The 57,487-nt window shown below is 61.6% G+C and carries 54 protein-coding genes (2 of these 54 cut by a window edge); 30 read left to right on the forward strand and 24 right to left on the reverse strand.

Annotation, left to right across the window (positions count from 1 at the left end):
- A protein-coding gene (locus tag G7025_RS09330) for a YebG family protein (RefSeq protein ID WP_012722374.1) crosses the window boundary here: on the forward strand, positions 1-130 show its end. It extends 131 nt beyond the left edge of the window; 130 of the gene's 261 nt are visible here — the last part of the coding sequence; its start codon lies off the left edge, out of view; its stop codon occupies positions 128-130.
- 54 nt (positions 131-184) lie between these two features.
- Here the strand turns inward: G7025_RS09330 and G7025_RS09335 are convergent, their stop codons facing one another.
- Positions 185-1,204, reverse strand: coding sequence for a Leu/Phe/Val dehydrogenase (locus tag G7025_RS09335; protein ID WP_181078395.1), 1,020 nt, complete (start codon positions 1,202-1,204; stop codon positions 185-187).
- A 184-nt stretch (positions 1,205-1,388) separates the two neighbouring features.
- Between G7025_RS09335 and G7025_RS09340 the strand changes: the two genes are divergently transcribed.
- Positions 1,389-2,192: a SirB1 family protein gene (locus G7025_RS09340; RefSeq protein WP_181078397.1), complete on the forward strand. Its 804-nt coding sequence runs from the start codon at positions 1,389-1,391 to the stop codon at positions 2,190-2,192.
- Positions 2,193-2,244: 52 nt separating this feature from the next.
- Here G7025_RS09340 and G7025_RS09345 read toward each other — a convergent pair whose 3' ends face one another.
- From G7025_RS09345 to hmgA, 4 genes are read right to left on the reverse strand one after another with little or no spacing between them, the layout of a single operon-like run.
- Positions 2,245-3,615: an MFS transporter gene (locus tag G7025_RS09345; RefSeq protein WP_181078399.1), complete on the reverse strand. Its 1,371-nt coding sequence runs from the start codon at positions 3,613-3,615 to the stop codon at positions 2,245-2,247.
- 42 nt (positions 3,616-3,657) lie between these two features.
- A complete protein-coding gene (maiA, locus tag G7025_RS09350) occupies positions 3,658-4,302 on the reverse strand; it encodes a maleylacetoacetate isomerase (RefSeq protein ID WP_181078401.1) in 645 nt (214 codons plus the stop codon).
- A gap of 11 nt (positions 4,303-4,313) precedes the next feature.
- Entirely contained in the window at positions 4,314-5,600 is a 1,287-nt protein-coding gene (gene fahA, locus G7025_RS09355; RefSeq protein ID WP_181078403.1) for a fumarylacetoacetase, read from the reverse strand.
- A 3-nt stretch (positions 5,601-5,603) separates the two neighbouring features.
- Positions 5,604-6,887, reverse strand: a complete 1,284-nt coding sequence (gene hmgA, locus G7025_RS09360; protein ID WP_181078405.1) for a homogentisate 1,2-dioxygenase — start codon at positions 6,885-6,887, stop codon at positions 5,604-5,606.
- Positions 6,888-7,007: 120 nt separating this feature from the next.
- Here hmgA and G7025_RS09365 point away from each other — a divergent pair, with 120 nt between their 5' ends.
- A complete protein-coding gene (locus tag G7025_RS09365; protein ID WP_181078407.1) occupies positions 7,008-7,787 on the forward strand; it encodes an IclR family transcriptional regulator in 780 nt (259 codons plus the stop codon).
- Between the two features lies 1 nt (position 7,788).
- Here the strand turns inward: G7025_RS09365 and dacB are convergent, their stop codons facing one another.
- The 7 genes from dacB to G7025_RS09400 form a co-directional block, all read right to left on the reverse strand.
- Entirely contained in the window at positions 7,789-9,234 is a 1,446-nt protein-coding gene (gene dacB / locus G7025_RS09370; protein ID WP_181078409.1) for a D-alanyl-D-alanine carboxypeptidase/D-alanyl-D-alanine endopeptidase, read from the reverse strand.
- Between the two features lie 82 nt (positions 9,235-9,316).
- On the reverse strand, positions 9,317-11,737 hold the full coding sequence (locus G7025_RS09375; protein WP_181078411.1) for a TonB-dependent siderophore receptor: 2,421 nt from the start codon (positions 11,735-11,737) through the stop codon (positions 9,317-9,319).
- A gap of 110 nt (positions 11,738-11,847) precedes the next feature.
- Complete coding sequence (locus G7025_RS09380; protein WP_181078413.1) at positions 11,848-12,783, reverse strand: glutathione S-transferase family protein; 936 nt, start codon at positions 12,781-12,783, stop codon at positions 11,848-11,850.
- Between the two features lie 76 nt (positions 12,784-12,859).
- Positions 12,860-13,135 carry a GIY-YIG nuclease family protein gene (locus G7025_RS09385; protein WP_181078415.1) on the reverse strand — a complete coding sequence of 92 codons (276 nt, stop codon included), beginning with the start codon at positions 13,133-13,135 and terminating at the stop codon, positions 12,860-12,862.
- Between the two features lie 36 nt (positions 13,136-13,171).
- The gene (locus G7025_RS09390; RefSeq protein WP_181078417.1) at positions 13,172-13,642 is read right to left on the reverse strand and encodes a nuclear transport factor 2 family protein; all 471 of its coding nucleotides are present in this window, start codon (positions 13,640-13,642) and stop codon (positions 13,172-13,174) included.
- A 93-nt stretch (positions 13,643-13,735) separates the two neighbouring features.
- Entirely contained in the window at positions 13,736-14,371 is a 636-nt protein-coding gene (locus G7025_RS09395) for a response regulator transcription factor (RefSeq protein WP_181078419.1), read from the reverse strand.
- A 181-nt stretch (positions 14,372-14,552) separates the two neighbouring features.
- Positions 14,553-15,359: a response regulator gene (locus G7025_RS09400; RefSeq protein WP_253510597.1), complete on the reverse strand. Its 807-nt coding sequence runs from the start codon at positions 15,357-15,359 to the stop codon at positions 14,553-14,555.
- A 457-nt stretch (positions 15,360-15,816) separates the two neighbouring features.
- On the opposite strand from G7025_RS09400, the gene G7025_RS09405 reads away from it, so the two are divergent.
- The 8 genes from G7025_RS09405 to G7025_RS09440 all read left to right on the forward strand — a co-directional run bounded on the left by G7025_RS09405 (position 15,817) and on the right by G7025_RS09440 (position 23,539).
- Complete coding sequence (locus G7025_RS09405; protein WP_181078423.1) at positions 15,817-16,440, forward strand: DUF1120 domain-containing protein; 624 nt, start codon at positions 15,817-15,819, stop codon at positions 16,438-16,440.
- A 47-nt stretch (positions 16,441-16,487) separates the two neighbouring features.
- Positions 16,488-17,105, forward strand: coding sequence for a DUF1120 domain-containing protein (locus tag G7025_RS09410; RefSeq protein WP_181078425.1), 618 nt, complete (start codon positions 16,488-16,490; stop codon positions 17,103-17,105).
- Positions 17,106-17,142: 37 nt separating this feature from the next.
- A complete protein-coding gene (locus G7025_RS09415; protein ID WP_181078427.1) occupies positions 17,143-17,760 on the forward strand; it encodes a DUF1120 domain-containing protein in 618 nt (205 codons plus the stop codon).
- Positions 17,761-17,892: 132 nt separating this feature from the next.
- Complete coding sequence (locus tag G7025_RS09420) at positions 17,893-18,474, forward strand: DUF1120 domain-containing protein (RefSeq protein ID WP_253512000.1); 582 nt, start codon at positions 17,893-17,895, stop codon at positions 18,472-18,474.
- 31 nt (positions 18,475-18,505) lie between these two features.
- Complete coding sequence (locus G7025_RS09425) at positions 18,506-19,198, forward strand: fimbria/pilus chaperone family protein (RefSeq protein WP_181078431.1); 693 nt, start codon at positions 18,506-18,508, stop codon at positions 19,196-19,198.
- Between the two features lie 103 nt (positions 19,199-19,301).
- Positions 19,302-21,722, forward strand: coding sequence for a fimbria/pilus outer membrane usher protein (locus G7025_RS09430; RefSeq protein WP_219855241.1), 2,421 nt, complete (start codon positions 19,302-19,304; stop codon positions 21,720-21,722).
- A gap of 11 nt (positions 21,723-21,733) precedes the next feature.
- Positions 21,734-22,873 (forward strand): DUF1120 domain-containing protein, encoded by a 1,140-nt coding sequence (locus G7025_RS09435; RefSeq protein ID WP_181078435.1) that lies wholly within the window; start codon positions 21,734-21,736, stop codon positions 22,871-22,873.
- A gap of 18 nt (positions 22,874-22,891) precedes the next feature.
- Complete coding sequence (locus G7025_RS09440; RefSeq protein WP_181078437.1) at positions 22,892-23,539, forward strand: DUF1120 domain-containing protein; 648 nt, start codon at positions 22,892-22,894, stop codon at positions 23,537-23,539.
- On the opposite strand, the gene G7025_RS09445 is transcribed toward G7025_RS09440, so the two are convergent.
- Both G7025_RS09445 and G7025_RS09450 read right to left on the reverse strand, forming a co-directional pair.
- A complete protein-coding gene (locus G7025_RS09445; RefSeq protein ID WP_181078439.1) occupies positions 23,536-24,801 on the reverse strand; it encodes a CynX/NimT family MFS transporter in 1,266 nt (421 codons plus the stop codon). The genes G7025_RS09440 and G7025_RS09445 overlap by 4 nt on opposite strands.
- Positions 24,791-25,450, reverse strand: a complete 660-nt coding sequence (locus G7025_RS09450; protein WP_181078441.1) for a FadR/GntR family transcriptional regulator — start codon at positions 25,448-25,450, stop codon at positions 24,791-24,793. The genes G7025_RS09445 and G7025_RS09450 overlap by 11 nt, the downstream gene beginning before the upstream one ends.
- Before the next feature lie 159 nt (positions 25,451-25,609).
- Between G7025_RS09450 and G7025_RS09455 the strand changes: the two genes are divergently transcribed.
- Together G7025_RS09455 and G7025_RS09460 are read left to right on the forward strand one after the other, a co-directional pair.
- Positions 25,610-25,921: a type II toxin-antitoxin system MqsR family toxin gene (locus G7025_RS09455; protein ID WP_181078443.1), complete on the forward strand. Its 312-nt coding sequence runs from the start codon at positions 25,610-25,612 to the stop codon at positions 25,919-25,921.
- On the forward strand, positions 25,918-26,400 hold the full coding sequence (locus G7025_RS09460; protein WP_181078444.1) for a type II toxin-antitoxin system MqsA family antitoxin: 483 nt from the start codon (positions 25,918-25,920) through the stop codon (positions 26,398-26,400). The genes G7025_RS09455 and G7025_RS09460 overlap by 4 nt, the downstream gene beginning before the upstream one ends.
- Before the next feature lie 49 nt (positions 26,401-26,449).
- On the opposite strand, the gene G7025_RS09465 is transcribed toward G7025_RS09460, so the two are convergent.
- From G7025_RS09465 to G7025_RS09480, 4 genes are all read right to left on the reverse strand, one after another.
- Positions 26,450-27,214 (reverse strand): amino acid ABC transporter ATP-binding protein, encoded by a 765-nt coding sequence (locus tag G7025_RS09465; protein ID WP_034096008.1) that lies wholly within the window; start codon positions 27,212-27,214, stop codon positions 26,450-26,452.
- Positions 27,215-27,225: 11 nt separating this feature from the next.
- Complete coding sequence (locus tag G7025_RS09470) at positions 27,226-28,323, reverse strand: amino acid ABC transporter permease (protein ID WP_181078446.1); 1,098 nt, start codon at positions 28,321-28,323, stop codon at positions 27,226-27,228.
- Positions 28,324-28,333: 10 nt separating this feature from the next.
- On the reverse strand, positions 28,334-29,515 hold the full coding sequence (locus G7025_RS09475; RefSeq protein ID WP_181078448.1) for an amino acid ABC transporter permease: 1,182 nt from the start codon (positions 29,513-29,515) through the stop codon (positions 28,334-28,336).
- A gap of 72 nt (positions 29,516-29,587) precedes the next feature.
- Positions 29,588-30,619 (reverse strand): amino acid ABC transporter substrate-binding protein, encoded by a 1,032-nt coding sequence (locus G7025_RS09480; protein ID WP_181078450.1) that lies wholly within the window; start codon positions 30,617-30,619, stop codon positions 29,588-29,590.
- A gap of 345 nt (positions 30,620-30,964) precedes the next feature.
- Between G7025_RS09480 and G7025_RS09485 the strand changes: the two genes are divergently transcribed.
- Positions 30,965-31,621 carry an alpha/beta hydrolase gene (locus G7025_RS09485; RefSeq protein ID WP_181078451.1) on the forward strand — a complete coding sequence of 219 codons (657 nt, stop codon included), beginning with the start codon at positions 30,965-30,967 and terminating at the stop codon, positions 31,619-31,621.
- Between the two features lie 102 nt (positions 31,622-31,723).
- Entirely contained in the window at positions 31,724-33,187 is a 1,464-nt protein-coding gene (gene rhlB / locus G7025_RS09490) for an ATP-dependent RNA helicase RhlB (RefSeq protein ID WP_370694744.1), read from the forward strand.
- Between the two features lie 42 nt (positions 33,188-33,229).
- Here the strand turns inward: rhlB and moaE are convergent, their stop codons facing one another.
- Genes moaE through moaC form a run of 3 tightly spaced genes read right to left on the reverse strand, consistent with a single transcriptional unit; the run spans position 33,230 to position 34,394 of the window.
- Positions 33,230-33,679, reverse strand: a complete 450-nt coding sequence (gene moaE / locus G7025_RS09495) for a molybdopterin synthase catalytic subunit MoaE (RefSeq protein WP_181078453.1) — start codon at positions 33,677-33,679, stop codon at positions 33,230-33,232.
- A 2-nt stretch (positions 33,680-33,681) separates the two neighbouring features.
- Positions 33,682-33,924 carry a molybdopterin converting factor subunit 1 gene (gene moaD / locus G7025_RS09500; RefSeq protein WP_181078455.1) on the reverse strand — a complete coding sequence of 81 codons (243 nt, stop codon included), beginning with the start codon at positions 33,922-33,924 and terminating at the stop codon, positions 33,682-33,684.
- On the reverse strand, positions 33,921-34,394 hold the full coding sequence (gene moaC / locus G7025_RS09505; protein WP_181078456.1) for a cyclic pyranopterin monophosphate synthase MoaC: 474 nt from the start codon (positions 34,392-34,394) through the stop codon (positions 33,921-33,923). Before moaC ends, moaD begins: the two co-directional genes overlap by 4 nt.
- Before the next feature lie 187 nt (positions 34,395-34,581).
- Here moaC and G7025_RS09510 point away from each other — a divergent pair, with 187 nt between their 5' ends.
- From G7025_RS09510 to ribD, 6 genes are all read left to right on the forward strand, one after another.
- On the forward strand, positions 34,582-35,028 hold the full coding sequence (locus tag G7025_RS09510; RefSeq protein WP_181078458.1) for a DMT family transporter: 447 nt from the start codon (positions 34,582-34,584) through the stop codon (positions 35,026-35,028).
- Between the two features lie 90 nt (positions 35,029-35,118).
- Entirely contained in the window at positions 35,119-35,865 is a 747-nt protein-coding gene (locus G7025_RS09515) for a class I SAM-dependent methyltransferase (RefSeq protein WP_181078460.1), read from the forward strand.
- A 63-nt stretch (positions 35,866-35,928) separates the two neighbouring features.
- Positions 35,929-36,936: a formylglycine-generating enzyme family protein gene (locus G7025_RS09520; protein ID WP_181078462.1), complete on the forward strand. Its 1,008-nt coding sequence runs from the start codon at positions 35,929-35,931 to the stop codon at positions 36,934-36,936.
- A gap of 71 nt (positions 36,937-37,007) precedes the next feature.
- Positions 37,008-37,607 carry a GTP cyclohydrolase II gene (locus G7025_RS09525; RefSeq protein WP_181078464.1) on the forward strand — a complete coding sequence of 200 codons (600 nt, stop codon included), beginning with the start codon at positions 37,008-37,010 and terminating at the stop codon, positions 37,605-37,607.
- A gap of 69 nt (positions 37,608-37,676) precedes the next feature.
- Positions 37,677-39,380, forward strand: a complete 1,704-nt coding sequence (locus G7025_RS09530) for a WD40 repeat domain-containing protein (RefSeq protein ID WP_181078466.1) — start codon at positions 37,677-37,679, stop codon at positions 39,378-39,380.
- On the forward strand, positions 39,377-40,483 hold the full coding sequence (ribD, locus tag G7025_RS09535) for a bifunctional diaminohydroxyphosphoribosylaminopyrimidine deaminase/5-amino-6-(5-phosphoribosylamino)uracil reductase RibD (protein ID WP_181078468.1): 1,107 nt from the start codon (positions 39,377-39,379) through the stop codon (positions 40,481-40,483). Before G7025_RS09530 ends, ribD begins: the two co-directional genes overlap by 4 nt.
- Here ribD and G7025_RS09540 read toward each other — a convergent pair.
- Positions 40,462-41,388 (reverse strand): LysR family transcriptional regulator, encoded by a 927-nt coding sequence (locus G7025_RS09540; RefSeq protein ID WP_181078469.1) that lies wholly within the window; start codon positions 41,386-41,388, stop codon positions 40,462-40,464. The two genes, ribD and G7025_RS09540, sit on opposite strands and share 22 nt — an antisense overlap.
- Positions 41,389-41,435: 47 nt before the next feature.
- Here G7025_RS09540 and G7025_RS09545 point away from each other — a divergent pair, with 47 nt between their 5' ends.
- The 3 genes from G7025_RS09545 to G7025_RS09555 are packed head-to-tail and all read left to right on the forward strand — an operon-like array spanning position 41,436 to position 46,083.
- On the forward strand, positions 41,436-41,849 hold the full coding sequence (locus G7025_RS09545) for a VOC family protein (RefSeq protein WP_181078471.1): 414 nt from the start codon (positions 41,436-41,438) through the stop codon (positions 41,847-41,849).
- A gap of 23 nt (positions 41,850-41,872) precedes the next feature.
- Entirely contained in the window at positions 41,873-43,024 is a 1,152-nt protein-coding gene (locus G7025_RS09550) for an efflux RND transporter periplasmic adaptor subunit (protein ID WP_181078473.1), read from the forward strand.
- Positions 43,021-46,083, forward strand: coding sequence for a MexW/MexI family multidrug efflux RND transporter permease subunit (locus G7025_RS09555; protein WP_181078475.1), 3,063 nt, complete (start codon positions 43,021-43,023; stop codon positions 46,081-46,083). The genes G7025_RS09550 and G7025_RS09555 overlap by 4 nt, the downstream gene beginning before the upstream one ends.
- A 46-nt stretch (positions 46,084-46,129) precedes the next feature.
- On the opposite strand, the gene G7025_RS09560 is transcribed toward G7025_RS09555, so the two are convergent.
- Together G7025_RS09560 and G7025_RS09565 are read right to left on the reverse strand one after the other, a co-directional pair.
- Entirely contained in the window at positions 46,130-47,524 is a 1,395-nt protein-coding gene (locus G7025_RS09560; RefSeq protein ID WP_181078477.1) for a PhoH family protein, read from the reverse strand.
- A gap of 342 nt (positions 47,525-47,866) precedes the next feature.
- A complete protein-coding gene (locus tag G7025_RS09565) occupies positions 47,867-48,988 on the reverse strand; it encodes a polysaccharide deacetylase family protein (RefSeq protein WP_181078479.1) in 1,122 nt (373 codons plus the stop codon).
- 120 nt (positions 48,989-49,108) lie between these two features.
- Here G7025_RS09565 and yaaA point away from each other — a divergent pair, with 120 nt between their 5' ends.
- The 6 genes from yaaA to G7025_RS09595 all read left to right on the forward strand — a co-directional run.
- On the forward strand, positions 49,109-49,888 hold the full coding sequence (gene yaaA, locus G7025_RS09570) for a peroxide stress protein YaaA (RefSeq protein ID WP_181078481.1): 780 nt from the start codon (positions 49,109-49,111) through the stop codon (positions 49,886-49,888).
- 836 nt (positions 49,889-50,724) lie between these two features.
- Positions 50,725-52,041 (forward strand): nucleotide sugar dehydrogenase, encoded by a 1,317-nt coding sequence (locus G7025_RS09575; protein ID WP_181078483.1) that lies wholly within the window; start codon positions 50,725-50,727, stop codon positions 52,039-52,041.
- A gap of 104 nt (positions 52,042-52,145) precedes the next feature.
- Complete coding sequence (gene alg8, locus G7025_RS09580; protein ID WP_034137041.1) at positions 52,146-53,615, forward strand: mannuronan synthase; 1,470 nt, start codon at positions 52,146-52,148, stop codon at positions 53,613-53,615.
- Positions 53,616-53,652: 37 nt separating this feature from the next.
- A complete protein-coding gene (locus G7025_RS09585) occupies positions 53,653-54,819 on the forward strand; it encodes an alginate biosynthesis protein Alg44 (RefSeq protein WP_181078485.1) in 1,167 nt (388 codons plus the stop codon).
- Between the two features lie 8 nt (positions 54,820-54,827).
- Positions 54,828-56,342: an alginate biosynthesis TPR repeat lipoprotein AlgK gene (gene algK / locus G7025_RS09590; RefSeq protein WP_258197660.1), complete on the forward strand. Its 1,515-nt coding sequence runs from the start codon at positions 54,828-54,830 to the stop codon at positions 56,340-56,342.
- Positions 56,339-57,487, forward strand: partial view of an alginate export family protein gene (locus tag G7025_RS09595; RefSeq protein WP_181078486.1) — the 5' portion only. It continues 339 nt past the right edge of the window; the window shows 1,149 of its 1,488 coding nt (coding positions 1-1,149); its start codon is at positions 56,339-56,341; the stop codon falls past the right edge of the window. The genes algK and G7025_RS09595 overlap by 4 nt, the downstream gene beginning before the upstream one ends.

The raw sequence follows: 57,487 nt of genomic DNA on the forward strand, positions 1-57,487 counted from the left end.
GCCGTCTCTGAGCGAGCAGCAGGTGGAGGAAGCCGGGATCTACATGGCGAAGAATCGCGATGTATTTGCCAAGGCCTTCAAGAGCCAGCCGGACGCGCTGTCCGAGTTGCTGAACGCGCCGGCGGAATAAAGCCCGAATTGAACAGGCCCTGAATCGTTGATTCAGGGCCTTTTTAATAAGCGGTCATGGGTAGAGCAGACGCTCGGCCAGTTCATCGGCCACCCGCGCGGGTGAGCGTTTTTCGGCTTGGGCGTGGGCGTAGATTTCGGTCAGGCGTGTGGCAATGTTCGACAGGTGTGCCGTGATGGTGGGTAGCTCGGCGCCGCTGTGCTTGAGCGCGACGTAGATCAGGCCGCCGGAATTGATCACATAGTCGGGCGCGTAAAGAATGCCGCGCCCCTCCAACTGATCGGCCACTTGCAGATTGGTCAGTTGCGCGCTGGCGGAACCGGCCACGGCGGCGCAGCGCAGTTGGGCAACGCTCTGGCGATTGAACACGGCCCCCAGGCCACAGGGCGCCAGGATGTCGCAGGGCGTACTGAGCAACGCGTCGTTGGCAATGGGGTGCGCGCCGAATTGTTCCATGGCCAGTTGCACCTTGCCGTGATCGATGTCGCTCACCAGCAACTCGGCGCCGGCCGCGTGCAGTTGTTCGGCGAGGGCATAGCCGACGTTGCCCAGGCCCTGGATCGCCACGCGCAGGCTTTCGAGGTTATCGCTGCCCAGGCGCGCCATGGCCGTGGCGCGGATGCCGGTAAACACGCCCATGGCGGCGTGGGGCGCAGGGTCGCCGGCGGCGCTGGTGCTGGTGACGAAGCGGGTCTGTTGAGCGATGCAATCCATGTCGGCCACCGAGGTGCCGCTGTCGATGGCGGTGATATAGCGACCGTCGAGTTGTTCCACGCAGCGCCCGAACGCTTCGAACAGCGCCGCACGGTTTTCCACATGAGCGGGCCGCAGGATCACTGCCGTGCCACCACCCACCGGCAGGCCGGCCAGTGCTGCCTTGTAGCTCATGCCCTGGGCCAGGCGCGCGGCATCGGCCACGGCACTTTCGTCGTCGGGGTAGGCAAGGTAACGACAGCCGCCCAGGGCAGGCCCCAGGCGGCTGTTGTGAATGGCTATGACCGCCTTCAAGCCTGTCACCGGGTCGATGCTCAGGTGCAGCGATTCAAGGCGGGTGCTGTGCATGAGAGCAAACATGGTCGAGCTCCCGAATCACTTCTTGTGTCGCCAAGTATAGGCTCGCGGTAGAAAACTGCCGAAGCGCGCGGGAATAAGTCGTCCGATTTTGTAGGTTCTGCGACATAAGCCCGCAGGATCTTTCTTAAGTTACTGGACGAAAATTCCCAGCAAGGCTAAAACGGGGCATCCGCCGGAGAACGAAATGAAGCCCCGCCAAGCCTTTTTCGCCTGTCTGGAACGCTCGCCCCCTGCACTGTTCGAGGCCGCGCTATGGATTGCCGCTGAACATGACGCAACCGTGCAACCGTTACAGATTCTGCAGGAACTGGGGTTGCTGCAGCAGCAAGTGAGCGCAGGCATGCCCGTGCTGCCGGCGGATGAGCTGGGCCAACCGCTGCTGCGGCGCATGAACGACCTGGGGTTTGCCCAGGATGACCTCACCCCCCTGCGCCCCGCGGCCGCACTGTTGGATAAAGTCCTGCTGCGCAAACGCGGGCAGCCTCTGGCCGTAGGCTTGATCGCCATGGAGCTGGCGCGTCGCCTGCATCTTCCCTTGGTCGGCGTGAACTTCCCTGGGCACTTCCTGCTGCGGGTGCCCGGCGCCGACCACCTGCTGGACCCTTGCGGCGGTCGACGCCTGTACCCCAACGACTGTCGCGAACTGCTGCAACGCCAATATGGTCCCCATCTCAAACTGCAGGCCCACCACCTGCTCACCGCAGAGCCACGGTTGATCCTGCAACGCTTGTCGCGCAACCTGCGCCAGTTGCACCTGGCCAATGACGATCCGCTGGCCGCGCTGATCGACGCCGAGCGCGTGCTGGAACTGGGCAACGCCAGCGCTGCGGACTACCTGGCGCGGGCCAGCCTGTATCAACGCCTGGACTGCCCCAACGCCGAGCGCTTCGACCTGGAACATGCGCTGCTGCTCAGTGAAGACCCGATCCAACGCCTGCGCCTGACCGAGCGGTTGGGGCATTTGCCGCCCAACACGGTGGTGCATTGACGGACGCTTTGGCTCTGGTTAAGACGCCAGTTTTGCGTGGTGAGCGCGCCCGTCAGTGATTGACCGGCGTCTTGAGAATATCGCCATGCAACGGGTTCCTCGGCGTCCCGGCAGCCGGCGAGCGCACCTGGATAATCAATAACGCTGCCATCACCGCTGGAATCGCGCAGAAGAAGAAAATCTGCTGCACGGGCATGTGCAGCGCGAGCAACAGACTCCCCAATAATGGCCCAAGGATCGAACCGAAGCGCCCCACCCCCAGCGCCCAGCCCGTGCCGGTGGCGCGCACATGGGCCGGGTAGAAGTTGCTGGCGAAGGCATTGAGGGTCAGTTGCCCGCCGATGATGCAGAAGCCGGCGGCAAACACGCATGCGACCAGGTAACGCGGATTGTCGTGGTTCAGGCCCAACAGTACGGTGCACAGCGCCGCAGCCAGCAGCACGCCACAAAGCAGGCGCACTTTGTTCTTAAGGCGGTCGGCAAACCAGGCCATGCCGATCGCACCGATGGTGCCGGCAAACAGGAACATCGACGTCACCAGGTTGGCTTGCTTAAGCGCCAGGCCACTTTCCAGCAGCAGCGACGGCAGCCAGCTGATCATGAAATACAGCAGGATCAGGCTGACAAAAAAGGTCGCCCAGATCAGCAAGGTCGGCCGCGCGTAACCGTGCCGAAACAACTCCACCACCGTCAGTTGACTGCCGCGTGTTTGCGGGTCGTCAGCCGCACCTGCCAGCGGCGGTTGCCAGTCGGGCAACAGGCGTGCCGTAACCCGTTGCAAACGCCGATAGGGCGGCGCATCCCGCAGCAGACGCGGGAGGGATTCGGGCAGCAGCCAAACGAGGAATGGAAACAGCAGCAGCGGCGTGACGCCTCCGGCCAGGAACACCGCTTCCCAGCCGTAGTGCTCGATAAACCCCGCGGCCACGAACCCGCCCGCCGCGCCGCCGAACGAAAAGCCGCAAGCGGCCAAGGTCACCATCAAGGTGCGCAGGCGCGGCGGTGAATAGTCTGACATCAACGCCATGGCACTGGGCATCGCGCCGCCCATGCCGATCCCGCAAATGAACCGCGCGGCCATCAGCGTGGTCAGCGAGTCGGCGAACACCATCAACACCGTGAGGCTGGCGTAGATCAGCACGCAGGCCAGCAGAACCCGCCGTACACCGAAGCGATCCGCCAGCGGCGTTACCAACAGTGAACCGAGGGTCAGCCCCAGCAGGTTGGCACTGAACACCGGGCCGAACGCGGGCTTTTCCAGCCCCCAGTCCGCGGCCAGCGCCGGCACCACGTAGCCCAGCACCTGGGCATCGTAGCCGTCGGTCACCAGCAGTAACGCCAGCAACAGGAGGATCAGCCACTGGTAGCGCGACACCGGACGGGCGTCGAGTGCCGCGCGAAAGCTGGCAATCTGAGAGTGCATCGCAAGGTACCTGTTTATTTTTATGGGTGTCACACAACGGATTTACGAAGCGTCAGGGGTATCCGGTTGGTTGGCGGGATGGGCCTGGATAAACGCCGGATGCTCCTTCGCCAACGCCGCAACCCTGCCGATACGCGGATAATCGGCCAGCGACACCTTGAACCGCTCGGCCGCGTACAACTGCGGGATCAGAAACACATCGGCCATGCCCGGCTGCTCACCAAAACAGAACCCTTCAGCACCGATCAACTGCTCCACCGCGCCCAGCCCCTGGCTGATCCAGTGCTCGATCCACGTCAGTACCTGCCCTTCGTCATGCCCCCTTTGACGCAGGAGGTTCTGGGTACTGGAGTTGTGCAGCGGGTGGATATCACAGCCGATGATCGACGCCACGGCGCGCTCCTGGGCACGGGTCGCCAGGTCTTTGCTCAGCAGCGGCACGTGTGGATAACGTTCCTCGAGGTATTCGATGATCGCCGGCGACTGGATCAACAGATCGCCGTCGTCAGTGCGCAGGGCCGGCACGCGACCCTGTGGGTTAATCGCCAGGTACTCCGGCTGACGGTTGGCGCCCCCTGCCGGCACCAGCAGGTTGACCGGCACCGCTGTGAACGCCAGGCCTTTGAGGGCCAGGGCGATACGCACCCGGTACGACGAAGTGGAGCGGTAGTACGTATAGAGTTCCATCCCCTGCCCCCTCAGCGCGCCGCAACCACGGTGCCACGGCATTCGCCGAAACCGATGGAGGCGTAGCCATCTCGCGTGCAGCGCGCGCGCAGGATGATTTCATCGCCATCCTCCAGGAATTTACGCACTTCGCCGGACGCCAATTCGATCACTTTCTTACCGCCTTCGGTGATCTCCAGCAGGCTGCCGAGCTGGCCGGCTTCGGGCCCGGACAAGGTGCCGGAACCGAACAGATCGCCGGGCTGCAGCTGGCAACCGTTGACGCTGTGGTGGGCCACCAACTGCGCGACGGTCCAGTACATATGCAGGCTGTTGCTCAGGGCCAGGCGATGGGCCGGCAGGTTTTGCTCGCGCATGGCGGCTGTGCTGAGCAGCACTTCCAGTTCGATATCCAGAGCACCGCCGGCCTGGTCGCGTTGATCCAGCAAGTACGGCAGCGGTTGCGGATCGCCTGCGGGACGTGGCGGTTGAGCCTTGCGGAACGGCGCCAGCGCTTCGGCCGTGACCACCCACGGCGAGACGGTGGTGATAAAACTTTTCGACAGGAACGGCCCCAGCGGCTGGTATTCCCACGCCTGGATATCCCGCGCCGACCAGTCGTTGAGCAAACAGAAACCGGCGATATGCTCGGCCGCGTCACCGATGGCGATCGCTTCGCCCATGGTGTTGCCCTGGCCGATCCAGATGCCCAGTTCCAACTCGTAGTCCAACCGCGCACAGGGGCCAAAGGTGGGCTCGGTCTGGCCGGCAGGCAGGGTCTGGCCTTTGGGGCGACGCACCTCGACGCCCGAGGGGCGAACGGTGGAGGCGCGACCGTGATAGCCGATCGGTACGTACTTGTAATTGGGCAGCAACGGGTTGTCGGGACGGAACAGTTTGCCGACGTTCTGCGCGTGCTCGATGCCAACGTAGAAGTCGGTGTAGTCACCGATTTTCGCCGGCAAGTGCAGCTGGCAATCAGCAGCGCGGTGCAGCACCTGCGCCTCACGGGCTTGCAGTGGGCTGCCCTCGGCCAGCAGTTCCAGCAGGCGCTCGCGCAATGCTACGCGGGGACCACGCCCCAGGGCGAACAACCCGTTCAACTGGCCGCCGGCAGTCGCTTGCACCGCACGGCGGGCCTCGCCGTCGAACGCGTCCAATGCCGCGTGCAGATCGAGGATGCAATCCCCAATCGCCACGCCGCTGCGCGGGGCCGCGTCGTTGAGGCTGAAGATGCCCAGCGGCAGGTTCTGCAGCGGGAAGTCCGCGTGACCGTTGGCGGACGCTACCCAACTGCGGGCAAGGGTGGGCTGAGTCATGGGTTATCTCCGATTCGGGTTGAAGGTGACGGGCAGCGAGGCCCAGCACGCGTCGTAGGCAGGTTGCAGTTGCGGGCAGTCCAGGGCGAACCGGGTGGGACGCAGCACTTGGCTGGTCTCGAACATGAAGGCCATGGTGTTATCGATCTTGTGCGGCGCCAGTTCCACGTTGATGGCCTTGGTGCAGGTCTCGCCATCCGGGCCGTGGGCGCTCATGCAGCTGTGCAATGACGCACCGCCGGGCAGAAAGCCCTCGGCCTTGGCGTCGTAGGCGCCCTGGATCAAGCCCATGTATTCGTTCATCAGGTTGCGATGAAACCACGGCGGACGGAAGGTGTTCTCGGCCACCATCCAGCGCGGCGGGAAGATCACGAAGTCGAGGTTGGCCAGGCCGTGCACGCTGGTGGGCGAGGTCAACACGGTGAAGATCGACGGGTCCGGGTGATCGAAACTGACGGTGCCGATGGTGTTGAAGCGGCGCAGGTCGTATTTGTAGGGCACGTTGTTGCCGTGCCAGGCCACCACGTTCAGCGGTGAATGATCGAGTTCGCAGGCCCACAGTTCGCCGAGGAACTTCTGCACCAGGGTGGTCGGTTGCCGCAGGTCTTCGTAATGGGCGACGGGGCTGAGGAAGTCCCGCGGGTTGGCCAGGCCGTTGCTGCCGATGGGCCCCAGGTCCGGCAGGCGCAGCGGCGCGCCGTGGTTTTCGGCGATATAGCCGCGCGCCTGGGCATCCAGCAGTTCGACCCGGAATTTAAGGCCGCGCGGCAGCACGACGATTTCCAGCGGCTCGACCTCAAGCACGCCCAGTTCAGTGACGAGGCGCAGGCGGCCGTGCTCGGGGACGATCAACCATTCGCCGTCGGCGTTGAAGAACACCCGCTCCATGGAGCGGTTGGCGCGGTAGTGATGAATGCTGATGCCTGAAGGTTTTTCCGACGCCGAGTTGGCGACCATGGCGACGAGCCCGTCGATAAAATCGGTCGGCTCGCTGGGCATATCCAGCGGGTTCCAGCGCAGCCGATTGGGTGTCACCGCGCCCAGCGGACCGCCGGCCAACTGCCGCTCCAGTTTGGCGAACGCCGGGTGATTGGCCGACGGCTGGATGCGGTACAACCAGGTTCGCCGGGCTTCGCTGCGGGCCATGGTGAACGCGGTGCCGGAGAACAGCTCGGTGTACAGGCCGTAGGGTGCTTTTTGCGGGGAGTTCTGGCCGACCGGCAAGGCGCCGGGCAGGGCTTCGCTGGCAAATTCATTGCCGAAGCCCGACAGGTATTCGAGGGTCATGGATCGTCCTCTGTGCGGAAGTTGTTTTTATCGTAATCCAGTTACGCATAACGTAATTTGATCGCTATCGAGCGTCAAGCTATAAAGACGCCCATTCATCTTTCGGAACCCCGCCTCTCCATGGAAAAGCCCCGCGACACCGGTAAACAGAAAGTCCGCTCGGCCGAAGTGGGCACCGATATTCTCAAGGCCCTGGCTGAGCTGTCGCCGGCCACTTCGCTGTCGCGCCTGGCCGAACATGTGCAGATGCCGGCGAGCAAGGTGCATCGCTACCTGCAAGCGTTGATCGCCTCGGGGTTCGCCGAACAAAACACCGCCACCAACCATTACGGCCTGGGCCGCGAAGCCTTGCGCGTGGGGCTGGCCGCACTGGGCAGCATGGACGTACTGAAAGTCGGTGCCCTGCCCCTGGCGGAACTGCGCGACCAACTGAATGAAACCTGCTTTCTGGCGGTATGGGGCAACCAGGGCGCGACCGTGGTGCAGATCGAGCCGGCGGTGCGCGCGGTGACGGTGGTGACGCAACTGGGCTCGGTGCTGCCGCTGCTCAGTTCATCCACCGGCCTGGTGTTCAGCGCGTTTCTGCCCTCGCGGGAAACCGTGGAGCTGCGCCAGCAGGAGATTGAGGCAGGCATCGCCCACGCCCTGGCGGACGACCAGGCCTACGCCATCACGTGCCAACAGATCCGCCAGCGTGGCCTGCATTTTGTGCATGGCTTGCTGATGCCGGGGGTGGACGCTTTGTCGGCGCCGGTGTTCAACGCCGTCGGCCAGGTGGCGGCGGTAATGACCGTGGTCGGCCCCACCTCGCTGTTCCACGCCGACGAAGACGGCCCGGCGGCCCGGCAATTGCTGGCGGCGACCCGGGCGGTGAGCTGGCGCATGGGCTATCAGCCCTGATTCAGTCCTGCCACTGAGCCAGGGCCCGGGCCACGCGGTTCTCCACGGCGCGCACCGGCGCGGCGTCGCTGAGGTAGTTGTTGCTGACCATCGAAAACACCAGGCGCCGGCCGTTGGCGTCGGTGATATAGCCACTTAACGACGACACACCGGCCATGGAACCGGTCTTGGCATGCAGGTTGTTCTGCGCCGCCGTCCCGCGCAGGCGATAGCGCAGGCTGCCACCGACCATGCGGTCCGGGTCGCCGGCAATCGGCAGGGCGGTGTACCAGGCGTCGAACCAGGGTTGCCGGGCGCTGGCCAGCAGCAGGTCGGTGAAGGTCTGAGATGACACCAGATTGCGCCGCGACAGGCCCGAACCGTCCACCTGGCTAAGGGCGGACGGGTCCAGGCCCTGACGTGTCATAAAGCCCGCCACCGCCGCCACGCCCGCCGCCGCAGTGCCGGCATCCGCGGTCTTGCGGCCCATGGCCTTGAGCAGGGCTTCGGACATGTTGTTGTTCGAGAGTTTAAGCAACGGCGTGATCAAGTCCTGCAACGGCGCCGACTGATGTTCGGCCAGCGTCGTCGCCGTCGCGGGCGTAGCGCCACCGATCACGCGCCGGCCCTGCACCTTGATGCCCTGCTGAGCCAGCGCCTGTTCAAACAGGTTCGCCACCAACTGGGTCGGTTCCCACACACTCACCCATTGCCGGCTCTGCTTGCCGGGCGCCAGCGCACCGCGAAGTTGCAGCAGGTTGGTGCCGTGCTGACGGGTGATGCCGTAATCGTTGCCGGGGCCGCTGACGGCGCGATTGCTCAGTTGCACGTAATCGGTGGCCGGGCTCACGGAGACGTTCACCGGCTGGCCGACTGCCACAGGTGCCTTGGCCGTGACGATCAGAGTGCCCGCATCGAAATCCGAGTCGGGCGACACTGTCAGCGCGGAAATCTGCGCGCCGTAGTAAGTGCTTTCGTCATCCTGGGCCCAGTCGACGCCCAGGCGCTCGGCGTCGAACCAGGTATCGTCGAACACCAGATCGCCCTGCACCTCGCGCACGCCCTGACTGGCCAGTTGCGCCGCGAGTGCCTGGTAATCGGCGAACTGCACGGTGGGGTCGCCCAGGCCGCGCAGATACATATTGCCCGCCAGCCGCTCGCCCTGGCGGCCGCCCGTGCTCAGCACCTGCGTGGAAAACCGGTAGTGCGGCCCCAGTACATCCATCGCCGCCGCCGTGGTCAGCAACTTGAGGTTGGAGGCCGGCACCAGACGCGTGCGCGCGTTGTGCTGGTAGAGGGTGGTGCCGCTGCGGGCGTCGCGCACCATCAACGAGACCGTTGCGCCGTTGAAGGCCGGATCGGCCAGCAGGTGGTCGAGGATGGCCGGGGTGGAGGTTGGCGAGACACTCGCACAACCGCCTATGAAAACGCTCAGGCACAGCAGGGGTAGCCATCGTCCAACATGCATCAGTGTGAAATTCCGCAAAATCTTCAGTGGCGGCAACGCTAACAGCTCCGCATGCCGGTGGCGAGCGGGCCTACCACCAGCCTTAGAACTCCAGTGTGCTGGACACCGACACCTGCCGCGCATCGCCCATGGACACGAAGAACCGGCTGGCCGCCGAGGTGTAGTACGTGCGGTCGAACAGGTTTTTCACGTTGAGCTGGAATTTGACCTTCTGCCCGTCGAGTTTCGTGTCGTAGGTGGCAAAGGCATCGGCCACGGTGTAGCCCGGCAAGGTGAAGTCATTGGCGGCATCGCCCGCGCGCTCGCCCACGTAGCGCGCACCCGCGCCCATGCGCAGTCGATCGCCGCCGAACAGGCTGCCAAAATCATAGGCCAGCGCCAGCGAGCCGGTGTGTTTGGCGACGTTCTGCAGGCGGTTGCCTTCCAGGGTCGGGTCGTTGTCCTTGATGTCTTCGGCGTCGGTGTAGGCGTAGCTGCCGATCACGCTCCATTGGTCGCTCAACTGGCCGGTGGCGTCCAGTTCAAGGCCACGGGAACGCACCTGGCCGGCGATGCTGTAGATCGTGTTCGCGCCGGAACCCACCGAGACCAGCACATTGCGCTTGTCGATGGTGAACAACGCCGCGCTGGCGGTGATGCGCCCGGGAATGTCGAGCTTGGCTCCCAGCTCCCAGGACTTGGCCTGCTCAGGCGTCAGATCGCCGGTCAAGGTGCTGCCATCGGCCAGGGCGGCGATGGTGGAGTTGGGTTTGAACGACTCGGTGTAACTGCCATAGAACGACAATTCATCGGTATAGCGGTACACCAGCCCGGCACGCGGCACCCAGGCCTGGCCCTTGCCGTCGGTATTGGCTTTGAACGGCACGCCCTTGCCGGCGTACTGGTCATACATCTGGTAGCGCGCGCCGGCTACGAAAATCCACTGGTCGGTCAGGTGAATCGCATCCTGGAAAAACAGCGAATCGCTGCGCAGCAGGTCGGTCTGGGCACTGTCGGCGGCACTGACGCTGGTGCCTGCCACTTCGTTGCCGTACACCGGATTGTTGTAGTTGAACGGGCCGCGCGAGGCCTGGCGAATCAGGTCGGCGCGGTAGATCTTGCGGTATTCGTCATCCAGGCCGAACACCAAGTCATGTTGCATGCCCATTACGTTGACCTTGCCTTCCAGGCTGGCAGTGCTGAAACGGTCGGTGGTGAGTGCGCCCTGGGTGCCGTCCATTCTGCGCGTCAGGGTGCCATTGGCGTTCACGGCACTGACGCGTACCTGGCTGGCGTCGTAGGTTTCGCGGTTCCAGCTGTAGCCGAAGTGGGCTTTCCAGTCGTCGTTCAGATCGTGGTCGGCTTCGAAGCGGTACAGGTCGGAGCGGCCTTCCATGTTGTTGAACGGCTCATCCAGGCGGCGGGTCGCCGGGATATCCAACGGATGGTTGGTCTTGGGATCGATGGCCGTGCCCCGGTCGAACGGCGAGAGAAATTCACGGTGCTCATAAGCGAACAGCAGTTGAGTGGAGTCGCCGTACCAGGCCAGGGACGGCGCCACCAGCGATTCGCGATGGGTGCCGAAGTTGCGCCAGTAGTCTTCGTCTTCATGGTCGACAATCAGCCGATACGCCAGGCCCGAATCCCCCAGGGGCCCGGTGGTGTCGAGGTTGCCGCCACTGCCGTTCTTGCCGTCGCCGAAGGTGGAGCCGCGCACCGTCAGCGCGGTGAACGGCGTCAATTCCGGCTTTTTGCTCACGATATTCACCACGCCGCCCGGATCCTGGATGCCGTACAGCAGCGACGACGGGCCTTTAAGTACTTCAACCCGCTCGGCCGTGGCGTTCAGCGCACGGCCCTGCACCACCGGCATGCCGTCGCGCATGATCGAACCGTTACGGTTGTCGCCGAAGCCGCGCAGCATCACCGCGTCCTGGGTGCTGGCCAGGGTGTTGGCCTGGGTGATGCCGCTGACATTGGCCAGGGCGTCGTCCAGGTTGCGCGGGGTCTGGTCACGCAGCACCTGGGCCGGCACCACGTTGACGGTTTGCGGGGTTTCCAGCAGCAGGCCGTGGGAACGCATCACCGAGCTGGTGGGTGGCGGCTGGTAGCTGCTGCTGTCTTCGACCTGGCCGATGCCGCTGATGGTGGTGGCGCCCAGGTTGAGCGCGCCGTCGGTGGGCACCGGTTCGAGGGCCAGAGTGCGGGCGTCGATCTGGCGGAAGGTCATGCCGGTGTTGCTCAACAGCCGTTGCAGGGCCTGGGTCGCGCTCATCTGCCCGCGCACCGCCGGCGCACTGAGCCCGTAGGGCGCTTCATCGGTGTAGATCACGCTGATCCCGGTGACCCGGCTGAAATCGCTGAGGGCCTGGGGCAGCGGTTTGGCCGCCAGAGCAAAGTTAAAGGCCGTGCTTTGCTGCTCCTGCGCCCGCGCCACGCTCAACGGCAGCAAGGCCACGCCTGACACCGCCAGTACCGAAGCCCCCAGCCACTGTTTTACCCAACCGCCCGCCATCGACTTCATGCTGTGAGAACCCGTGTAGAAAACGCTGTTAATGCGAATTGATCGCAGTTTCAAGCACTACACGGATGGGCCGGCGGTTTACCTCATCGGTTCTGGATAAATAATTTCAGTCAGTGCGCCTGGATACGGAAACCAAAGCGTGGGAAATGCACATGCACGGTGCCGGCGCGCTCGTCGGTGCGGCGCAGGATCAGCTCCTCGCGCCCGGCGAACAACAGCTCGCCGGCCACCGGGTCGACGCCGTAGTCAGTGGCGCTGATGCTCACCGCCTGGCCGGCGTGAAAGCCGTTCAGGTCCTCAAACGCCTCGTCCGGCAGCGGTGCCGGTGCAGCGTTGCGCGCAATCTCCAAGGCCTGGTCGGCGGTCATCTGGCTGGGCGTGCCGTGGCCGAACCCGAGCACACGCCCCAGCCACGCGCACACCGCCGGGTAGGCATCCACCAGCGGCGCCGTCACCGGCGTGGCCTTTAAAAACCACAGCGCATGAGCCAGGGCGAAATCGGCAATCGACGGTTGGCCAAATAGAAAGTCCCCCGCCTCGCGCTGCAACTGCTGCTCCAGGCGCGTCATGATCGCCGGCCATTGATGCTTGGCCACCTCGGCACTGAGCTTGCTCGCCGAACCGCCGCTGAACAGCGCGGCGCGGTCGGCCATAAAAGCTTTGATCGCTTCCGGCGGCAACTTGCCAAAGCGCACCGCCACCGATTCCGGCTGGAACACCAGGCTCACGGCGTGGGCAAAGACCACGCTGTCGGCCCAGGTGGCGAAGGTCTGGGTGATCATTTCCTGGCCGAGAGGGAACAGCGCCGGCGCGGACTTTTCCTGCTCCAGGCGCCGGGCGATCAACGCGGTGTCGCAATAGATATCGGCGCCGATCTGCAGCACCGGGGTCTTGCGGTAGCCGCCGGTGAGCGCGGTGAGGTCCGGCTTGGGCATCACCGGCGAAATCAGTACGGACTGCCAGGACAGCCCCTTGAAGCCCAGCAACAACCGGGCTTTTTCCGCAAAGGGGGACGTGGGGTAGTGATGAAGAATGAGCTCAGACATGCCGCGGTCCATTTAACCAGTTGAACCGCCAGCTTAGCGCGCAATGTGCAGCGATGCCGTGATGAGCATTCATCAGTCAGATCAATGAACCACTCGCCGCCAGGCATTCCTTGGCGCTCTTCTTCAGTCGCTTGATCAAGCGCTCCTGGCGCAGCGCTTCGCCCTTGCTCGCACACTGCTCGGTGTACACCAGCGCCACGGCCGGGCTGGACAGGAAAAACCGCGCGCCCTTGCCGCTCTGGTGCATCGCGAAGCGGCGCTGCGGGTCATTGCTGATGCCGCAATACAGCGCGCCATTGGCGGCGCGCACCAGGTAGACGAACCAGGGTTTGGTTTGAACGGGATCAGTCACGGGCAGCGTCAATCAACCGGGGAAGCGCCAAGCTTATCAACGACCGGCCTGGAATGCCTTCAAGCCTTTGCGCGCCTGGGCGCGCACGGCGTTCTTGACCAGCGGCGTCCAGCCCAGCAACAAGCCCTTGGTACCCAACGCCTGGCGCGACCAGCGCCACAGGTCGAAGCTGTCGTGGTGCGCGCAGATCCTGCCGTCGCGAAACACGAACCGCGCCTGGATATCGTTGACCACTGTGTTGCCGGTGGCGCTGAACAGATACGTCGCGACCCAATGCGCGCTACCGCGGGCGACGTCGCTGCGCACGCTGTCGAACGTCAACGAGAAATCCTGGGCGCGCGAAGTGAGCATGCGCCACATGTCGCCGGCGTCACGCCCGCGCAGTTCGCCGAAAACCGGGTCGCTGAAGACCACGTCGTCGGTGTAACAGGCGCTCATGGCGTCGGCGTCCAGGCGCTGGAACGCGCGGTAGAACTCAGTGATCAGGGCGTTATGGGCGTCACTCATGGGCAGGCTTCCGTTGGCGGCGAAAAAGATAGCCGCACGATAAGCCGCCTGCGCCGCCAAGGCTACTGGCATTCACCCGCCCGATAGCGTGTCTTACGGCACCATGCCGCAACTGCGGGCATAAGCGAACAGGTCCACGTCCGTGGAAATGCACAACCGGTTCATGGCCGTGCACTTCTGCTTGCTGATGGTGGACACACTGCGGTTGACCCGCGCCGCGATCTGGCTGACGGTCATGCCGCTGGCCAGCATGCGCACCACTTCGCGCTCCTTGCCGGACAGCTGTGGTTGCTGTGATTGGTCGCCCGGCCCCGCCTCCACCAGTTGGTTGCGCAAACACTCACTGACAAAGGTCTGGCCGGCCCCCACCGCCCTGATCGCCAGCGGCAGCTCCTTGGCCGAGGCACTTTTGGCGACAATGGCCTGGGCGCCATGGGCAAACGAAGCGCGCAGGGTGGCGACATTGGCGAACATGGTCACCAGAATCACCGGCAACGTCGGGTACTGGCGGTGCAGCAGGCCAAGCAGGCCGTAGCCATCGGCCTGCTGGTCGCCCGGCATGGCGAAATCGGTAACAAGCATATCGCAAGGCATGGTGCTTAACAGTTTGAGCAATTCATCGGGGCCATTGGCCTCACCCACCACTTCGCACCTGCCTGCCGCCTCGATCACCACCCGCTGTCCGATGCGAACAATGGGGTGATCGTCAGCAATAATTACTCGAAGCATAAGTACCCACGGATGATGGCGACCTGAATCCGCGCAAAATAACCCTGCGGGCGATCCTCAACAACCGGCAACTTCGAGTCTGTCCAAGCATCGCCCAATGTTTGGTAGCTCATAACATTTAACCTACAAAACACCAGGAAAGCTCTTACATACTCGAAACACATTAAAGTCATTCAAATCATCACAACACACTCAAGTAAGTGAGATACGCCGTTAAATCCCGCATAAAAACATCCAAATGTACGCAACTGAGCAACATCCCTTGGGTGCGTATCTCGTGGATCAGCGCGATTCCCCTGGCCTCCAGTTCAGTCCCGCCAAGAAAAGCCAGGCTGCCCACCAGGCGATGCAGGCACTGCTCGGTCAGCGCGGCATCCAGGATCATTCGGGCATGCGCCAGGGCCGAGCTGTCCGCACGCGCTTCAACGAGCAGGCCGGCGAGCATCTGGTCGACCACCTGCCCGCTGCCGAACATCTGGATCAGATCGGCGCGGGTCGGCCATGTCGACGCCCGGGTTGCCGGCGCGCCGGGTCGCTGCACATGAATCGGACCAGGCAGCCAGCGCGACAGCAACTCGTGCAACTGGGCGAGGGTCAGTGGCTTGAGCAGCCAGGCGTCCATGCCGGCGTCGCGGCACCGTTGCGGATCGTCGTGCAACAGGTTGCCGGTCAAGGCGATGATCGGGACTCGCCCATGCCCCAAGGCCTGCTCATGTCGGCGAATGGCGCGGGCCATGGCGTAGCCGTCCATCACCGGCATCTGGCAATCACTGATCACCAGGTCGAAGCGCTTGCGCGCAACGGCAACCAAGGCGCTGCGCCCATCCGCGACCAATGTGTGGGTAAGCCCGAGCTTGTGTAGAAACCAGCCCATCATGGCTCTGTAGGTTGAATGGTCCTCTGCCACCAGCACGCGCAAGTGCCGCCAATGCGCAGGTGGGGAAGCAAGGCGTTGCAGTTCCCGCGAAGCGACATCGCTCGAAAGCACGCTCGCATACCTCATGGTTGCTTTCGTTTTTCCAGTGCCCTGTGGATCGGGACGAACGATTGTGATCCCGCGGGCACTGACGCGACAGTCAAAGAGGCGCACTGTGCAGCGGTTACATGACACATACATGACCATCGTCGCCTGAACAGAAATAGCCTCGATCAACCGCAGCCGACATACGAAAACTACGAAAAGGCAGTTTTTCCTACACGTGCGATTACTTCTTCTGACACTGATTCGGCTGTAACGTCACCTCCAATTCTTTGTCGTAAAAGTTGTATATCCCCGACCACCCTGCACCGCTAAATTCCGCACCACCCCGTTAGAGGGTGACGATCCGCCACTTCGACAGGCGGTTATAAAACCAGACCGGACACACCGCCCGACAGTGCCAGCACTTGATGCTGAGTCATCGGCGCGTGTGCGCCTGTCAGCCACACACCGGAACAGCATCGACATGAACAAGCATTTGGTTGCGCTCGGCAGCGCGCTACTCTTCACCGCCTCCCTGCCAGTGCTGGCGGCAAGCACCACGGAGCTGACCGTCACCGGGGTGATCACGCCCAGCGCCTGCACGCCGACGCTCCCAGGCGCGGTCGACTACGGAAAAATCTCCGTGCAGGACCTCCAGGCGGACCGCTATACCAATCTTGAGCGGCGCACCCTTCAACTGAGCGTGAACTGCGACGCCGCCACGCTGTTCGCGATCAGCCCTATCGACAATCGTGCAGGCTCAGCAATCCACGGTTCTGCGTTTGGCCTGGGCCTGATTAACGAGAACCAAAAGCTGGGCCGTTATCACTTGACCTTCGGCAATCCCGCCGCGGACACCCCTTCCACGCTGCTGACCAGAGACGAGGTGAACAACCGCTGGTACCGCCTCTTTGACGATGATGCCGTCAGGCCAAACGATCTGGTCGCGCTGGGCAGCCTGACCGACAGCGGCTGGATACCCCACCCTTTGCAGAACGCAACGATGGACATCACCCTTCACACCGCCATCGCGGCAACCAACACCTTGACACTGACCAGTGAAGTCGCGCTGGACGGTTCCGCGACTATGGAAGTGAAGTACCTGTAGCGCCGAGCTCCGCCCCAAGATGACACCTGACAAAGGGCTATTTGCACATGCACACTTTTGCCTCCCGCCTCATATTTACGTTGCTGTTGGCCCCGCCTGCATTCGCGGCCAGTTCCATGGACCTGGCCGTACGGGGCTCTATCACCCCCAACGCCTGCGAACCGCTGATCGGCGGTGAAGGTACGATCGACTACGGAAAAATGTCGTTCGCCACCCTCAACCCCGACCACCACACCGCGTTGCCTGCGCAAACGATGCCAATCAGCGTGCGGTGCGAAGGCCCGACGTTCTTCACCCTCACCACCATCGACAATCGTGCCGGCACCTCCGCCAATCACGAGCATTGGCACGGGCTTGGCCTCACGCCTGATGGAGAAAAAATCGGAGGCGCCGCGTTTCATCTTCATAACGCCGTGGCCGACGGTGCGCCGGCCCACCTGATCGTTTCCTGGGATGGCGGCATGAGCTGGGCGCCGGACAACGTCCTCAGTAGCGCCACCCTGACGGCGATTTCAGCCAGCAACACAGACCTTGTGCCCGCTGCCGTCAAGGATTTGGATGCCGACATCGGGGTGCTTACCCACCTCGTCCCTACCGATCGCATAACGCTGACCGATGAAGTCCCGCTCGACGGTTACGCCACCGTGCAATTGAGCTACCTCTAAGCGCCACCCAAGATAGAAGTGAAAGGAACTCAGCCCCATGAAAAAGCCCCTCATCGCCCTTGCCACCAGCTTGCTGATCAGCAGTCCCGCAGCCTTCGCCGCCTCAACCGTGGACCTTACGGTCAGAGGCTTGATCATTCCGAGCGCCTGTACCCCGAGCCTGTCGAGCAACGGGGTGATCGACCACGGCAAGATCTCCGCCAAGGACCTGAACACCGATAATCCGACCCACATCGGCACGCACAACCTCACCCTCGCGGTGTCCTGCGATGCAGCCATTCCTTTTGCATTGCATTCGATCGACAACCGGGCCGGCTCATCGATCATGTCTTCCGACTATGGGCTGGGCCTGATCAACGGCGACCAAAAGCTCGGCTGGTTCTCGCTGACGCTGAGCAATCCGGTCGCCGACGGTACAGCGGTACAACCCATTGCGTCGTTCAACGGCCAGGATAATTGGTACAGCGAAAGAGTCTGGAATGCCGGCCTGTACATGTCGGTTGCCAGCATGGATGACCCCACTCAACCGGTGCCGGTCCAGGAACTGGTGGCGCAACTGCAGGTGCAAACTATCATCGCCCGCACCGACGGGCTGGACCTGAGCAACGAGGTGACCCTCGATGGCTCCGCCACCCTTGAAGTGAAGTATCTGTAACGCCGTGGACGTACATGCCTTGCAGCCACTGACGGGCAGGACGTTTTCCCGTATCGGCCATACTCACCTCTGCCAGCGGCCCAACCGATGAACACGCTTTTTCGTATCCTGACGGTGCCGCTGGTGCTGGCGATGGCCACCACGACCCTCGCCGCTTCATCGGTAGACCTCACAGTGACCGGCCGATTGACGCCAGACGCCTGTCAAGTGGAACTGTCCGAGGAGGGCAGCGTCGATCACGGGAAAATCCCGGCCCACACGCTTAACGCCAATGAGTTCACCGTGCTGCCCAGCCGTTGGCTGGCGTTGAGCGTGCACTGCAGCCGACCGATGCTGTTTGCGCTGGTGGGTGTCGACAACCGCGCAGAGTCCTCGCTGGCGCCCGACTATTTCTATGGCCTGGGAAGAAATATTCATGCCCCCGCAGAATTGCTGGGCTCCGTGGCGTTGTCCTACCGCAACCCGGTGGGTGATGCACAACCCTTGCAAGTACTGGCCTCAAGCGACAGCGGTGAAACCTGGACACAGGAATCCAATGCCTACCCACGTACCTACATGGGTTTCGCCTTGCCAGGGGACCGTCAACCCGATTTCTTCAGCCAGTTGGCTACCCAGTTGCGGATCGACACGTCGATCAACCTGTCCCGGTACCTGAGCCTGGATCAGGAGATACCGCTTGACGGTTCCATCGTGCTGGATCTGCGCTATCTCTAACCCCCATGTTGCCCCAATGGAAACCTGCGTCATGACGACAACCTTGTTGAAAATCGCGGCACTGGCCTTGCTGATCAGTACACAGGCACTGGCCGACGGTATGGTCCCGGAGACATCCGTAGTGATCGTTAATGAAGCGGATGGGGAGGCCGCCGTTTCGGTCACCAACACCGACAGCCAACTGGCACTGCTGCACGTCACCCTGGAAGATATTCCCGAGGACACCGAGCCGTTGCTGGTGCTGACCCCGCCGCTGTCGCGGGTGGAAGCCTCTGCATCGCAGTTGGTGCGCTTCATTCTGCAAAACCGGCAACCGTTGCAGACCCAACGTCTGAAAAGGGTGATTTTCGAAGGCATGCCGCAAGGCCGCCCCGCCACCGAAGCCGGCCATGCGCGAGTCGGGGTGACGGTACGGCAAAACCTGCCCGTCATCATTCACCCCAAGGGGCTTGCTCCCAATCGCACTCCGTGGACCGGGCTGACCTGGTCGCTCAAAGGAGGCTCCTTGCAGGTGCGCAATGACACCCCGTACGTGGTGCGACTGGCTCAGGAGCTGCGCCTGCTGCCCGGCGATGGCAAGGCCATGTTGCCACGCACCTATGTGCTGCCGGGGGAAACCCTTAGTGTGCCGGCAACAGGGGGCGCGGCCAGCAAGGTACGCCTGCAGCCGGCGACGGTGTATGGCTTTGCCGTTTCCGCCTACGAAGCGCCTATCACCTTCTGAAAAAACCAGGCGCCACCGCGCCTGCACAACGAAGTGACGGCTCAAGGACCGTCACCGGGACACCCAGGTATCCCTTACTCGAGTGCATTTCGTGAAAACAGTATTGAGTTACCGTGACGGCGAAGCCGTGCCCAATGCGCCCACCCGACTGACCTTAGCGGCGACGCTGTTGGCGTGCGCCTTGTGGCCCGCCAGGGTGTGGGCCGATGAACGCCCTGAGTTCGATGCCAAGACCTTGCTCCAGCGCGGCATTGACCCGCAACTGGCCAGCCTGCTGTTGGACTCACCGCGTTTCGCCGCCGGCCGCCACGCCGTTACCCTGCACGTCAATGGCCAGCGCCGTGGCCGAGTGGAAGTCAGTTTCGACCAACAGGGCACCCTGTGTTTTGACCACGCGTTGCTGGAGGCCGCCAACCTGGTGAACCCAGGCGACGGCGAGCGCTGTAACGACTTTCTCGCCCGGTACCCGCAAAGCCTGGTGGAGCCGGACCCGGCCACGCTCACGGTTTCGCTGGTGGTGCCGACCGAGGCTCTGCGTCCGCTGCGGCAGGACGTCTCCGGGTATCAAACCGGTGGCTTCGCGGGTTTGCTCAATTACGATCTCACCGGTTTTTACAATCGTCTGGGCGATGATGCCAGCCGCTTCGGCTCGGCCAATACCGAGGTGGGCTTCAATGCCGGTGACTGGATCGTGCGCAGCCGCCAGGTGAAAACCTGGCAGGACGGGCTAACGCGCAGCACCCACCTGGAGGCCTATGCCCAACGCACCTTCGCCAGCCATCAGGCGGTGGTGCAGGCCGGGCAGATCAACCTTTACAACCCGGTACTGGCGGGTGCGCAGATCACCGGGGTACAGGTGCTCACGGAGCAGGCGCTTCAGGAGCAGGGCCAGGGCGCGACCATCAACGGCATCGCCGACAGTCCGGCGCAGGTCGAGGTTCGCCAGAACGGCGCATTGATTCATTCCACGGTAGTCCCCGCCGGGCCGTTTTCGCTGACCGACGTGCGACGCTTGAACACGCGCTCGGACGTCGAAGTCACGGTCAAGGAAAGCAGCGGCGGCGAGCGGCGTTTTACCGTGCCGGCGGCCATGCTCGGCCTCGGTCTGCCCGCCCCCGGCTATTCGGTGGCGGCCGGACGCGTGCGCACTATCGGGGATGCCCGAAGTGACAACCCGTGGGTTGTCAGTGCTGGCTGGACGGGCGCCGTGCACCCGCAATTGACCCTCGGCAGCGGCGTGCTCACGACCAGCGACTACAGTGCCGTCGGACTGAGCCTGGGCTGGCTGCCGTGGCTGGACGGCCAGATCCAGCTCTCCAGCCAGGTCGCCGACGCCCGCGACGGGAACAGCGCACGCGGCGTGCAAACCGACCTCGCCTGGTCGCAGCGGCTCAATGAACAATGGTCGTTCAGCGCCGCCAACTCCTGGCGTACGGCCGGCTATCGCGAGCTGGAAGAAACCACATACGGGGCTGAAACCAGTCAACAACGGCGCTCGCGCTATCGCGATCAACAAAGCCTTACCTTGGGCTGGGCCCATGCGTGGCTGGGGGCTTTCAGTGTCGGCGCTTCGCGTTCCAGCAGCTTTGATGGCAACAGCAGCAGCCGGGGGCTGGCATCGTGGGGCACCAGCGTCGGCGGGGTATCGCTGTCGGCCAGTGCCGAGTGGCAGATGGGTGGGCGCCAGCAGCAGGACAACGCGGTCTACCTGAACGTCAGCGTACCGCTAGGCGCAAGCCGCCGGGTTCGCGGCTGGGTGCGCAACTCAGACGGCGAACAGCGCACAGGGTTGGGCCTGAACGAACAGGTCAACGATCAATTTGGCTATCGGCTCAGCGCCGAGCACGACACCCGTGACCAGCAGGTGGAAACCACACTGGGCGTCTCAGCCCTGCCGCGCTACAGCCAACTGGACTTCAGCTACAGCCGCTCTGACGCCGAGCGATCGAGCTACCAGGGCGGCGCGCGCGGCGGCGCAGTGCTGCATGGCGGCGGGGTCACGTTGTCGCCGTATCCAGTGCGCGACACCTTCGCCGTGGTCTCGGTGGGCGACATGAGCGGCATCAAGCTCAACACCCCCAGCGGCCCGGTCTGGACCGACTGGCAAGGCCAGGCGGTGGTGCCCCAGGTCAGCGCTTACGGCCGCAGCCCGGTCGAAGTCCACACCCGCTCGCTGCCGCGTAATGCCGATATCAATAACGGCCTGGCGATGATCTCCGCCGGACGCGGCGCCGTGGACCGGGTTGAATTTGGGGTGTCGCTGACCCGCCGGGTACTGCTGACCGTCAGTGACGATCGGGGCGCCCCGCTGCCGCGAGGCGCCACCGTCAGCACGGCCACCGGCGAGTTCGTCACGCTGGTCCAGGACGCCAGCCAGGTATTCCTGCCCAACGTACTGGATCAAACCACGCTGTGGGTCACCACCAGCGCCAACAAGCGCTGCGAATTACGCTTCAACCTGCCGGAAAAAGGTGATCCATCGGTGTATTTCGAAACCGCATCCGCGCGCTGCCACACGCCTTGAGGAAAACCGACATGCCGCTTGAAAACCGCTTGCGACACCTGAGCGCCTGGTTGCTGATCGGTGCCTTGGGCACCGCCCAGGCCCAGGACGACTGCCAACTGACCATCAGCGAACCGTTACTGGACTTCGGCCTGATGAACCGCACGGCGCAAAAAGATAGTGCACCCCAGCGGTGGCTTGGCGAACGCCGGTTGAGCGTGCACTTCAATTGCCCGCAACCGACCGATATGAGCCTGTTCTATCGCGCGCTGGCGGCAGGCTCGCAACGCCTGCGATTTACCGAACATGGCAGTTATGAAATACAGGCTGGGGATGGCGTGCTGGATGGCCAGGCCGTCGAGTTGGGATTGCTGCCCGCCAACGGTCAACCCCCCGTGCTCAATGGCGCAGTATTGAACTGGCGGGCTGACCACGGCATCGCTCCGGTACAAAACGGCTCGGTATTAACGGGCAGACGCTTTTCACTGCAGTTGACTGTCGGCGCCTGGGCCGATGTCGGCGCCACCCATGTTCGAGACGCCACCACTTGGGAGGCCTATGGGACATTTCACAATGGCCGCAGCGGCTACTCCCAGGAACTCACATTGCGTGCCCACTTCACCCCCGTCGCCTGCCGTCCGCTGCTGTCCAACGATGGCTTGGTGGATTACGGCACCTTGCTGGTCAAGGATCTGAACGCGACCAGCGAAACGCCACTGCCTACTCGCACCTTGCAGCTGTCCATCAGCTGTGACGCGCCGGCACGTTTCGCCCTGCGTATGCACGACAACCGCCAGGGCTCCGCCACCGGTGGCACCGACGAGACCGCCTACGGCCTGGACCTGGATAACAGCCAGAACAAGATCGGCCGTTTTTACCTGACTATCGATCCGGCGGAATTCACCGCCGACGCGTTCGCCAGGCTCTATCGCACCGACTCCACCAGCGGTGGCGCGGCCTGGAGCAGTTCCAGTTCACGACAAATCCCCATGGCCGCCAACAGCATCATGGGTTTTACCGACAGCACCGGGAGCACACTCGGCCCGGTGGCGATCCAGAATCTGTCCGGCACCATTCGCATCAAGACCTATCTTGCGCCGACCCAATCCCTGGACCTGCGCAACGTGGTGTACATCAACGGCTCCGGCACCCTCGAAATCATCTACCTGTAATCCCCTGGAGTGCACATTATGAAGATGCGTCGCATCGCAGTTTCCTTCCTGCTGCTGACCAGCGCCCAGTACAGTCTGGCCGCGTCCACGGTGGACCTTAGCGTCAATGGTGCGATAACGCCCACCGCATGCACACCCCGGCTTTCAAGCGCAGGCGTGATCGACTACGGCAGGATTTCCCAGCAGGATTTGAATATCGACAGGGGCACGCGCCTGGCGGCCAGGCATCTGCAAGTCAGCTTGTATTGTAACGGCGCGAGCCGCTTCGCCCTGCGCATGCGTGACAACCGTGACGGCACGGCCATGGTCAACAGTGAGATTTACTACGGGTTGGGGCTCGACAACAGCGGCAATCGCATTGGCCTGTATTCCATGACATTCGATCCGCGCCAAAGCCTGGTCGACAGTGCAACGCAGGTCTACGGCACCGAATCCACCACCGGCGGCGTGGCGTGGCGTACCGCCAACTTGAATCCCATCGATATCGGGGCCAACAGCTATCTGGGGTTCACCGACATCGAAGGCAGCACCAGCGGGCCATCGGCAATTCAGGAGCTGATCAGCACGGTCAAGGTCGACGCCGTGATCAATGCCAGACAGAACCTGGACCTGAGCCAGGACGTGCGACTCGACGGCTCGGCAACCCTGGAGGTGGTGTACCTCTAGCGCGCTTCGGTGCTCACTTGCACATAGCGGGCACGGCCGGCGCCCAGCCCGGCGATCGTCGCCCCCAGGCCAAGCACGGCGAAGATCCAGCCCACGGCCGTCCAGCCGCCGGTCCAGTCGTGCACCAGGCCGACCGCCAATGGGCCGAGGGACGCCAGGGTGTAGCCGATGCCCTGGGCCATGCCTGACAGGTTCGCCGCCACATGGGCGTCGCGCGAACGCAGCACGATCAGGGTCAGCGCCAGACTGAAGGTGCCGCCCTGCCCCAGGCCCAGCAGGATCGCCCAGCCCCATAGCCCGTCGAGCGGCGCATACAGGCAACCGAACAGGCCGCCCAGGGTCAGCAGCATCACCACCACAATGGCCAGGCGCTGGTCCTTGCCACGCGTGGCCAGCCACGGCGCGGCCAGGGAGCTGGCCAGTTGCACGAGCACCGAGCCGGACAGCACCAACCCCGCCTCGGTCGCGCTGAGGCCACGGCCAATCAGGATCGACGGCAACCAGCCGAACACGATATAGGCCAGCGACGATTGCAGGCCCATGTAGAGGGTGACTTGCCAGGCCAACGGGTCCGCCAGCAGCCCCCGCACCCGATAAGCGGCCTGATGAGCACCGTGTTTCTGGCCGGTCTGAGGCAGCCAGAACAGCGCCGCCACCACGGCCGGTACCATCCAGAAGCCCAGGCCGATGCTCCAACGGTCGCCAAAGTAATGACTCAACGGCACCGTGGCACCCGCCGCCAGCGCCGCGCCCAGGCACAGCGCCATGGTGTAGACGCCGGTCATGGCGCCGGCCTGCCTGGCAAAGTCGCGCTTAACGATCCCCGGCAGCAGCACGCCGATGATGCCGATACTCGCCCCGGCGATCAGGCTCCCGATAAACAGCCCGGTTTCACCGAACGAGCTGCGCAGAACGATCCCCGTCGCGAGCATCAACAGAATCCCCAGCACCACCCGCTCGGCACCGAAACGCCGCGCCAGGATCGGCGCCAATGGCGCAAACAGGCCCAGGCACAGCACCGGCAAGGTCGTCAGCAGACCGGCCTTGGCCGCCGACAACCCCAGGCTGGCGGACACGTCGCTGAGCAACGGTGCCATGCTCGACAAGGCCGGGCGCAGGTTCAGCGCCACCAGGATCAGCCCCAGCAGTAGCAGCCACGGGCGCTGGACCACGGGGTGACTGTGCTGTACCTGGTCGTCATCGGCCTCGGCGTCGATCAACAGTTCTTCGAGTTCGTTTGTGCGTCGGGTTTCAAGGTTCATTGATCAACTGCCGGCAGAGGGATTGGGCGCGTTCCGGGTCCTGGTGTTCCACGGCGTCGAGCAGGGCGGTGTGCAGATCGAATACCGCCTGACGACGCGGTGAGGTGTTCAAGGTCTGGCGCAACTGGGCGGCGACGACGCTGGAAAAGTAGTGGTACAGCTCGCTCAACGCAGGGTTGTGGGCGGCGTCCACGAGGCGTTTATGGAACACCAGGTCGGCGCTGATGTAGGCCTCCAAGTCACCCTGGTACAGCTCGCCGCTGGCCTTGAGCGCCGCACGCACCTGTTCGAGGTCCTGCTCGGTACGGCGCAGCGCCGCCAGGCCGATGGCTTCCACTTCCAGAATCCGCCGCGTTTCCTGCGCCTGCTCCAACGTGCAATGGGACAGCGCGCGCATCGTGCCCAGCGGGTCGGTCATTGAACGCAGGTAACTGCCGTCACCCTGGCGGACCTCGATCAACCCCGAAAACGCCAGAACGCGCATGGCCTCGCGCACGGTATTGCGGCTGATGCCGAGTTCAGCGCATAGCTCGGGTTCGGTGGGCAGGCGTTCGCCGATGGCCCATTTGCCTTCGCTGATGCGCCAGCGCAATTGCTCAAGGGCCTGGTCCACCAGGGAGCGTTTGATCAACGGGGCGATGTCTGTCATGGGATGCGTAATTTCGTCCAATCATAGGATGAATTTTCCCACAGCCTATTCAGAGTTGCCTACAAACGCAACGCACTAGGGTTCTTACGCAGGAAAAGGAGCAGTATTTTCGATTGGTAAAATTACCCTTAGAGGGTAATTATTAGGCTCAGGTGTCTTATGGAAAAGTACACACCTCATTACGATTTGGCGGTGATAAAGGCGGATGTCAGGCGACTTGGGGAAAAGGCATTTACCTCAACGGCGAAGATCACGGGGAGGAAACTCGGCTTTGAGATCCATGAAATGCAAGAGGTCGTTTTTCAATTGCAAACCAGGATGTTGTACAAATCGATGACTACCTATGCAGACCATAAGGTCTGGCAGGACGTGTACCACATCAGTTCACACGGCATGGAGATTTACATAAAGGTCACTTACGGCTCAGGTGGTAACCCACCGGTAATCTCCTTCAAGGAGTGCAGCTCATGAAAACTCAACAGTGCTTTATATGCGGTACGCCCGAAGGCATGACTCGGTTCGAGGGCCGTAGCGAGACCATTAGCGTCAAAGGGATGGAGCGTCGTGTCGATGACCTTTCTGGCTGGGAATGCCATGCCTGCGGCGACGGCATGTATGATCCGGACAGTGCGGAGCGTCACGCAAAAGCTGGTGATGAACTCGTCCAGGCTGCGCGGACAATGATCGGTAACGAGATGAAACGTATCCGTCGCAAGCTGCACCTTACCCAAAAAGAAACCGTGCAGCTGTTATCCGGAGGCGGTCACAACGCTTTTTCACGGTATGAGCGCGGTGAGCTTCTGCCACCGAAGCCACTGGTTCTGTTGATGCGATTACTCGACCGTTACCCTCATTTGCTCGCCGACGCCAAGGTATTGGCCGAAGGCGCTGACCTGCGGGGCTTCACTCATACCGTGAACACAGGGCAGAAGGCACTGAAGGCCTGCTGAACAGAAACAATAAACCCGGCCAGGCCGGGTTTATTGTTTCAAGCATCGATCAATGCAGAATCTGGCTCAAGAACAGCTTGGTCCGATCATTCTGCGGGTTGTCGAAGAAGTCATTCGGCGCCGCTTGCTCAACGATCTCGCCCTTGTCCATGAAGATCACGCGGTTGGCCACGGTGCGGGCGAAGCCCATCTCGTGGGTCACGCACAACATGGTCATGCCGTCTTCGGCCAGGCCGATCATGGTGTCCAGCACCTCTTTCACCATTTCCGGGTCGAGTGCCGAAGTCGGCTCATCGAACAGCATGATTTTCGGCTTCATGCACAAGGCACGGGCAATCGCCACACGCTGTTGCTGGCCGCCGGACAACTGCCCCGGAAACTTGTGGGCCTGCTCCGGGATGCGCACGCGCTCCAGGTAGTGCATGGCAATTTCTTCGGCCTTGCGCTTGGGCATCTTGCGCACCCACATCGGCGCCAGCGTGCAGTTCTGCAGGATGGTCAGGTGCGGGAACAGGTTGAAGTGCTGGAACACCATGCCGACTTCACGGCGGATCGCTTCGATCTGCTTGAGGTCGTTGGTCAGCTCAACGCCATCGACCACGATGCGGCCCTGCTGATGCTCTTCCAAGCGGTTGAGGCAGCGGATGGTGGTGGACTTGCCCGAACCCGACGGGCCGCACAGCACGATACGCTCGCCCTGCTTGACGTTCAGGTTGATGTCTTTCAACACGTGGAACTGGCCGTACCACTTGTTGACGCCCTGCATCTGGATAATGCCTTCAGGGCCCACAGGCTGTTTGATTGCTTCGCTCATCAAAAGAACTCCTAACGCTTGTGGCCTGTGTCGAGCTTGCGTTCCAGATGCATGGAATAGCGCGACATACCAAAACAGAAAATCCAGAACACCAGGGCGGCGAACACGTAGCCTTCGGTGGCCATGCCCAGCCATTTGGGGTCGGCGGCGGCTTGCTTGACGCTGTTGAGCAGGTCGAACAGGCCGATGATGATCACCAGGCTGGTGTCCTTGAACAGCGCGATGAAGGTGTTGACGATCCCTGGGATCACCAGCTTCAGCGCTTGCGGCAGGATCACCAGGCCCATGCTGCGCCAGTAACCCAGGCCCATCGCCGCGGCAGCTTCGTACTGCCCTTTAGGGATGGCCTGCAAGCCGCCGCGCACCACTTCGGCGACGTAGGCCGACTGGAACAGGATCACACCGATCAGCGCCCGCAGCAGCTTGTCAAAGTTCATGCCTTCGGGCAGGAACAACGGCAGCATTACCGAGGACATAAACAGTACGGTGATCAGCGGCACGCCGCGCCAGAACTCGATGAACGTCACGCAGACCACACGAATCGCCGGCATGTTGGAACGTCGCCCCAAGGCCAACACGATGCCCAGCGGCAGGGCGCCGGCGATACCGACGGTGGCGATCACCAGGGTCAACATCAGGCCGCCCCATTGGCTGGTGGCCACGGTGGCCAGGCCAAACACACCGCCATGCAGCAGGAAGAAGGCGATGATCGGGTACAGCACCAGGAAGCTCAGCCCGTAGATCGCCTTGCGCGGGAAGCGCGAGATGAACAACGGTGCCACGCCGACGATGGCCAGCCACACGGTCAGGTCCACGCGCCAGCGCAGGTCGCCGGGGTAGTAGCCGTACATGAACTGCCCGAAGCGCTGTTGGATGAACACCCAGCAGGCGCCCTCCTTGGTGCAGTCGGCGCGGGTAGTGCCGACCCAGTTGGCATCCAGGATGGCCCAATGCAGGATCGGCGGCACCACCAGGTACACCAGGTAGATCGACAGCAAGGTCAGCAGGGTGTTGAGCCAACTGGAAAACAGGTTGGCGCGCATCCATGCCATCGGCCCGAAGACTTTGCTCGGCGGCGGCATATCAGGTTTGAAAGTATGCGAACTCATGTGCGTTTCCTCACCGCTCGATCAGCGCAATGCGCTTGTTGTACCAGTTCATCAGCAGAGAAATGCTGATGCTGATCGCCAGGTACACGCTCATGGTGATGGCAATGACTTCGATCGCCTGGCCGGTCTGGTTAAGCACCGTGCCGGCGAACAGCGAAACCATTTCCGGGTAACCGATACCGGCGGCCAACGACGAGTTCTTCGCCAGGTTGAGGTATTGGCTGGTCAGCGGCGGAATAATCACCCGCAGCGCCTGCGGGATGATGACCTTGCGCAGCGTGGGACCGTTGCGCAGGCCCAGGGAGCGAGCGGCTTCGGTCTGGCCGTGGCTGACGGACTTGATGCCCGAGCGCACGATCTCGGCGATAAACGCCGCCGTGTACACCGTCAACGCCAGGGTCAATGCCAGCAGTTCGGGGATCAATACCCAGCCGCCGACGAAGTTGAAGCCCTGCAGCTTGGGCATTTCCCAATGCAGCGGTGCGCCGAAGATCAACGCGCACAGCGCCGGGATCAGCACGAACAGCGCCAGGCCCGCCCAGAATTTATGGAACGGAACGCCCGTGGCTTCAAATCGCTTGTTGGCCCAGCGCGCCATCAGCACGATTGCCACGATGGCCAGCACCATGCTCGCCACGAACGGCCAGAAACCATCAGCGGCGAGCGCTGCCGGCATATTCAGACCACGGCTGCTGACAAAGAAGGTGTCGCCGAAATTATGGCTGTTACGCGGCCCTGGCATGGTCAGGAACACCGCGAAGTACCAGAACAGGATCTGCAACAGCGGCGGAATGTTGCGGAAGATTTCCACGTACACCGTCGCCAGCTTGTTGATCATCCAGTTCGACGACAAGCGTGCCACGCCGACGATAAAGCCGAGCAGGGTCGCCAGGATCACGCCGATGAACGTCACCAGCAAGGTGTTGAGCAAGCCGATCACAAACACCCGGGCATAGCTGTCCGATTCGGTGTAGTCGATCAAATGCTGCGCGATGCCGAAGCCGGCACTGCGTTCAAGAAAGTCGAAACCCGAGGTGATGCCCCGGTGCTGAAGGTTAGTCTGGGTATTGTTGAAGAGGTACCAGCCCAGCGAGACCACCGCCACAATCGTGATGATCTGGAAGAGCCACGCACGCACTTTGGGGTCGCTGAAGCTGAGCTTCTGCTTGGGTGCGCCGATTTGATTTTGCATGAAGTGCCCCGGAAAGAATGGAACAGAACATCACCCGGCGGTTGGCCCACCGGGTGACAGAACCATCAGCGATCAGCGCACAGGCGGTGCGTATTGAATGCCGCCGTTGTTCCACAGTGCGTTCAGGCCACGGTCGATTTCCAGCGGGGTGCTCTTGCCCAGGTTGCGCTCGAACACTTCACCGTAGTTACCCACTTGCTTGACGATTTGTACGACCCAGTCCTTCTTCACTCTCAGGTCTTTGCCGTATTCGCCGTCCGCGCCGAGCAGGCGGGCCACGTCCGGGTTCTTGGTGGACTTGGCTTCAGCTTCGACGTTTTTCGAGGTGATACCGGCTTCTTCAGCGTTGAGCATGGCGTAGCCTACCCAGCGCACGATAGCCAGCCACTCGTCGTCACCGTTACGTACGACCGGGCCCAGGGGTTCCTTGGAAATGGTTTCCGGCAGAACCACGTAGTCTTTCGGCGCGGCCAGCTTGCTGCGCTGGGCGAACAGTTGGGACTTGTCGGAGGTCAGCACGTCGCAACGACCGGATTCCAGCGACTTGGCGCTTTCGTCGGAGGTGTCGAAGGTGATCGGGGTGTATTTCAGACCGTTGCCACGGAAGTAGTCGGAAACGTTCAGTTCGGTGGTGGTACCGGCCTGGATGCAGATGGTTGCACCGTCCAGTTCCTTGGCGCTTTTTACGCCCAGCTTGTTGTTAACCAGAAAGCCGATGCCGTCGTAGTAGGTAATGAAACCTGGAAATTTCAGGCCCATGCCGGCGTCGCGGGAGCTGGTCATGGTGGTGTTACGGGACAGAATGTCGACTTCGCCCGATTGCAGCGCGGTGAAACGCTCCTTGGCATTCAACTGGCTGAATTTGACCTTGGTCGCGTCGCCGAATACGGCAGCCGCCACTGCGCGGCACACGTCAGCGTCGATCCCCAGGATCTTGCCGCTGGCATCCGGTACCGAGAAGCCCGGCAAGCCGTCACTCACGCCACATTGCACAAAGCCTTTCTTCTGCACGGCGTCCAGGGTAGCGCCGGCTTGGGCGAAACCGCTGACACCCAGTACAGCGGCCGCGCAAACGATGGCCAGGGTGGATTTCAATACCTTCATTCAAACCTCCAGTTGCTCTTGTTGTGTCGGAGCTCGAACCCCACCGCACCCTTTTGAGGCGACCTTGACCCGTGTTGGCTTTTTTTGGGGTCAAACAGTAAGAGGCTGTCGCTGTAAGTCCAGTTGCTATCCCGAAAGCGGCAGTCACTGATAGTGTTACCGTCACGGAAGAGACCTGACATCGACATGTGCATAGCAAGCGCCGTACCAGAGTGAGGACGGAGTTGCTTCAACCTATGGTCAAGCACTAAAGAGTCAAACTTGCGACATTTTCGTAACAGATAAACCTACTACGCACCGTTGCGACGCACCCTATCGGAGCGCACGCACATTTTTGGAGCAGACATGACCGAACCCTTGATTCTTGAGCCCGCCAAGGCAGCTGACGCCTGCGTAATCTGGTTGCATGGCCTGGGGGCCGATCGATATGACTTCTTGCCTGTAGCCGAACTCCTACAGAAAAATCTAACGTCGACCCGTTTCGTTTTACCCCAGGCCCCAACCCGCCCGGTGACGATCAATGGCGGCTATGAGATGCCCAGCTGGTACGACATAAAGGCCATGAGCCCGGCCAGGTCGATCAGCCTGGAAGAGCTGGAAAGCTCGGCAAAAACCGTTATGGATTTGATCGAAGCGCAAAAAAGAACCGGGATAGACGCTTCGCGGATTTTCCTCGCGGGGTTTTCCCAGGGTGGCGCCGTGGTCTATCACACGGCTTTCCTTAAATGGCAGGGGCCCCTGGGTGGCGTGATTGCCCTCTCCACTTACGCGCCGACTTTCGATGACGCACTAGAGCTGTCGGCCAGCCAGCAGCGCATTCCCACTCTGTGCCTGCACGGCCAGCACGACAACGTGGTGCAAAACGTCATGGGCCGCACAGCAATGGAGTACTTGAAGCACCATGGTGTCACCGTGACATGGCGGGAATACCCAATGGGCCACGAAGTGTTACCCCAGGAGATCAGCGAGATTGGCACGTGGCTGAGCGAACGCCTGCGCTGAAAGCCTGGCGTTATGTAGCCGTATGACAGACGCACTACGCCGCGCCCGTTTCTTGCATTACACTGGCCGGCGTATATTCCTTAACCAATTAATGAGATCACCGTGCTCGAAGCACTCAAGAAGATGTTCGGCAAAAGCGAGGCTGAGCCGCTCGCGCCTGTTCCCAGCGCCCCTGTCCCGACACACGGCAGCCGCAGTGACGGTCAACAGCCCGGCCGGACCGCACCTGCCGTCCAGCCCGATAAGCCGACGGTGATGGCGCCCCAACAGGCAACGCCTGCTCAAGCCGCCCCAGCCCCTCAGCCCAAGGCCCCACGGCGTGAACGCGCGCCCAAACCGCCGGTCATCCCGTGGAAACTCGAAGACTTCGTCGTCGAACCTCAGGAAGGCAAGACCCGCTTCCATGATTTCAAGCTGGCCCCGGAACTGATGCATGCCATCCAGGACCTGGGTTTCCCGTACTGCACACCGATCCAGGCACAGGTGCTGGGCTTTACCCTGGCCGGCAAAGACGCCATCGGCCGCGCCCAGACCGGCACGGGCAAGACCGCTGCGTTCCTGATCTCGATCATCACTCAGTTACTGCAAACGCCGCCGCCCAAAGAGCGCTACATGGGTGAACCGCGCGCGCTGATCATCGCGCCTACCCGTGAACTGGTGGTGCAGATTGCCAAGGACGCCGCCGACCTGACCAAGTACACCGGCCTCAACGTCATGACATTCGTCGGCGGCATGGACTTCGACAAGCAGCTCAAGCACCTCGAAGCGCGCCACTGCGACATTCTGGTGGCCACCCCGGGCCGCCTGCTGGACTTCAACCAGCGCGGCGACGTGCACCTGGACATGGTCGAAGTGATGGTGCTGGACGAAGCCGACCGCATGCTCGACATGGGCTTTATCCCGCAGGTGCGCCAGATCATTCGCCAGACCCCGCCAAAGGCCGAGCGCCAGACCCTGCTGTTCTCCGCGACTTTCACCGAAGACGTGATGAACCTCGCCAAGCAGTGGACCACCGACCCATCGATCGTCGAGATCGAAGCCGAGAACGTGGCCAGCGAAAATGTCGAGCAGCATATCTACGCCGTGGCCGGCGCCGACAAATACAAACTGCTCTATAACCTGGTCAATGACAACGGTTGGGAGCGGGTGATGGTGTTCGCCAACCGCAAGGATGAAGTGCGCCGCATCGAAGAACGCCTGGTGCGCGATGGCGTCAACGCTGCGCAACTGTCCGGTGATGTGCCGCAGCACAAGCGCATCAAGACCCTGGAAGGTTTCCGCGAAGGCAAGATTCGCGTATTGGTGGCCACCGATGTGGCCGGCCGTGGAATTCACATCGACGGCATCAGCCACGTGATCAACTTCACCCTGCCGGAAGTGCCTGACGACTATGTGCACCGGATTGGCCGTACCGGCCGCGCGGGCGCGGCGGGTGTGTCGATCAGTTTTGCCGGTGAGGATGACTCCTACCAGTTGCCGTCGATCGAGGCGCTGCTGGGCCGCAAGATCAGCTGCGAGACACCGCCGACGCATCTATTGCGAGCCGTGGAACGCAAACGCCCCTGAGCTGAATGCGATAAGCTGATTTTGAGATAGGTCTTCGGCTGGCTACTTCCAGCGATCCGCCGCGGCGTGGTCGCTGTCCCGCCCTTCCACCCAGCGCGCACCTTCCGGTGTGTTTTCTTTCTTCCAGAATGGCGCGCGGGTCTTCAGGTAGTCCATCACAAATGCACAGGCGTCGAACGCGGCCTGGCGATGGGCGCTCGCCGCCGCAACAAACACGATCGGCTCGCCCGGTTCCAGGGCGCCTACGCGGTGCAGCACCTGCAGCTTGAGCAACGGCCAGCGCTGCTCGGCTTCCACGGCGATCCTGGCCAGGGCTTTTTCGGTCATGCCCGGATAGTGTTCCAGGAACATGCCGGACACATCGCGGCCATCGTTGAAATCGCGTACATAGCCTACAAAGCTCACCACCGCCCCCACGCCAACATTCGCGGCATGCATGGCGTTGACTTCCGCGCCGGGGTCAAAGGCCTCGGCCTGCACACGAATGGTCATGCTCAGCCTCCAGTCACGGGCGGGAAAAATGCCACTTCGTCGCCGGCCTGCACCGGCTCATCGAGGTCACACAACTCCTCGTTGCGCGCACACATCAGGCTCGTCTCGTTAAGTACGGCAAACTCCGGATCACAGGCCAACGCCAGGCGCACGGCGTCGACAGTGGCGAACTCACCTTCCATCTCCAGCGAATCGAAGCCTACCGCTTCGGCGTATCGCGCAAAAAACAATACGTTGATGCTCATGCCTGGTCCGCCTTGAAATGCCCGCTCTTGCCGCCGAGTTTTTCCAGCAGACGAATGTTTTCGATGGTCATGCCGCGATCCACCGCCTTGCACATGTCGTAGATCGTCAAGGCCGCGACGCTGGCGGCGGTCAACGCTTCCATCTCCACGCCCGTCTGGCCGGAGAGTTTGCAGCGCGCCACGATATGCACCGCATTCTCGCCTTCGGCACTGAGCTCGACCCTGACGCCGGTCAGCATCAGAGGATGGCAAAGGGGGATCAGATCACTGGTCTTTTTCGCGGCCTGGATCCCGGCGATGCGCGCCACCGCGAACACGTCGCCCTTGGGATGAGCGCCGTCGACGATCATTTTCAGGGTTTCGGGCAGCATGCGCACACGCGCTTCGGCCACGGCCTCACGGAACGTCACGGATTTATCGGTGACGTCGACCATATGGGCGCGACCTTGGGAATCGAGATGAGTCAGCACAGCGATACTCCTGATCGGGAGCGCCGATTGTAAACCCGCCGGTCAACATCGCGCACGCCTGATTCCGCTGCGCGGCCAAGTAGCAGCCAATGGCCGATCAGCGTGACGAATACGGCTCATCAGAACAAAGAATTGGCGCCGTCAAACCGATCACCGTAAAACTTTAAAAAAACGGAAAGCAAACTCCATGACCTTACTGATGTTTGTCCTGCTCAGTTTATTCGCCGGTTTCGCAGTGCCCTTGCAAGCAGGGACTAACGCCAAACTGGGCAATCTCCTGGGCCACCCTTTGTGGGCAACCGCCGTTTCCTTATTGGTCAGCCTGGTCGTGCTCATCGTTGTCATCATTGTTGTAAAAGCCCCCCGCCCAAACTTATCGACGGTACAAGAAGGTCCATGGTGGATTTGGATGGGCGGTGTCGCGGGTGTGTTTTACATCACCGTTGCTTTATTGATGGCACCGCGGCTCGGCGCACTAAATTTCATCATGGCGGTGTTGGTCGGCCAACTTATCGTTTCAATTGCGATTGACTACTTTGGCCTGATCGGATTTCCAAAGCAGTCTATTAATATCAATAAATTGGTCGGCGTGATTGTCGTCATAGGAGGTTTTCTTATTACAACGCGCACATGAAAATGAAAGACGGGTCACCGAAACAGAAGACTTCTTCATGTTCCCGAGTCAGGGATTGACGACAGCTATTATTTTTAAAAAGGTGAGGCAATGACTAAGCAATCTGCAACCGCTACATATGACGCTATTGGCGAACGCTTCGAGGCTTTCACGGATACGGCCTCCCAGCGTTCAGTAGAAACCGCGACGTTTTTCCATATGGTCGGCGATGTCAAAGGCAAGTCAGTACTAGACTTGGCCTGTGGCTTCGGTTTCTTTGGCCGCGAGTTATATCGCCAGGGTGCGAGTAAAGTGGTTGGGGTGGATATTTCCGCCTCGATGATAGACCTGGCTCGCAAGGAATCGGCGCGTAACCAGGAAGCGATCGAGTACCACGTCAGCGATATCTGTGATTTGGGCATACTCGGCAAATTCGATCTGATTACCGCAGCATGGTTATTCAACTATGCCGACTCGCCGGCAAAGCTGGACAAGATGTTCCAAGTGGCCGCCAACAACCTCGCCCCCGGCGGCCGCGTCGTGGCCTACACCGTGGAGCCGACGTTCCAACTGCAACGCGGCAACTTCACCAAGTACGGCGTACATGTGCTGACCGAGGAAGCCCACGAGGGCGGCTTTCGTCACCACGCTGAATTCGTCACCCAGCCACCCAGCGCCTTTACCTTTCATCGCTGGAGCCGTGAGCGTTATGAGCTGGCAATCATGAAGGCCGGTTTCCCGCGCCTGCAATGGCAAAAACCCATCATCTCTGATGCCGAACGGGCCAAGCATCCTGAGGGCTACTGGGATGACTTCGAGCGCAACTGCCTGCAGACCGGACTGATCTGCACCCTATGAAAGCCGGGCGCGCCGCATCTGGATGCGCGTGCCTTTTCCTTATCGCAGCAGGAAACCAGCGTTATGACTTCCAAGGGTTTCAACCATTGGCCGGTGTTCGACGGCCCCCTGACCCCCGAGATGACCGACCGATTTTTGATGGGCCTGCCTGAACACTTCCAGGGCGCGCTTAACCTGAAGCTACCCCTGACCGCCTGGCGCCAGCTCGCGGAAGAGTCCATCGAACAGTTGGCTGACCGCGTGGAAAACCCGGTCTCGCCACTCGCCTGGCGCTATGCCGCCGCCCAACTGCTGGCCCTGACCGTGGACCCGCGGCTCGACGTGCTCAATCCGGCAATGATCCACATCAGTGGCGGCCAGGTGGAAATCGGCTTGGCCGAGACGGCGGTGGATCAGGTCATGCACGACCTGCAGGGCCTTGGCCTGGATCGCGACTGGATCGCCAAGGAAGTACCGCGCCACCCGGTGTACCTGCAACCCTACGCAATTGGCAAATACCCGGTCACCAACCTCGAATACCGCGCCTTTCTCGAAGCCTCAGGCCAGGCGCGGATTCCCGAAAGCTGGGCGTTCGGCCAATACCCCAACGAACGCGCCAACCACCCGGTGTACGGCATCACCGCTGAAGACGCCGATGCCTACGCCGCCTGGCTCAGCGCGGCGAGTGGCCAGGCCTACCGGCTGCCCACCGAAGCCGAATGGGAATACGCCGCGGCCGGCCCGGAAAACCTCGAATACCCCTGGGGCCCGACTTTTCTGCCGCAGCACGCCAACACCGCTGAAATGGGCCTGTTCGACACCACGCCGGTCGGCCTGTTGATTGATGGCGCATCGCCCTTTGGCTGCCTGGACATGGCCGGCAATGTCGAAGAATACGTGATCGATGACTATGCCCCCTACCCCGGTGGCACGGCCATCACCGACGATCTGGTCAATGTGGTGGGCACTCATCGCATAGCCCGCGGCGGCAGTTTCACGCGCTTCCGCGACCTGACACGCAACTGCCGGCGCCACGGCAAATATCCGCGACAGATTTATGTAATGGGTTTTCGCCTCGCCAAAACCCTGTAGCCCCTCCTTGTCTTAAAACGAAAGAATTCAGAACAAAAACGCGTTAATCATTCAGCATGGAAGGAACCGCCATGAACCGCCTAAGCGTACGCAGTCACGTAGATATCCCCTTGGATGACACTTCGAATCCGGGGACTTTTTATACTTTCAGCGGACTCGAAACCGACCACGAACATATTGTCATCAAACTGGGACCGGCCAATCCAGTCAGTCCATTAGTCCGGATTCATTCCGAATGCCTGACGGGTGATGTTTTCAGTTCACAACGCTGTGATTGTGGTCCGCAATTAAATGAGTCCATCGAGCGTATGCGGGAAGTCGGTGGTTATTTGATTTACCTGCGCCAAGAAGGTCGGGGAATCGGACTATATGCGAAGTTGGATGCTTATCGCCTGCAAGATTCCGGCATGGATACGTTCGAGGCAAACGCCCATCTTAACTTCCCCGAAGATGGACGCGACTTCTCCATGGCCGCGGGCATGTTGAAAGCATTGAATATCAAACACTGCCAATTGATCACCAACAACCCGGATAAAGTCCAGGCCTTGGTGGATAACGGTATCGTGGTCGATAACGTTATTCCTACCGGTGTATTCGTGACGCGCCACAACACCCATTACCTGCAAGCAAAAGTCGATAAGAAAAATCACGTCATCAAACTGGTGAAATAACTCGCTCGCGCGGCTGAATCATTCAGGTCGCCCGCAATAAGCCAACCTCAACATTAAGGATAATGACGCATGAGACATTTTGGCCCTATCAGCGGTATTGCAACGTTCAACGACACCTATGTCGCCACCGCCGGGTATGACAACCAAGTCATTCTCTGGGACGCGCGCACCAAGACGCCGATCCAGCGCGTACTCCACGATCACCTGGCCAACCAATGCGCGTTCAACGCCAGCGGCACTCTGCTGGTCAGTGCCAGCAGCGACTACACCGCTCGGGTCTGGGACATCCCTTCGTTGCGCCTGAAAAGCGTGCTCGTTGGCCACGATGACGACATAGAAATGGCCGCCTTCTCGCCAGACGGCCAGACCATCGCCACCTGCTCGCGCGACCACACCATCCGCCTGTTCGACCTCAGCGGGCAAACCCGGAAAATCCTGACCGGCCATGAGGCCGATGTAATCTCGGTGTGCTGGGCCGCCGACGGCCAGACCCTGGTGTCGAGCAGCGATGATGGTTCGATCCGCCGCTGGGATGCCGCCACCGGCGAGCAACTGGACATTATCGACCTCGGCGGCGTCGAGACCGACACCGTGGCCTTGTCCCGCGAAGGCATCATATTTGCCGGCGACGACGAGGGCAAAATTTCGGTGATCAGCAGCAGCGGTACCTACCTGCAACCGGCCCACGCCGCCGGGATCAAGCGCATTGTGTGGAACGACGCGCAACGTATGCTGGTCAGCTTGAGCTATGACCGTTGCGTGATGCTGTGGAAGCTGACCGCCGCCAATCAACTTGAGAAAACCGCACAGACCTCACTGCCAAGCATCATCTGGCCACGTAGCTGCGCATTGCTCGGCGACCAGCGCATCGCCTTCGTAACCTTTGGCTCCACCTACGCCACTTGGGATTTCACTACTCAGCAATGGGACATCGGCGGCATCGAGCCGGCCATCAGCCTGAACGCGGTGACGGTGGTCGGCGACGACATTTACAGCATCGGCGACGCCGGCATCCTGCAGATCAATGGCCAGCCCAGCACCATGGCCGGCAGCCTGTGCAACTTCCTGCTGCCATTCGGCGCCAGCGTGCTGACGGGCGGACAGATGGGCACGGTGTTCGACGCCAAGACCGGGGACGTGGTCTACCAGCACCGCTCGCCGCTCAACTGCGGCACCACCTTTGAAAAGGACGGCGAGCTGCATGCCGCGATCGGTACCTACACCGGCGAAGCCTTGATCTTCAAGCTGGCGGATCAACAGCCGCAATTTCTGCGCGAAGTGCGCATGCACGAAAACGCGATCAAGGGCATCGCGGCGGATGAGCAGTATCTGTTCAGCGTGTGCGCGACGGCGGCGGCGGCGTTTTTCCGGATTGCCGACTTCGAACTGGAGACCTATCTCGACAAAGCCCACGACCGCATCTCCAACGGTTGCACGCAGATCCAGGGCGGCTTCGCCAGCATCGGCCGCGACCTCAAGCTGCGCCTGTGGCAGGCCGGTAACAGCGAAGTCTACGACACCCCGCATAGTCACTCGATCAAGTGCATCGCCATCTCCAAGGACCGCAAGATGATCGCTACCGGCAGCTACGGCGGCACCGTGGCCGTGTTCGACCTGGCCAGGCGCAGTTGGGCAAAGGTGGAGAAGATCACCGCCAGCGGTATCTCCTGCCTGACCCATGACGCCGAGGGCAGCGGCTTCCTGGCCAGCGCCTACGATGGCCGCATCTATCCGATCGCCGTCCAGGCCTCGGCACGGCATTCACGCCAATGACCCACTTCAGCGAAATCGACTTTCAACATATGCACCATGCATTGTCGTTGGCCGAGCGCGGCATTCACTCCACCTGGCCCAATCCTCGGGTCGGGTGTGTCATCGCCCACGGTACGCATATCGTGGGTGAAGGCTGGCATCGGCGTGCGGGTGGTCCGCACGCCGAGGTGTTTGCCCTGCGCCAGGCCGGCGCCCTGGCCAAGGGTGGCACCGCTTATGTGACGCTCGAACCGTGCAGCCATGTCGGCCGCACGGGCGCCTGTCACCAGGCGCTGATCGAGGCCGGCGTGGCCTGCGTGATCGTGGCCCATGAAGACCCGTTCAAGCAGGTCGACGGTCGCGGCATCGCCGAACTGCGCGCGGCCGGGATCGAGGTCAAGGTCGGCTTGCTCAACGTCGCGGCGCGGGAACTCAACCGGGGATTTTTATCCACGGTCAAGCGCCAGCGCCCCTGGGTGCAACTGAAGATGGGCATGAGTCTGGACGGCCGCACCGCGCTCAACAACGGCAGCTCGCAGTGGATCACCAGCGCCCGGGCGCGCGCCGACGTGCAGTATTGGCGAGCGCGTAGTGCAGCGATTCTGACCGGCAGCGGCACCGTACTGGCGGACAACCCCTCGCTCACCGTGCGTGAAATGGCGTCCGCCGAGGCTATCGCGCCATTGCGGGTCATCCTCGACAGCCAGGCACGCGTGCCGCAGACCGCACGCGTGTTCGACGACCAGGCGCCGAGCCTGCATGTGATGCACGAACGCCATGTGCCGCAAGGGGCGAACGGCGAACGGCTGCTCGGCCTGCCGGGCAGTCAGCAGGGCCTGGATCTGCACGCCCTGATGACTCACCTGAGCCAGCGGGGCCTGCATGACGTCATGGTTGAAGCCGGTCCGACGCTGGCCGGCAACTTGCTGCGCGCGGGCCTCGTCGATGAGTTGCTGCTATATGTGGCACCGCGGCTGCTGGGCGACCTGGCACGTCCGCTGGTGCATCTGCCGGAGCTGGAACACCTGACGCATTCGCTGGACTTCACCCTGTACGACGTTACTCAATTGGGGCAGGACCTGCGCCTGCGCCTGCGCCCCGATCAGTCGACCGGCATGGTATGAGCCACCACTTGCTTGACCTGGTCGCGCAACCACGCATGTGCCGGATCGTCACAGAAACGCTGGTGCCAGATTTGCACAAAGGGAAAGCGCGGAATGCTGAACGGTGGCGGCAATCGCACCAGATCCGGGTTAAGCAAGGTGTCTTCCAGGGTGCGCGTCGCCACGGTGAGGATCAGGTCCGTGTTGTGCAGCAGGCTCGGCGCGGTGCGCCAGTGCGGCACGCTGACGGCGATACGACGGCGCAAGCCTTCGGCGCGCAGCAAGCTGTCCACTTCGCCATTCGTGCCGCCGTCCATGGACACCTGGATATGCGGGCGCTCCAGGTAGCTCTCAAGATCCAGCACGCCTTTCTTGGGCAAGGTCCGCCGGTCAAGCAGGCAGGAAAAGCTTTCCTCGAACAACACTTCCATCGACACATCGGGCGTCAGGCTGGGGAATACCCCCAAGGCCAAGTCGATCTTGCCCTGTGCCACTTGCTCGAACATCCCATGCCGGCTGCCCTGAGTCACTACCAGGGTAGTATTCGGCGCCTCGTGACGCAGTCGCACCAGCAACTTTGGCAAGATAATCGCCGCGCCGTAATCCGACATCGCCAACTGGAAGGTGCGCTGGGAGCTGGCCGCGTCGAAGTCGATGGACTTGCCGAACAAGGTTTCGATCTGGCTGAGAATCTCCCGCAGCGGCCCCTGGAGGTTTTGCGCCAAGGCGCTGAGCATCACCTCGTTGCCGTCGCGGATCAGGATCGGATCGTCCAGCAGCGCCCGCAGCTTACTCAGGGAATGACTGATGGCCGGCTGGCTCAAATGCAGACGCGCCCCTGTGCGGGTGACGTGTTTTTCGGTCAGCAGTGCGTCGAGCACCACTAACAGATTCAAATCGATATTGCGCAGTAAGACCGTGATCATGCGGTGAATTCCATTTCAGGGAGCAACCCTTCAACAAGGAGCAAACCATGCCTCAAATCAAACGAATTATTGAGACCGCGCTGTATGTGGATGACCTCGAGCGCGCCAAAGCATTTTACAGCCAGCACCTGCAACTGGAGGCGATGGTCGAGAGCAGCGTGCTCGTCGCGTTCAACGTCGGTCAGCAGAATACTCTCTTGTTGTTCAAACGGGGCGCCTCCCTGCACACCAAATACTTGAGCGGCGGCGAGATCCCGCCCCATGACGCCAACGGGCGTATCCACATCTGTTTCGCCATCGACGCCGAAGACCTGCCAACCTGGGAACAGCGTCTGGACGCGGCCAATATCGCTATCGAAGGGCGTACGCACTGGCCCAAGGGTGGGTCGAGTGTGTACTTTCGCGACCCGGATGCGAATCTCGTCGAACTGTTGACACCGGGCTGCTGGCCCATCTATTGATGACTCTTCAAGGAATGAAGCTTATGCCTTACGTCAGCACACCGGGACGTGCCGTTTCCCGAACCACCGTAACGTTGCTGATCGCCGTGCTCCTGCTGCTCGCCGTGGCCTGGGGCCTGTGGCGCTGGAGCCATCCGGCCGTTGCCGCCTATGCCCCGGCGCCGATAAAAGTTGCGATTGAGCCGGTCAGCGGTGCGCCGTTCTCCCGCTACCTGGAGGCAATTGGCGAGCTGGAAGCGGTGCAACAGGTGAGCGTGCCCGCCGAGGTCGGCGGGCGCGTCGTGCAGTTGCCGGTGGAATCCGGTCAGCGCGTCGAGCGCGACCAGGTATTGGTCAAGCTCAACGATGCGCCACAGCGCGGCAGCCTGATGCGCCTGCAAAGCGAGCTGGAAAACGCCAAGGTCAAGTTGGAACGCTCGCGCAGCCTGGTCAAGGTCAACGCCATTTCCCACGAAGCCTATGACAATGCCCAGACCGAGTACACCACCGCTCAAGGGGCCCTGCAGGAACTCAAGGCGCAGATCGACCAGTTGACCATTCGCGCGCCGTTCGCTGGCACACTGGGAATTCGCAAGGTGCACCTGGGGCAGTACGTCAACCCAGGCGACAGTCTGATCAACCTGGTCGGCGACCAGGGTTTGTACGTCAATTTCAGCGTACCGGAACAAGCTTTGGCGCAACTCAAAGTCGGTAACAGCCTGAACGTGCAACTTGATGCCCTGCCGGGGCAGCGCTACACCGCGCGCATCAGCAGCATCGACCCGTTCCTCGATCGCTCGCGCACCCTGAGTGTCCAGGCCCTGCTGCAAGCGCCGACACACGGCGCCTTGCCGCGCATGTTCGCCAAAGTGCGCCTGCCCCTGCCGCCGTCGAGCACTACGCTGACCGTGCCGGAAACGGCGATCACCTATAACGCCTACGGCGAAGATGTATTTGTGGTGCAGCCCGCGCCAGACGCCGACACCCCGCCGACTGTACGCCGGGTGCTGGTCAAGACCGGCGAACGCCGCGATGGCCGGGTGGTGATCGACTCAGGTTTGAATCCGGGTGAACAGGTGGTCATTTCCGGGCAGATCAAGCTCAGTGACGGCGCTGCCATCGAGCCCATGGAACGCACCGTATTGAACGATGCGAACGTGCCCGCGCGATTGAGCATGACCGGAGACCAGCCGTGAAATTCACCGACCTCTTCGTGCGCCGCCCGGTGCTGGCCCTGGTGGTCAGCCTGCTGATCGTGCTGACCGGCCTCAAGGCTTACCTCGATCTGCCCGTGCGCCAGTACCCGCTGCTGGAAAGCTCGGTGATCAGCGTCACCACTGACTATCCCGGCGCTCCCGCCGAACTGATGCAGGGCTTCGTGACCCAGCCGATCAACCAGTCGCTGGCCTCGGTGGAAGGCGTGGACTACGTCAGCTCGTCCTCAGTGCAGGGCCGCAGCCAGATCACCTTGCGCATGGCGCTCAACCAGGATTCGGCCAAGGCCCTGAGCGATGTGATCGCCAAGGTCAACCAGGTCAAATATCGCCTGCCGGAACAGGCTTACGACCCGGTGATCGAACGCTCCGCCGGCGATGCAACGGCGGTGGCCTATGTGGGTTTTTCCAGTGACTCGCTGTCTGCTTCGGCCCTGAGCGACTACCTCAGCCGCGTGGTGCAGCCGCTGTTTTCCACCATCGAGGGCGTAGCCAAGGTCGAGACTTTCGGTGGCCAGCGCCTGGCCATGCGCCTGTGGCTCGACCCTCAACGCATGGCCGGCCACGGCATCAGTGCCGCCCAGGTCGAACAGGCGATCCGTGCCAACAACTTCCAGGCCGCGCCGGGCCAGATCAAGGGTCAATACGTGGTCTCCTCGATCCAGGTCAATACCGACTTGAGCAGCCTGGATGAGTTTCGCGACATGGTCCTCAGCAACAACGGTGATCGCCTGCTGCGCCTGCGCGATATCGCCACGGTGGAACTTGGTTCGGCCGTCTATGAAACCAGCGCCTTGATGGATGCCAAGCCGGCGGTGCACCTGGGCCTGTACGCGACGCCCACGGGCAACCCGCTGCTGATCGTCGCCGATATAAAGCGCCTGCTGCCGGCCATCGAGAAAACCCTGCCGCCGGGGGTCAACGTGGCCTTGGCGTTCGAGACCGCACACTTTATCGAGGCATCGATCATCGAAGTGATCGAAACCCTGATCGAAGCGATCCTGATCGTGGTGGTAATCATCTACCTGTGCCTGGGCTCGGTGCGCAGCGTGATCATCCCCATTGTCAGCATACCGCTGTCGATGCTCGGCGCCCTGGGCCTGATGGCACTGTTCGGCTTCAGCATCAACCTGCTGACGCTGCTGGCCATGGTACTGGCCATCGGCCTGGTGGTGGATGATGCCATCGTGGTGATGGAAAACATTCACCGTCACCTCAAGGAAGGCCGCACGGCGTTGCAAGCCGCGCTGTTCGGCGCGCGGGAAATCGCCTCGCCGGTAATCGCCATGACCATCACCCTGGCCGCTGTCTATATGCCCATCGGCCTGATGAACGGCCTGACCGGCGCGCTGTTCAAGGAGTTCGCCCTGACCCTGGCCGGCGCGGTACTGGTCTCCGGGATCATCGCCCTGACCCTTACTCCAGTGATGTGCGCCAAGCTGCTGCCCAGCCACGAACATGAAGGGCGCATGAGCCGCCTGGCCGAACGCTTCTTCCACCGCCTGGCACGCCTGTATCAACGCGCGCTGCTCAGCTCGCTGCGCCAGCGTGGGCTGATCCTGCTGCTGGGCGCACTGGTGCTGATCAGCTTGCCCTGGCTGTACGGGCAGGCCAGCAAGGAACTGGCGCCGAATGAGGATCAGGGCAACCTGCTGCTGGCAATCAAGTCACCGCAACACGCCAACCTGGATTACGTGGAGCGCTACGCCTATCAGTTGAGCGAGATCCTCGGCCAGCTGCCGGAGGCCGTCAGTACGTGGATCATCAATGGCAACGACGGGGTGGCGGCCAGCTTTGCCGGGGTCAACTTCAGCGAGTGGTCGCAGCGCCAACGCAGCGCCGCGAGCATCCAGGCCCAATTGCAACAAAGCGTGGACGCGGTGGAGGGCAATTCGATTTTCGTGTTCCAGCTGCCGCCACTGCCCGCCTCGACCGGGGGCTTGCCGGTGCAGATGGTCATCCGCAGCACCGAGGACTACCGCTCGCTGTACCAGGCCATGGAAGAGCTGAAAACCCAGGCACGGGCCAGCGGACTGTTTGCGGTAGTCGACAGCGACCTGGCGTTCAACAACCCGGTGACCCAGGTGCGCATCGACCGCAGCAAGGCCAACAGCCTGGGAATTCGCATGCAGGACATCGGCAGTACCCTGGCGGTGTTGATCGGCGAAAACTACACCAACCGTTTCGCCCTGCAAGGCCGGTCCTATGATGTGATTCCCCAGAGCGAGCCGTCGCAACGCCTTACGCCCCAGGACCTGAATGCCTTCTACCTGGATACCGACGCAGGCCAGCAGGTGCCGCTGTCGACCGTGGTCAGCCTGCATGGCGTGATTGAGCCGAACAAGCTCAAGCAGTTCAACCAGCAGAACAGCGCGACCTTTCAGGGCATTCCAGCGCCGGGGGTCAGCCTGGGCCAGGCGGTGGCGTTCCTGCAGAAGTACAGCCAACAGCTGCCCGCCAGCTTCAGCCATGACTGGCAGGCCGATTCCCGACAGTTCATCCACGAAGGCAATGCGTTGATGTTGACGTTCCTGTTTGCGCTGATCGTGATCTACATGGTGCTGGCCGCGCAGTATGAAAGCCTGACCGACCCGTTGATCATCCTGATCACGGTACCTCTGTCGATCTGCGGCGCATTGATCCCGCTGGCCCTGGGCTTGGCCACGATCAATATCTACACGCAGATCGGCCTGGTGACGCTGATCGGGCTGATCAGCAAACACGGGATCCTGATGGTCGAGTTCGCCAACGAATTGCAGGTGCTGTACCGCTGCACCCCGGCGCAGGCGATCATCCGCGCGGCGCGGATTCGCCTGCGGCCGATCCTGATGACCACGGCGGCGATGGTGGTCGGCCTGGTACCGATGCTGTTCGCGTCCGGGGCCGGCGCCAGCAGTCGCTTTGGCCTGGGCCTGGTGATTGTGATCGGGATGCTGGTGGGCACGTTGTTCACGCTGTTCGTGCTGCCGTCGGTGTACACGCTGTTGTCGCGTGCGCATAAGCCGGCGATCGATTGGGCACTGGTCGAAAAAACCGCCTGATAAAAACGGGCGCCCCAAGGGACGCCCGTTCCAGTCAGTGCATCGTTTAGAGATGGGATTCGGCGTATTCGGCAAGAATCGAGCGAGGCACCCCTTGCAGCGCAATATGCACGCCGTTCGGGAAGTCTTTGAAGCGTTCCGTCAGGTAGGTCAACCCCGAGCTGGTCGCGGACAGATAAGGGGTGTCGATCTGTGCCAGGTTGCCCAGGCACACCACTTTGGAACCGGCGCCGGCACGGGTGATGATGGTTTTCATCTGGTGCGGCGTAAGGTTCTGGCATTCGTCGATCAAAATCAGGCTCTGCTGGAAGCTGCGACCTCGGATGTAGTTGAGGGATTTGAACTGCAACGGCACTTTGCTGAGGATGTAGTCGACGCTGCCATGGGTGTTTTCGTCATCCATGTGCAAGGCTTCGAGGTTGTCGGTGATTGCCCCCAGCCACGGTTCCATTTTCTCCGCCTCGGTACCGGGCAGGAAACCGATCTCCTGGTCCAGGCCCTGCACGCTGCGGGTGGCGATGATACGGCGATAGCGCTTGGTCACCATGGTCTGCTCGATGGCGGCGGCCAGGGCGAGGATGGTTTTGCCCGAGCCGGCGGCACCGGTCAGGTTGACCAGGTGAATGTCCGGGTCGAGCAGCGCATACAGCGCCAGGCTTTGATAGATGTCACGCGGTTTCAGGCCCCAGGCTTCCTGGTGCAACAGAGGCTCCTGATGCAGGTCGAGGATCAGCAGCTTGTCGACCTGGATCTCTTTGATCCAGCCCACAAAACCCTGCTCATCGACAATGAATTCATTGATATGCACAGCCGGCAGGTTATCGGTGAGCTGAACCTGATGCCAGGTGCGGCCATGGTCCTGGCGGGTTTCGACCTTGCTGACGCGGTCCCAGAAGGAGCCGGTCATCATGTGATAACCACGGGAGAGCATCGACACGTCGTCGACCAGTTGGTCGGTGCTGTAGTCCTCGGCCGCGATCCCGCACGCGCGGGCCTTGAGGCGCATATTGATGTCTTTGGTCACCAGCACCACGCGCAGGTCCTTGTCGCGCGCGTGCAGGTCGATCAGCTGATTGATGATCTTGTTGTCGTTGAGGTTTTCCGGCAGCAGGCTGTTGGGCTCGCTGCGCTTGCTCATCAGAATCGACAGCAAGCCCTTGGGCCCGCTCTTGCCACGCTGGATCGGCACACCGACCTCAACGTCGTCGGGCGAAGCTTCGCCCAATGTCTTGTCGATCAGGCGGATGGCCTGGCGGCATTCGGCGGCAACGCTGTGGTGGCCGCTTTTGAGTTTATCGAGCTCCTCAAGCACGATCATCGGGATAGCGACGTGGTGTTCTTCGAAATTGAGCAGTGCGTTTGGATCGTGGATCAATACGTTGGTATCAAGCACGTAAAGGATTGGCTGGTCGGAAGAAGGGTTACGTCCATGATCATCCATACTCGGTCACCTTTGTGGGAGCCAGTCGACGCAATACCTGGGCGGTGCTGCGCCTCGATTCGACCACCGAATGCACCTGAGTGACGTCAAGTGCATTGCCCACATGAGGAGTCTTGGAAGACGCCACCTGTGCTGCAGGTTTCGGCGATCTGACTTCGTAATACCGCAAAACGTGTGACAGGAAAAAGCACTTTGACGCTTTTTTGAAGTTTATTTTTCAGGATGACGAATAGCACTAGCCGAGTGCCAGCCACGCCGTTAAAGTCGGAAGTCCGCCTGCATCGAAATGTCGCACCAAATCACCCCGAAAACCCCGCATCCCCAGCAGGGCCGGGCACTTGCTCAAAACGCTTCGCGACAGTCCTGCCAGCCGAGCCCGCTCTGCGCCGTTGCCTGCAACAACCAGGGCAACGCCACCCGCGCCTTGTCCTGCGTGTCATGAAACACAATCACCCCTTTGCGCCACAACAGCATCAGCGTGAGTACGCGCTGCGCCGATTCTTGTGCCTTGAGCCTGCCCGGCTCATCCTGGGAATCGATGTCCCACAACGCCACCTGCAAGCCCTGTGACTGGAAGAACCCCTGGCTGTCCGCGCGACGCTGACCATAAGGTGGGCGAAACAGTGGCACATAGTTTTCCGGCATCAGGTTCTGCGCCAGTGCAGCGCTGCGGGTAATCGAACTTTGCCAGTCCACCCAGTGGCTGTGGGAGCGGTACTGCCAGCCCTGGGTGCCCACGCACTGGCCTTGGTACAACGCCTGCACATCGGCGGCGGAGCTGCGCTCCAGGCGGGTCTGCAGGCTGCTGCCGAGGACAAAGAAAATCCCGTTCATCTTCTGTTTGCGCAGATAGTCGGCGAGCCAATCAGTGTTGCCGCTGACAGGCGCGGGGCCGCCGTCGAAGGTCAGCAGGAACAAACGGTCATTGAATTCATCGCCGTTGCGCTCATGTTCGCCGAAGCGCGCGACTTCGCTGCCGATCTGCGGAAACAGCGCGGCCTTGCGCAGCAACTCGTCCAGGTAGCGCTCATGGAAGGCATGACTGGGGGCAGCCCAATCTATATAGAAGGAGTTTGCGCTGACCTCGAACTTGCCGGCCTCTTCGCGCAGGTCGTCCATGTTTTCCACCAGATAGCAGAAGGAGGCATCCACCTCGCAGCTCTGCTGGGCCACGCTGTAATTCTCCAGCAGGCGCCGCCACAGTTCACGACGCAGATCGTTGATGGCCGCCAGGTTGATGATCTTCAGCCCCAGCCGCTGCTTGAGCGCGGCGTCATCCTGAGTTTCGCTGGCCAGCAGGCTGTGAGCAAACATCAGGATTTCGGCACGCGAGCCCACATCGAACAATGCCGGGCTGGTGAGCTTTTCGGGCCAGGTGCCACGGTCCAGGCTGGCGACGTCCACCGACGCCGCCTGAGCGCTCATGCACAACAGACCAGCGGACAATAAAAGCGCTATTCGCACACAGGGTCTCCCTCTCCAGAACTACCGGCCATCATAGCGGATCGTGCCTATCGCCATCATAGGTGGAGTCAAATCGCCCAAGCCCCTAGAATCGCGCCCACGATTACAGGAGCCAACTTCATGCTGATGGTGATTTCCCCCGCCAAAACCCTCGATTTCGAGTCAAAGCCGGTCACTGCGCGCTTTACCCAGCCGCAGTACCTGGACCACTCACAGGAACTGATCGAGCAACTGCGCCAGTTCAGCCCGGCGCAGATCAGCGAATTGATGCACGTCTCCGACAAGATCGGCGGCCTCAACGCCGCGCGTTTCGGCAGCTGGACACCGGCCTTTACGCCCGAAAATGCCAAGCAGGCCCTGCTGGCGTTCAAAGGCGACGTGTACACCGGACTCAACGCCGACACATTCAGCGACGCCGACTTCAGCTACGCCCAGGACCACCTGCGCATGCTCTCGGGCCTGTACGGCCTGCTGCGCCCGCTGGACCTGATGATGCCGTATCGCCTGGAGATGGGCACCAAGCTGGCCAACGCTCGTGGCAAGGACCTGTACGCCTTCTGGGGTACGCGGATCAGCGAATGGCTCAATGAAGCCCTCGCCGCGCAAGGTGATGATGTGCTGCTCAACCTGGCGTCCAACGAGTACTTCTCGGCGGTCAAACGCACGGCCCTGAACGCCCGGATCATCAATACCGAGTTCAAGGACCTGAAAAACGGCCAGTACAAGATCATCAGTTTCTACGCGAAAAAAGCGCGGGGCATGATGAGCCGCTTCGTGATCGAAGAACGCATCAACGACCCGGCCAAGCTTAAGGAGTTTGATGTACAGGGCTACCGCTTCAATGCGCAGCAGTCCAAGCCGGACAACCTGGTGTTCCTGCGCGATCATGCACCGGAATAAGGCCGTACCAGCCTTTCTCAGACAATGAAATCCAAATGTGGGAGGGGGCAAGCTCCTCCCACATTTTTATTTGCACCGCGGACAAAATCGTCATTTATTTGACGTCAAAAAATATCACGACACAACCCTATCAATAGTTTCACTCGACATTCATCGAATTTTTTCGTAGTGGCACTGGTTTTTTTTAACACTAGTGGCACAAAACTATCCCTGCGTGCCAACTCCCCACAACTACTGGCCCAAATAGCAAGTGCTATCAATATAGTACTAGTGCCATCTCTGCTCGTATTTCAAGAAATTTCAGGAAACAGGATGAGCGGCCAGGAACTTCGTCCTAAAGCGCCGCTCATACCACCGGTAACGAAATTCTCTGATGCTGTAAGAGATGACTTACATGGCGACCAAAGGAAGTAGCAAAGTTGTCACATTAACTTTGACTCATGGGTCATATTACCGACTGACTAGTTAAAGGCGGCAATAAGGAAGTATTGCCACGAACTATAAGGCCAAGGCTGCGCTTACCCCAATGGGTCAGTGAGACATCCCAAGGTTTTGATTTTTATAGGCTTATTGCCTCTATCAAAGCTCTGTGGCACTGGCGCCAGGCCCTTCTCCCAGGAAGGCCGGCTGCATTTGAGGGCAAGCCCCAATAACAAGGCCATGTTGCGCCCTACTTGAGTGCAATTATTAGTCACTCACTATTTAACATGCCTGTACGCGGCAAGTCGGCGTCTATTCGCCCAACTTCCGCGGGCATCAGTGACGCTTGCAAACATGAACTCCGGCCATTTATTGGCATGATTAACACCGTCTTCAATGACAACGAGGTAAATGCGATGCGCATCAGCATATTTGGTTTGGGTTACGTTGGCGCTGTCTGTGCCGGTTGCCTGTCTGCCCGTGGCCACGAAGTAGTCGGCGTGGACATTTCCAAGGAAAAGATCGACCTGATCAACGCCGGCAAATCGCCAATCGTTGAACCGGGTCTGGGCGAATTGTTGAGCCAGGGTATCCAAACGGGTCGACTGCGCGGCACCACCAACTTCGCCGAAGCCATCCGCGATACCGACCTGTCGATGATTTGCGTCGGCACGCCAAGCAAGAAAAACGGCGATCTGGAACTCAACTACATCGAGTCGGTATGCCGCGAGATCGGTTTTGTTCTGCGTGACAAGACCACCCGCCACACCATCGTGGTGCGCAGCACCGTGCTGCCGGGCACCGTGGCCAACGTTGTGATCCCGATCCTGGAAGACTGCTCCGGCAAGAAAGCCGGCGTCGACTTCGGCGTCGCGGTCAACCCGGAATTCCTGCGTGAATCCACCGCCATCGCCGACTACGACCTGCCACCGATGACCGTCATCGGCGAGTTCGACAAAGCCTCCGGCGATGTCCTGCAGTCGCTGTACGAAGAACTCGACGCACCGATCATCCGCAAGGACATCGCCGTTGCCGAGATGATCAAGTACACCTGCAACGTGTGGCACGCCACCAAGGTCACCTTCGCCAACGAGATCGGCAACATTGCCAAGGCCGTCGGCGTCGACGGTCGCGAAGTGATGGAAGTGGTCTGCCAGGACAAGACCCTCAACCTGTCCCAGTACTACATGCGTCCAGGCTTCGCGTTCGGCGGCTCGTGCCTGCCCAAGGACGTGCGTGCCCTGACCTACCGCGCCGGCTCCCTGGACGTGGAAGCACCGCTGCTCAACTCGCTGATGCGCAGCAACGAGTCCCAGGTGCAGAACGCCTTCGACATCGTCGCCGGCCACGACAAGCGCAAAGTCGCCCTGCTGGGCCTGAGCTTCAAGGCCGGTACCGACGACCTGCGCGAAAGCCCGCTGGTAGAGCTGGCCGAAATGCTGATCGGCAAGGGCTACGACCTGAGCATCTACGACAGCAACGTCGAGTACGCCCGTGTCCACGGCGCGAACAAGGACTACATCGAAGGCAAGATCCCGCACGTGTCGTCCCTGCTCAACTCGGACTTCGACGATGTGATCAACAACTCCGACGTGATCATCCTGGGCAACCGCGACGAGAAGTTCCGCGCCCTGGCCCATAACGCGCCGGACGGCAAGCAAGTGGTCGACCTGGTGGGCTTCATGTCCAAGGCCACCAGCGTGAGCGGCCGCACTGAAGGCATTTGTTGGTAAGGGGCAGCGGCTAGTTTCAAGCGGCAAGCGGCAAGTTAGAAGCGATCGTTTTTCAGCTTATAGCTTGCCGCTCGTGGCCCTACTCCCCCGTGACGGACACAAATATGCAACGGTTAAACCAAGCGACTGGCTGGCTAGTATTTCTGGCGCTTTTAGCGCTTCTAGCTCTGGCTTTGCCAGCCAGCACATTCGACTCCGAGTCGAAGAATTTTATTTTCCTGATTGGCGCCGTCGGTATCTGGCGCTACTCGATGGGTGCTACGCATTTCTTTCGCGGCATGCTGTTCCTGTATGTGGTCTACCCGCACCTGCGCCGCAAAGTCCGCAAGCTGGGCAAGGCCGCCGACCCGTCCCATGTGTTCCTGATGGTCACCAGTTTCCGCATCGATGCGCTGACCACCGCGCAGGTGTACAGCTCGGTGATTCGCGAAGCGATCGACTGTGGCTTCCCGACCACGGTGGTCTGCTCGCTGGTGGAGATGTCCGATGAGCTGCTGGTCAAGAGCCTTTGGGAAAAGATGAACCCACCGGAACACGTCAAGCTCGACTTCGTGCGTATCGCCGGCACCGGTAAGCGCGACGGCCTGGCCTTCGGTTTCCGTGCCATTTCGCGTCACTTGCCGGATGACCGCGCGGTCGTGGCGGTGATCGACGGCGACACCGTGCTCGCCGAAGGCGTTGTGCGCAAGACCGTGCCGTGGTTCCAGCTGTTCGGCAACGTCGGCGGCCTCACCACCAACGAGTTCTGCGAAGTGCGCGGCGGTTACATCATGAGCGAATGGCACAAGCTGCGGTTCGCCCAACGCCACATCAACATGTGCTCCATGGCCCTGTCCAAGCGCGTACTGACCATGACCGGTCGCATGTCGGTGTTCCGTGCGAGTGTGGTCACCGACCCGGGCTTTATCGCCGACGTGGAAAGCGACTCGCTGCAGCACTGGCGCCTGGGCCGCTTCAAGTTCCTCACCGGTGATGACAAGTCCAGCTGGTTCAGCCTGATGCGCCTGGGCTACGACACGTTCTACGTGCCGGATGCCGCGATCAACACCGTGGAACACCCGCCGGAAAAGAGCTTTATCAAGGCCAGCCGCAAGCTGATGTTCCGCTGGTACGGCAACAACCTGCGCCAGAACTCCCGTGCCCTGGGCCTGGGTGTGCGTCGCCTGGGTCTGTTCACCAGCATCGTGTTGTTCGACCAGCGCGTGTCGATGTGGACTTCGCTGCTCGGCCTGACCGTGGCAATCATCGCCACCTTCAAGTACGGCGGCGCATTCATCCTGGCGTACCTGCTGTGGATCGGCATCACCCGCCTGATCCTGACCCTGCTGCTGTCGTGCTCCGGCCACAAGATCGGCCCGGCCTACCCGCTGATTCTCTATTACAACCAGATCATGGGCGCGTTGGTGAAGATCTACGTGTTCTTCCGCCTTGATCAACAGTCCTGGACTCGCCAGGACACCAAACTGACCCGCGATTTGGCCAGCTTTCAGCGTTGGTTCAACACCTGGTCGTCTCGGACCATGACCTTCTCCGCCGGCAGCATTTTCGTCGCCGTGTTGCTGATGATGGTCTGACCCAGCCAAGCCTGAATTAACTAGGAACTAGAACACTATGAACAGCCAAGTAAACGCCAACGTTGTCCACGAATCCGAAGCTCAGCGCCAGCACGCCCGCGTGAAAATCCCGGCCAAACTGCGCTTTTTCAACACCGACCGCAGCCAGACCGAAGCACGGGTGATCGACCTGTCCGCCGGCGGCCTGGCGTTCACCGCCACGCAGCCGCTGAACGTCGGTGAAGTGCACAAGGGTCGCCTGCAATTTGTCATCGATAACCTCGGCCTGGCCATGGACGTCGAGCTGCAGATCCGCTCCTACGACCGCCAGACCGGCCGCACCGGTTGCCAGTTCCAGAACCTCGACGCCCAGGATATCTCCACCCTGCGCCACCTGATCACCTCGCACTTGTCCGGTGACATCGTGACCATGGGCGACGTACTGGCGACCCTGCAGCGCGACAACTTCACCAAGGCGCGCAAGGTCAAGGACGGCGGCAGCAACATGAGCGCCTTCGGTCGCCTGCGTGCCGTGACCTTCAGCCTGGCGATCTTCCTGGTGGGCCTGGCGGCGTTCGGGTTTGTCTTCAAGTCGATCTACGGCATGTACTTTGTCAGCCACGCCCAGGCCGGCCTGGTCAGCGTACCGGGCATGAACGTGACCATGCCGCGCGACGGCACCGTGCAAAGCCTGCTCAAAGGTGATGCGGTGGCCGCCAAGGGCGCGCCGCTGGCCACCTTCAGCACCAGCATGCTCGACGTGCTCAAGGGCCACCTCGACGAAGACCAACTGCAACCGGCCAAGGTCGAAGAGCTGTTCGGCAAGCAAATGACCGGCACCCTGACGTCGCCGTGCGATTGCGTGGTAGCGCAGCAACTGGTCGCCGACGGCCAATACGCCAGCAAGGGGGACGTGATCTTCCAACTGGTGCCACGTGGCAGCCAGGCCAACGTCGAAGCGCGCTTCACCTACCGCCAGTTCGCCGACGTGCGCCCAGGTACGCCGGTGAGCTTCCAGGTCGCCGACGAAGAACAACTGCGCACCGGCACCATCGTCAGCAGCACCAGCCTGAACAGCGCCGACCTGTCCTCCGACATCCGCGTGCAGATCAAGCCTGACGCGCCGCTGGACAGCACCTACGCCGGTCGCCCGGTGGAAGTGACCAGCGACCGTGGCCCGTCGCTGAACTGGCTGATCGACAAAGCCATGGCTCACGGTCTGTAAGCGAGGACATGCCTGTGACTCTTCCGAATACACCGTTGACCAATGTGGGAGCCGGGCTTGCCCGCGATGGGATCGACTCGGTACATCTGCAACACCGAGGTGCCCGTATCGCAGGCAAGCCAGCTCCTTCCAGATCGCACTTCGCCTCGGCCTACTGCGCACTGGCCCTGGCCATCTCGCTGGCCGGTTGCGCCGGCCTGCCCGACCAGCGCCTGGCCAACGAAGCGCTCAAGCGTGGCGACACCGTCACCGCGCAGCAGAATTACCAGCAACTGGCCGACCTGGGTTACAGCGAGGCCCAGGTGGGCCTGGCCGATATCCAGGTAGGCACCCGCGACCCGGCGCAGATCAAACAGGCCGAGGCCACGTACCGCGCCGCAGCGGATACCTCGCCTCGCGCCCAGGCGCGCCTGGGTCGCCTGCTGGTGGCCAAGCCCGGCGCTACCGAGGCCGAGCACCACGAAGCCGAAACCCTGCTGAAAAAAGCCTTTGCCAATGGCGAAGGCAACACCCTGATTCCCCTGGCGATGCTGTACCTGCAATACCCTCACAGCTTTCCCAACGTGAATGCCCAGCAGCAGATCAGCCAGTGGCAGGCGGCGGGTTACCCGGAAGCGGGCCTGGCCCAGGTGCTGCTGTATCGCACCCAGAACACCTACGATCAGCATCTGGATGATGTGGAGCGCATCTGCAAAGCCGCGCTGAACACCACCGACATTTGCTACGTCGAACTGGCCACGGTCTACCAGAAGAAAGCCGAGCCGGAAAAACAGGCCGAACTGCTCAAACAGATGGAAGCCGGCTACAGCCGTGGCACTGTCACCGCTCAACGGGTCGACAGCGTTGCCCGCGTATTGGGTGATGCCTCCCTGGGCAAGACCGACGAAAAGACGGCCCAGGCCCTGCTGGAAAAAATCGCCCCCGGCTACCCGGCTTCCTGGGTCAGCCTGGCGCAACTGCTCTACGACTTCCCCGAACTGGGCGACGTCGAGCAAATGATGAAGTACCTGGACAACGGCCGCGCCGCCGACCAGCCGCGCGCTGAACTGTTGCTGGGCAAGCTCTATTACGAAGGCAAGTGGGTGCCGGCCGATGCCAAGGCTGCCGAGGCGCATTTCGAAAAGGCCGTAGGCAAGGAAGTGGCCGCCGATTACTACCTCGGCCAGATCTATCGCCGTGGCTACCTGGGCAAGGTCTACCCGCAAAAGGCCCTGGACCACTTGCTGACCGCTGCGCGCAACGGCCAGAACAGCGCCGATTTCGCCATCGCCCAATTGTTTTCCCAAGGCAAGGGCACCAAGCCCGACCCTGTCAATGCGTATGTCTTCAGCCAGTTGGCCAAGGCCCAGGACACGCCGCAGGCCAATGACCTGGCCGCTCAACTCGAAGCCCCGCTGACTCCTGAACAACGCGCCCAAGGCCAACGCCTGGTGCAACAGGAGCTGGCCGCACGCGGCACCCTGGCCCAAAGCACGCTGCAACTGCACGCCCTGCAAGAAGAAGACGGCGAGGAATCCCTATGAAGCTCAACCCATTCGTCAAGGCCGGTATCGGCCTGACCTTCGCCCTGCTGTGGTCGTGCCCGACCCTGGCCGCGCTGACCGAAGCCAAGAACTTCGGCCTGGAAGTCAAAGCCACCGCACAGTCCGAAGACGACCGCGACCTCGGCACCCAGAAAGGCGGCGACGTCAACGGTGTCGGCCTGGACCTGCGCCCGTGGATCTACGGCGAGAGCGGTAACTGGAGCGGCTATGCCATGGGCCAGGCGGTGGTGTCGAGCGACATCATCGAGACCGACACCCTGCAGCAGTCGGCCGATGATGCAAACCAGCAAACCACTAACAACGACCGCAAGGCCAAGAAAAACTACCTGGCGATGCGCGAGTTCTGGGTCGGCTACAGCGGCTTCACGCCCTACCCCGGCGAGATTCTCAAGTTCGGTCGTCAACGCCTGCGCAACGACGACGGCCAGTGGCGCGACACCAATATCGAGGCGCTGAACTGGACCTTCGACACCACCTTGCTCAAGGCCAATGTGGGCGCCGCCGAACGTTTCAGCGAATACCGCACCGACCTCAAGGAACTGTCGCCCAAGGACAAGGACCGCCAGCACTTCTACGCCGATGCGTCCTACCAGTGGATGCCGGGCCAGTGGATCGGCCTGCGCGGCCATCACACCCATGACGACGGCAAGCTGGATTACCCGGAACCGGGCGTGCCCACCGACTCGTTGGACAAACGCGAGAACGGCGACCTGACCTGGCTCGGCATCGAAGCCAACAGCGACGCCTACAACTGGCGCAACACCAACACCGTCAACTACTGGGCCAGCATCACCGGCATGCAGGGCGACCGCGACACGGTCAACGCCCTCAAAGCAGACGGCAGCCGCCCGGACCAGGCCAAGCGCAGCGATGACGTGAACGGCTGGGCCACCGACCTGGGTATTCGCCTGCGTCTCGACCCGCAGTGGCAAGTGGGTGCGGCTTACGCTCGCGCCAGCGCCGAATACGAACAGAACGGCCTGCAGAGCAACCGCTCGAATTGGACCGGCACCCAGTCCCGCGTGCACCGCTTCGGCGAAGCGTTTCGCGGCGAGATGAACAACATGCAGTCCATGAGCCTGTTCGGTTCCTGGCAGCTGCGCGAGGACTACGACGCCAGCCTG

The sequence above is a fragment of the Pseudomonas lurida genome (genome assembly GCF_013522705.1).
GTDB classification, from domain to species: domain Bacteria; phylum Pseudomonadota; class Gammaproteobacteria; order Pseudomonadales; family Pseudomonadaceae; genus Aquipseudomonas; species Aquipseudomonas quebecensis.

Bases quoted from the DNA above. Each gene is read 5' to 3' on its own strand.
- G7025_RS09425 (WP_181078431.1), top strand. From the start codon at position 18,506: ATGACGACAACCTTGTTGAAAATCGCGGCACTGGCCTTGCTGATCAGT.
- G7025_RS09575 (WP_181078483.1), top strand. From the start codon at position 50,725: ATGCGCATCAGCATATTTGGTTTGGGTTACGTTGGCGCTGTCTGTGCC.
- algK (WP_258197660.1), top strand. From the start codon at position 54,828: ATGCCTGTGACTCTTCCGAATACACCGTTGACCAATGTGGGAGCCGGG.
- G7025_RS09550 (WP_181078473.1), top strand. From the start codon at position 41,873: ATGCCTTACGTCAGCACACCGGGACGTGCCGTTTCCCGAACCACCGTA.
- G7025_RS09520 (WP_181078462.1), top strand. From the start codon at position 35,929: ATGACTTCCAAGGGTTTCAACCATTGGCCGGTGTTCGACGGCCCCCTG.
- G7025_RS09460 (WP_181078444.1), top strand. From the start codon at position 25,918: ATGAAAACTCAACAGTGCTTTATATGCGGTACGCCCGAAGGCATGACT.
- G7025_RS09395 (WP_181078419.1), bottom strand. From the start codon at position 14,371: ATGCTTCGAGTAATTATTGCTGACGATCACCCCATTGTTCGCATCGGA.
- G7025_RS09480 (WP_181078450.1), bottom strand. From the start codon at position 30,619: ATGAAGGTATTGAAATCCACCCTGGCCATCGTTTGCGCGGCCGCTGTA.
- G7025_RS09435 (WP_181078435.1), top strand. From the start codon at position 21,734: ATGCCGCTTGAAAACCGCTTGCGACACCTGAGCGCCTGGTTGCTGATC.
- G7025_RS09450 (WP_181078441.1), bottom strand. From the start codon at position 25,450: ATGACAGACATCGCCCCGTTGATCAAACGCTCCCTGGTGGACCAGGCC.
- hmgA (WP_181078405.1), bottom strand. From the start codon at position 6,887: ATGACCCTCGAATACCTGTCGGGCTTCGGCAATGAATTTGCCAGCGAA.
- G7025_RS09340 (WP_181078397.1), top strand. From the start codon at position 1,389: ATGAAGCCCCGCCAAGCCTTTTTCGCCTGTCTGGAACGCTCGCCCCCT.
- G7025_RS09390 (WP_181078417.1), bottom strand. From the start codon at position 13,642: ATGAGTGACGCCCATAACGCCCTGATCACTGAGTTCTACCGCGCGTTC.
- G7025_RS09335 (WP_181078395.1), bottom strand. From the start codon at position 1,204: ATGTTTGCTCTCATGCACAGCACCCGCCTTGAATCGCTGCACCTGAGC.
- G7025_RS09455 (WP_181078443.1), top strand. From the start codon at position 25,610: ATGGAAAAGTACACACCTCATTACGATTTGGCGGTGATAAAGGCGGAT.
- G7025_RS09540 (WP_181078469.1), bottom strand. From the start codon at position 41,388: ATGATCACGGTCTTACTGCGCAATATCGATTTGAATCTGTTAGTGGTG.
- yaaA (WP_181078481.1), top strand. From the start codon at position 49,109: ATGCTGATGGTGATTTCCCCCGCCAAAACCCTCGATTTCGAGTCAAAG.
- G7025_RS09375 (WP_181078411.1), bottom strand. From the start codon at position 11,737: ATGAAGTCGATGGCGGGCGGTTGGGTAAAACAGTGGCTGGGGGCTTCG.
- G7025_RS09475 (WP_181078448.1), bottom strand. From the start codon at position 29,515: ATGCAAAATCAAATCGGCGCACCCAAGCAGAAGCTCAGCTTCAGCGAC.
- G7025_RS09510 (WP_181078458.1), top strand. From the start codon at position 34,582: ATGACCTTACTGATGTTTGTCCTGCTCAGTTTATTCGCCGGTTTCGCA.
- G7025_RS09365 (WP_181078407.1), top strand. From the start codon at position 7,008: ATGGAAAAGCCCCGCGACACCGGTAAACAGAAAGTCCGCTCGGCCGAA.
- G7025_RS09440 (WP_181078437.1), top strand. From the start codon at position 22,892: ATGAAGATGCGTCGCATCGCAGTTTCCTTCCTGCTGCTGACCAGCGCC.
- G7025_RS09465 (WP_034096008.1), bottom strand. From the start codon at position 27,214: ATGAGCGAAGCAATCAAACAGCCTGTGGGCCCTGAAGGCATTATCCAG.
- G7025_RS09470 (WP_181078446.1), bottom strand. From the start codon at position 28,323: ATGAGTTCGCATACTTTCAAACCTGATATGCCGCCGCCGAGCAAAGTC.
- moaE (WP_181078453.1), bottom strand. From the start codon at position 33,679: ATGACCATTCGTGTGCAGGCCGAGGCCTTTGACCCCGGCGCGGAAGTC.
- moaD (WP_181078455.1), bottom strand. From the start codon at position 33,924: ATGAGCATCAACGTATTGTTTTTTGCGCGATACGCCGAAGCGGTAGGC.
- alg8 (WP_034137041.1), top strand. From the start codon at position 52,146: ATGCAACGGTTAAACCAAGCGACTGGCTGGCTAGTATTTCTGGCGCTT.
- G7025_RS09585 (WP_181078485.1), top strand. From the start codon at position 53,653: ATGAACAGCCAAGTAAACGCCAACGTTGTCCACGAATCCGAAGCTCAG.
- ribD (WP_181078468.1), top strand. From the start codon at position 39,377: ATGACCCACTTCAGCGAAATCGACTTTCAACATATGCACCATGCATTG.
- G7025_RS09420 (WP_253512000.1), top strand. From the start codon at position 17,893: ATGGCCACCACGACCCTCGCCGCTTCATCGGTAGACCTCACAGTGACC.
- G7025_RS09345 (WP_181078399.1), bottom strand. From the start codon at position 3,615: ATGCACTCTCAGATTGCCAGCTTTCGCGCGGCACTCGACGCCCGTCCG.
- G7025_RS09380 (WP_181078413.1), bottom strand. From the start codon at position 12,783: ATGTCTGAGCTCATTCTTCATCACTACCCCACGTCCCCCTTTGCGGAA.
- G7025_RS09545 (WP_181078471.1), top strand. From the start codon at position 41,436: ATGCCTCAAATCAAACGAATTATTGAGACCGCGCTGTATGTGGATGAC.
- G7025_RS09415 (WP_181078427.1), top strand. From the start codon at position 17,143: ATGAAAAAGCCCCTCATCGCCCTTGCCACCAGCTTGCTGATCAGCAGT.
- G7025_RS09410 (WP_181078425.1), top strand. From the start codon at position 16,488: ATGCACACTTTTGCCTCCCGCCTCATATTTACGTTGCTGTTGGCCCCG.
- maiA (WP_181078401.1), bottom strand. From the start codon at position 4,302: ATGGAACTCTATACGTACTACCGCTCCACTTCGTCGTACCGGGTGCGT.
- G7025_RS09405 (WP_181078423.1), top strand. From the start codon at position 15,817: ATGAACAAGCATTTGGTTGCGCTCGGCAGCGCGCTACTCTTCACCGCC.
- fahA (WP_181078403.1), bottom strand. From the start codon at position 5,600: ATGACTCAGCCCACCCTTGCCCGCAGTTGGGTAGCGTCCGCCAACGGT.
- dacB (WP_181078409.1), bottom strand. From the start codon at position 9,234: ATGCATGTTGGACGATGGCTACCCCTGCTGTGCCTGAGCGTTTTCATA.
- G7025_RS09515 (WP_181078460.1), top strand. From the start codon at position 35,119: ATGACTAAGCAATCTGCAACCGCTACATATGACGCTATTGGCGAACGC.
- G7025_RS09560 (WP_181078477.1), bottom strand. From the start codon at position 47,524: ATGGATGATCATGGACGTAACCCTTCTTCCGACCAGCCAATCCTTTAC.
- G7025_RS09485 (WP_181078451.1), top strand. From the start codon at position 30,965: ATGACCGAACCCTTGATTCTTGAGCCCGCCAAGGCAGCTGACGCCTGC.
- G7025_RS09530 (WP_181078466.1), top strand. From the start codon at position 37,677: ATGAGACATTTTGGCCCTATCAGCGGTATTGCAACGTTCAACGACACC.
- G7025_RS09525 (WP_181078464.1), top strand. From the start codon at position 37,008: ATGAACCGCCTAAGCGTACGCAGTCACGTAGATATCCCCTTGGATGAC.
- G7025_RS09445 (WP_181078439.1), bottom strand. From the start codon at position 24,801: ATGAACCTTGAAACCCGACGCACAAACGAACTCGAAGAACTGTTGATC.